Here is a 44,173-nt window from a genome sequence, read left to right on the forward strand (position 1 = left end):
ATACCGGGCTTCGAGGACAAACTGAGCCGGCACGAACGGGTGGGCATCTATCTCGAGATCGCGCCCGACTTCACGAGTTTCGGACCCGGCGCGGTGTGGGCGGATTCCAGGTTCGGCATCGGCCACTACTTCGACTGGGATCGCTGCGCGATCGTCAGCGACGTGGAATGGGTGAAGCACATGGCCAGGTTCAGTGAGCTCTTCGGGTTCCTCTGGCCCGGGAGGTACCGCACGTTCGCCGAGGCGAAGGCCGACGAAGCGCGCGAATGGATCGTGGCGCCGCACGGCAAGCGCGATGCCGGATGAGATCGGGTTAGCCGATCACGGGGCGGCTGCCGCGTCCCATTGCCTTTGCACCTCCCGCTCGGCGGGCGTGGCGATCAGGCCGGACGGGGCGAACCGTTTGGACGGCACCGGTTCTTCCTCGGAAAGCGGCCTGCCGCCGCCGCGAATCACCTTGAGCGCGACGACGACTCCGGCCGCGAACACGATGACGACGACCAGCGCGAAGAGGATCGACAGGGTCCCCTGGATGAAGGTGTTCCTGATGACGTCATCGAGCTGATGGGCATTCTTGGCCGAACCGAACGCGGTCTTGCCCGCGTGTTTCGCCGCCAGGTACTGCGCGTGCTGGGTCCAGTAGCCCACGGCGGGGTCCCCGGAGAAGATCTTCTGCCACGACGCGGTCATCGTGACGGCCAGGTCCCACAGCAGCGGCACGCCGGGGATCCACGCCCACCTCAGCAGCCCCTTCTTGATGACGACGACCGTGACGACGGTCAGTGCGATCGCCGCGAGGAGCTGGTTGGCGATACCGAAGAGCGGGAACAGCGTGTTGATCCCGCCCAGCGGGTCGGTCACGCCCATCAGCAGGGTGCCGCCCCACGCGGCGACCACGGCCAGGCTGCAGATCCATACGCCGGGGCGCCAGCTCGGGTTGCGCAGCCGGGCCAGCGGGCCGCCCAGGTTGCCCAGCGTGTCGGAGAGCATGAAGCGGTTGACCCGGGTTCCCGCGTCGACCGTCGTCAGGATGAACAGCGCCTCGAACATGATCGCGAAGTGATACCAGAACGCCTTGAGCCCGGTGCCGCCTAAGACCCGCTGCAGCACCTCGGACATCCCCAGCGCCAGCGTCGGTGCGCCGCCGGTGCGCGACACGATGGACTTCTCGCCGACGCTGCGGGCGGCCTGGCCGATCTGGTCCGCGGTGGCCCGTGGACCGGACAGGCCGAGCCGGTTGACGTAGTCCGCGGCGGTGGCCGCCGTGCCGCCGGTCTGGGCCGCCGGCGCGTTCACTGCGAAGTACAAGTGCTGGTTGAGGATCGACGCGGTTATCAACGCCATGACGGCGACGAACGACTCGGTGATCATGCCGCCGTAGCCGATCAGCCGCATCTGGCCTTCCTTCTCCAGCAGCTTCGGCGTCGTCCCGGACGAGATCAGCGAGTGGAACCCCGACAGCGCGCCGCACGCGATGGTGATGAACAGGAACGGGAACAGCGAACCGGCGAACACCGGGCCGTTCCCCCTGGTGGCGAACTGCGAAACCGCGGGAGCTTGCATCTCCGGGCGCGCGAGGAAGACGCCGAGGGCGATCAGCGCGACGGCGCCGACCTTCATGAACGTCGAGAGATAATCGCGCGGCGCGAGCAGCAACCACACCGGCAGCACCGACGCGGAGAACCCATAGATGATGAGGCACCAGCACAGCGTCACCGGTGACAGGGTGAACCACGATGCGCCCCAGGTTGTTTCGGCGACCCAGCTGCCGGACGCCACCGCGAGCAGGAGCAGCGCGAAGCCGATGACCGATACCTCCGACACCCGTCCGGGGCGCAGGAAGCGCAGGTAGCAGCCCATGAACAGGGCGATGGGGATGGTCATGGCGATGGAGAAGACGCCCCACGGGCTTTCGGCCAGGGCCTTCACCACGATCAGCGCCAGCACCGCGATCAGGATCACCATGATGACGAGGGATCCGAGGAGGGCGGCCGCCCCGCCCGTGGCGCCCAGTTCGTCGCGGGCCATCTGGCCGAGCGAACGGCCCCGGCGCCGGGTGGAGATCCACAGCACCAGGTAGTCCTGCACGCACCCGCCGAACACCGCGCCGACCACGATCCAGATGGCGCCCGGCAGGTAGCCCATCTGGGTGGCCAGCACAGGACCTACCAGCGGCCCGGCCCCGGCGATGGCGGCGAAATGATGGCCGAACAGCACGCGCCGGTCGGTTGGCACGTAGTCGGTGCCGTCGTCGAGGACCTCGGCCGGGCTGGCGTGGTCGTCGCGGGGCCGGACGATCTTCATCTCGACCAACCGGGCATAGAACCGGTAGGCGATGATGTACGTGCAGATCGCCGCGACGACGAACCAGACGGCGTTGACCGTCTCGCCGCGAGCGAACGCGATGATCGCCCAGGCGACGGCGCCGACGAGCGCGATCACGGCGAAGACGATCTTGTGCCGGGTGGTGATTGGGGACCGGTCGATGATGGCGACCGGCGGCAGGTGTTCGTGGGTGCGGATGTAGCTGACGTCTTTGTCGTGTTCTTGAACGGCCACGGCGGAAACCCTACGCGCGCAAGGCTGACAATGGGTGTTTGCGAAGGCGATTCAGTACAGGGCGCGCACCGCGTCGATGGTGTCGGCCTCCGCCGGGCCCTTGTCGTCGCGGTAGCGCACCACCCGGGCGAACCGCAGCGCGAGCCCGCCGGGGTAGCGCGACGACTTCTGCACGCCGTCCAGGGCGATCTCGACCACCTGCTCGGGCCGCAGCCGGACCACGTAACCGTCCGTGCCGCCGAAGGCCAGCTCGCTGAACCGGGCGGTCTGCCAGTCCAGCATGGCGTCGGTCATGCCCTTGAACGTCTTTCCCACCATCACGAATTCGCCGCTCGCCGGGTCGCGCGCGCCCAGGTGGATGTTGGACAGCTTGCCGCGCCGGCGCCCCGACCCCCATTCCACGGCGAGCACCACCAGGTCCAGCGTGTGCACCGGCTTGACCTTGAGCCAGCCCGCCCCGCGCCGGCCCGCGAGGTACGGCGCGCGCGGCGCCTTGGCCATCACGCCCTCGTGGCCGGCGGCCAGCGTGGCGTCCAGGAAGCGCGCGGCCTCCGACGGGTCCGACGTCGTCAGCCGGTCGACCCGCTGGTCGGGCGGCACCAGCGCATCCAGGGCGGCGAGCCGGTCGGTGGTGGGCGCGTCCAGCAGGTCGGTGCCGTCGCGGTGCAGGATGTCGAAGAAGAACACCGAAAGCCGTTGCGCCGCAACAGCGGCCGCCACGTCGACGGACCGGCCGAACCGCGAGGCGGTGACCTGGAAGCGGTGCGGGCGGTTGTCGGGCCGCAGCGCGATCGCCTCGGCGTCGGCGATGAGGTCGGTGGCAGGCAGTGCCAGCGTCGCCTCGACGACCTCCGGGAGCCGGGCCGTCACGTCGTCGAGGCTGCGGGTGTACACCGTGACCCGATCGCCCGCCCGGTGAATCTGCACGCGCGCGCCATCCAGCTTCGCCTCGAAAATCGTTGTGCCGTCGTGCCGTTCGATGGCGTCGGCCACGCCGGTCGCGGTCTGGGCCAGCATCGGGCTGACCGGGCGGCCGACCCGCAGGGTGAAGGCGCCCAGGGCCGCGGGTTCGCCGGACAGGGCTGCCACAGCGACGGCCGGCAGATCCCCGCCCAGCATCGCGGCGCGCTGCACCGACGCGACGGGGATTCCGGCGGCCTTGGCGACGGCGTCGGCCATGATCCCGGCCAGCGCCCCCTGGCGCAGCTCGCCGCCGAGCAGCCGCACCAGGAAGGCCTGCTCGGTTTCGGTCGCCGCGGCGAACAACGCGTGCAGCATTTCGGCCCGCCGCGCCTGTGACCCCTTGCCCGCGACCGCCCCGATCTGACAGAACGTGGCGTCGACTGCCGTGACGGTCAGCGTCGGGTCGGCCGCCGGCCGCGGCCGCTCGCGCAACGACGCCCAGCCGACTCCGATCTGGCGTTGGCGCAGCTCACCGGAGAGCCACGACACGACGACCGCCACCGCCTGCGGGTCGGCGGGCAACTCTTCGGCGGTGCGGCGCAGCAGGTCGGCGATGTGGGCGACCTTGGTCAGCCGCGACGACGTGCCGCCGACGGTAAGCGACGTGCTTGCCACGTCGAGGAGGAGCACGCCGCTCAGCTTGGCATGGCTCGCCGACAACCCGGCCGGGCGGACACGCTAGCGTGTCCGCTTAACGTTACAAATTTCGAGAATTCTGACAACCCTGGAGAAGGAGGCCCGGATGGAGATCAACGGGAAGAAGGTCGTCGTCGTCGGCGGCGCGTCGGGGATGGGTCGCGCCAGCGCCGAACTGCTGCACGAACGCGGCGCGGACGTCGCGATCCTGGACCGCGAGGGCTCCGACGGCAAGACCGTCGCCGAGGCCGTCGGCGGTTCGTTCTACCCGGTCGACGTCACCGACTTCACCGGCACCGAGGAGGCGCTGCAGGCCGCGGTCGACAAGCTCGGCGGCCTGCACGTCGTGATCACCACCGCCGGCGGCGGCATCGCCAAGCGGACGATGACCAAGTCCGGTCCGCACGACCTGGAGTCCTTCCAGTCGGTCATCGATCTCAACCTCATCGCCACCTTCAACATCAGCCGGCTGGCGGCCGCCCATATGGCCAAGAACGAGCCGGAGGACGAAGAGCGCGGCGTCATCATCAACACGGCGTCGATCGCGGCCTTCGAGGGTCAGATCGGCCAGGTCGCCTACACCGCCGCCAAGGCCGGCATCGCGGGCATGTGCCTGACGATGGCGCGCGACCTCGGTTCGCTGGGCATCCGCGTGCTGGCGATCGCGCCCAGCCTGTTCGCCACCGGGCTGACCCAGGGCATCCCGGACGAATTCGCCGCGGCGCTCACCAAGGACGCCGCCTTCCCGAAACGCCTGGGCCGGCCCGAGGAGTACGCCAAGCTGGTGGCGGCCATCGTGGACAACCCGATGCTCAACGGTCAGTGCCTGCGGCTGGACGCCGGGCAGCGGTTCGCGCCGAAGTAGGCACCCCCACCCGGGCCGCCGCGGGGATTAAGTACACTCTTTACCCAGCCGCCCCGCTTCCCCTCGGAGCGGGGCAGGCCACCATCCCGGCAGCGGCGCGAGGAGGCCCCTCATGGGTATCGCACTGACCGACGACCACCGCGAACTCGCCGAGGTGGCCCGCGCGTTCCTGACCGCGCAGAAGGCGCGGTGGGCGGCCCGGTCCCTGCTCGACGCCGCCGAAGAATCCCGGCCCCCGTTCTGGCAGAACGTGGTGGAGCTCGGCTGGCTCGGCCTGCACATCGGCGAGGAACACGGCGGCTCGGGCTATGGGCTGCCCGAACTCGTCGTGGTCGTCGAGGAACTCGGCCGCGCGGTGGCGCCCGGACCGTTCGTGCCGACCGTCATCGCGTCGGCGGTGATCGCCAAAGACGGCACGCCCGAGCAGAAGTCGCGGCTGCTGCCCGGGCTGATCGACGGCACCGTCACCGCGGGAATCGGCCTGGGCGGCCGCGTGCGGGTCACCGACGGCACCGCGGACGGCGAGGCCGGCATCGTCCTGGGGGCCGGGCTTGCCGAGCTGCTGGTGATCGCCGCCGGCGACGACCTGCTGGTGCTGGAGCGCGGCCGGTCCGGTGTCTCGGTCGACGTACCCGACAACCTCGACCCGACCCGGCGCTCCGGGCGCGTCCGCCTGGAGAACGTGAGCATCGGCGCTGACGACGTCGTGGCGGGGGCGCGGGAGTCGGCGCTGGCCCGCGCGCGCACCCTGCTGGCCGCAGAGGCCGTGGGCGGGGCGACGGACTGCGTGGAGTCCGCCGTCGCCTACGCCAAGGTGCGCCAGCAATTCGGCCGCACCATCGCGACTTTCCAAGCCGTGAAGCATCATTGCGCGAACATGCTGGTGGCCTCGGAGTCGGCGACCGCCGCGGTGTGGGACGCGTCGCGCGCGGCGGGGGAGGATTCCTCCGAGGATGAAGCCCAGTTTCGCCTCGTCGCCGCGGTGGCCGCGGCGCTGGCGTTCCCGGCGTATGCGCGCAATGCCGAACTCAACATCCAGGTGCACGGCGGCATCGGCTTCACCTGGGAGCACGACGCGCACCTGCACCTGCGCCGGGCGCTGGTGACCACGGCGCTGTTCGGCGGCGACGCCCCGGCCGCCGATGCCTTCGAGCGCACCGCGGCCGGCGCCGTGCGGGAGAACAGCCTGGACCTGCCGCCCGAGGCCGAAGAGCTGCGCACCCGGATCCACGCCGACGCCGCCGAGATCGCCGCGCTGGACAAGCAGGCACAGCGCGACAAGCTGATCGAGACCGGCTACGTGATGCCGCACTGGCCCAAGCCGTGGGGCCGCGCGGCCGACCCGGTGGAGCAGCTGGTGATCGAGGAAGAGTTCCGGGCCGCCGGCATCAAGCGGCCCGACTACGGGATCACCGGATGGGTCATCTTGACCCTGATCCAGCACGGAACGCCTTGGCAGATCGAGAGATTCGTCGAGAAGGCTTTGCGTAAGGACGAGATCTGGTGTCAGCTGTTCTCCGAGCCGGACGCCGGATCGGACGCGGCGTCGATCAAGACCCGCGCCACCCGGGTCGATGGCGGCTGGAAGATCAACGGGCAGAAGGTGTGGACCAGCGGGGCGCACTATTGCGCGCGGGGGCTGGCCACCGTACGCACGGACCCGGAGGCGCCCAAGCATGCCGGCATCACCACGGTGATCGTCGACATGAAGGCGCCCGAGGTCGAGGTGCGCCCGCTGCGGCAGATCACCGGCGGCTCGGATTTCAACGAGGTGTTCTTCAACGACCTGTTCGTGCCCGACGAGGACGTCGTCGGCGAGCCCAACACCGGGTGGACGGTCGCCCGCGCCACCCTCGGCAACGAACGCGTCAGCATCGGCGGCAGCGGGTCTTTCTACGAGGGCCTGGCGGACATGCTGATCGAACTCGTCAAGCAGCGCCCGGATCAGTTGGCGGGCACCAAGATTCGTGTCGGAAACTACCTGGCCGACGACCACGCGCTGCGACTGCTGAACCTGCGCCGCGTCGCACGCAGCGTCGAAGGCGCGGGCCCGGGACCCGAGGGCAACGTCACCAAACTCAAGCTGGCCGAGCACATGGTCGACGGGGCCGCGATCTCGGCGGCCCTGCTGGGTCCCGAGGTCGCGCTCGGTGACGGCCAGGGCGCGCTGGCGGCCCGCATGATCATGGGTGCGCGCGGCATGTCGATCGCCGGCGGCACCTCGGAGGTGACCCGCAATCAGATCGCCGAACGGATCCTCGGCATGCCGCGCGACCCGCTGATCAACTAGGCCGGTTCCCCCGGCGAGCAGACGCAAAAGCCCCCATTTCGGCGCGAAATGAGGGGCTTTTGCGTCTGCTCGCGCTAAGTGGCCGGGGCGAATTGGGGCGCGCCGCCGCTGCCCTTCTCGGGCCGGATCGCGACGGGCATCCCGCACGTCACCGAATCCGGTTCACAGCCAACGATATTGGCCGCCACCCGCAACCCGCTCTGTTCGGCGAGTTCGACGATGGCGATCACGTAGGGCGTCGGGATGTCCGGGTTGTACGGGTGGTGGTTCACCGTGTAGGTGAACACCGTGCCGCGGCCGGACACCGGCCGCGCCACCAGCGGCCCGCCGCAGTCGCGGCATTCGCCGGTCGCCGGGTGCACCCAGCGCGCACACTGCTCGCAGTGCTCGATCAGCAGCTGGCCTGACACGCCAAATACAGTACACTCTATTGATTCGGCGCGGGTGGCGGCTCACGGGAACGGGCGGTGCGTATGGCGTATTTCGAAAAGGACGCGATCCTGTCCGGCATCGGCATCTCGCGCATCGGCCGCCGCACCGGCATTCCCGGCCTCGAGCTGACCATGGAGGCGGTGCGCGCCGCCATCGCCGACGCCGGCCTGGCGCCCGCGGACATCGACGGGATCGCGACGCTCGGCGACACGCCGGCGTCGGACGTGAACGCCGAATTGCGGATCGAAGCGGCCGACTGCGGCGCCGGCTTTGGAACCGGCGGCCTGCTGAGCCCGGTGATGTCGGCGTGCCGCGCGGTCGCCGAGCGGCGCGCCCGCCACGTGGTCGTCTACCGGACGATCCAGATGCTCGGCGGCACGGTGCCGGTCAAGCGGGAGGAGAACGCGCCCGCCCAGCCGCTGGCGCGCATGTTCGAAACGCCCGAGGGCGCGCCGCGGCCGGCCGTCGGCGCGATGGACGACGTCAACGATCTCGTTGCGGCCCATGCCTATTCGGCGGCGAACTGGCTGGCGCTGAACTGCCGCCGCCACATGGAGCTGTACGGAACCACCAAGGAACAGCTGGGCTGGCTGGCGCTCAACGGCAGGCGCAACGCCGGGCTGAATCCCCTTGCGGTGTACCGGGAACCGATGACCATGGCCGACTACCTGGGTGCGCGCCCGGTGTCCACGCCGTTCGGGCTGCTGGACTGCGATGTGCCGATCGACGGCTCGATCGCGGTGGTGGTGTCGCACGGGGAGTACGCCCGCGACTGCCCGCACCGCGCGGTGGCGGTGGAGGCGATCGGCGGATCCGACGGCGCCGGCGGCTGGTTCCACCGCGCCGACTACCCCAAGATGGCCATGTCGGACGCGACCGCGCAGATGTGGTCGCGCACGCAGCTGACGCCGGCCGACCTCGACGTCGCCCAGTTGTACGACGGTTTCACGTTTCTCACCCTCGCCTGGCTGGAAGCCCTCGGGGTGTGCGGCGACGGCGAGGGCGGGCCGTTCGTCGAGGGCGGCGCGCGGATCGCCCGCGACGGCCGGTTGCCGCTGAACACCTACGGCGGCCAACTCTCGGCCGGGCGCATGCACGGCTACTGGGCCTTGCACGAGGGCTGCCTGCAGCTGCGCGGCGAGGCGGGGGAGCGCCAGGTGCCGAAACGCCCGGAGGTCGGGGTGGTTTCCGTGGGCGGCGGGCCGGTCGCCGGATGCATGCTGCTCACATGTTGAGATAGCCTGTGGCACAGCACGATTCCGGTCCCGCGGACAAACTGGCCGCACAGATTGCCCGCGACATCGAGGCGGACATCGTCCGCCGCGGCTGGACGGTCGGTGAGTCGCTGGGCTCGGAGCAGTCTCTGCAACAGCGCTACGGCGTGAGCCGATCCGTGCTGCGGGAGGCGGTGCGCCTCGTCGAACACCACCGGGTTGCCCGGATGCGCCGCGGGCCGGGCGGCGGGCTGCTGATCTGTGAGCCGGATGCCGGCCCCGCCACCCGCGCCGTCGTGATCTACCTCGAGTACGCGGGCACCACCCTGGTCGACCTGCTCAACGCGCGCCTGGTGCTCGAGCCGCTGGCGGCCTCGGTGGCCGCGGAGCGGATCGACGAGGCCGGCATCGAGCGCCTGCGAGCGGTGCTGCGCGCCGAGCAGCAGTGGCGGCCGGGTCTGCCGGCGCCCCGGGACGAGTTCCACATCGCGCTGGCCGGGCAATCCAAGAACCCGGTGCTGGAACTGTTCATCGACATCCTGATCAGGCTCACCACCCGATACGCGCTGCAGTCGCGGACCGACTCGGAAACGGAGGCGATCGAGGCGGTCGACCACATGCACAAGCGCCACGCCGAGATCGTCGCCGCCGTCACCGCCGGCGACGCGGCGCGCGCAAAGTCGCTGTCCGAGCGGCACGTCGAGGCGGTGACCGCTTGGCTGCAGCAGCATCACCCCGGCGGCAAGGGCCGAGCGCGCCCGACCCGCCGCCGGCCGCTCGACGGCGAGGCGCCCCACGGCAAGCTCGCCGAGATGCTGGCGGCGACGATCGGCGACGAGATCGCCGACGGCGGCTGGCGGCCCGGTTCGGTGTTCGGGACCGAGACGGTCCTGCTGGATCGCTACCGGGTGAGCCGCGCGGTATTCCGGGAAGCGGTGCGGCTGCTCGAATATCACTCCGTGGCGCAGATGCGCCGCGGACCCGGCGGCGGCCTGATCGTCGGCCGCCCCCGGGCGCAGGCCAGCATCGACACCATCGCCCTGTACCTGCAGTACCGCAAGCCCACCCGCGAAGACCTGCGCAGCGTGCGCGACGCCATCGAGATCGACAACGTCGCCAGAGTCGTCAAGCGGCGCGCCGAACCCGGCGTGGCGGCCTTCTTGACCGCTTTCGACACCAGCGCGCGGGACGTCGCCGCCGAGGTCGGGTTTCACCTCGGGCTGGCGCAGCTCGCCGGCAATGCGCTGCTCGACCTGTTCCTCCGGATCATCATCGAGCTGTTTCACCGGCACTGGTCCAGCACCGGGCAGGCGGAGCCGACCCCGGCCGACGTGGCCGCCGTCGAGCACGCTCACGCGCGGATTCTGCAGGCGATCAAGGCCGGCGACGACAGCCTCGCCCGCTACCGCACCCGGCGTCATCTGGACGCCGCCGCGTCGTGGTGGCTGTAACGGGGCGTCCGCGCGGGTGTGATCCGTTCGTTTGCATAGCGAAGGTCCCAATCGGGTATGGGGAGGTGGAAATGTAGGCGGCCGGTCCAGCAGGGGGTTGGCGTAGTGATCGATAGCGACAGGGCTGGAATGCGGGGGGGCTTGAGGGGAACCGAAACCGGCCGTTCGGGTTTCATCCATTCCGCGCTGCTTTACCGCTCCGAGCGGGAGTATCTGGATTTCGTTTCTCGCTTCGTCGTCGACGGGCTGACGGCCGACGAAGCGGTCCTGGTGGCGGTGCCCGGTGACAAGCTGGCCTCATTGCGGGACGCCTTGTCCGGATCGTTCGCCGGCGAATTGCGCATGCTGGACATCGCCGAGGTGGGCCGCAATCCGAGCCGCTTCATGGCCCTGGAGGGCTCCTTCGTCGACGAACACCCCGATCGGCGGGTGCGGATCGTGAACCAAATCGCCTGGCCCGGGCGCAGCGACAACGAATTCGTCGCCTGCACAGAGCACGAGGCGCTGGTCAACGAGGCGCTCGACGGCTACCCGGCGACGAAGTTGTGCCTCTACGACGCAAGCCGGCTCGATGACGACCTGCTGGCGGACTCCCGCGCGACCCACCCCTATCTGTGGAACGGCGGTGCCCTGCAGCCCAGCGCCGACTACGCGCCGCATGACGTCCTGGAACGCTGCAACCGGCCGCTGACCGCCCACCCGGGGGCCGTCACGTACATGGTCAAGAAGTCCGCGGACCTCAGCCCGGCCCGGTCGTTCGCGGTGAACTACGCCGGCTGGGTGGGAATGTCCCGGGACGGGATCGACGATCTGCAACTGATCGCCACCGAGCTGGCCACCAACAGCTTGATGTACACCGACGGCGCGTGCCGACTGGCCTTCTGGCGCCAGGACGACCATCTCGTCTGTGAGGCGCGCGACACCGGCCGGCTCGACGACCCGTTGGTCGGGCGCCTGGACCCGGGCCCGAGCGCCCCCGCCAGCCGCGGGCTGTTCCTGGTGAACGCCATATCCGACCTGGTGCGCACGCACACCACGTCCGCCGGGACGACGATTCAGGCCTACCTCCGGTTCGAGCAGGCGCAGGGGCCGAACGGCTGAGCGGACGGCGGAACCGCTTGCCCGGCAAGGGTTTCCCGCGCCGCGCGAAATGAATTTGCATCGCCGGCATGGGGCGTCTATCGTCGCGCCCGTGCGTCTTGTCAAACGTGCCGTAGTAGCCAGCACCCGCAGCGGGGTCTGATCCCAGACCGACCCCCCGCTGTGGGTCGGAAGCTACTACCGTCGGTCGCCCCCGCTGACCAGAGAAGACCGACGCGATGTCCATCACCCTTCCGGATCTCAACCCGGCCGAACCCACGGCGCCCGAGGGCGCCGGCGGATGGTTCGGCCGCCACTTCGGCGCCCCGCTGCCGCGCGGTCTGCGGGAGCAGGCCGACGCCGTGTCCTGGGAAAGCTTCGTCGCCACCTACGGCCACACCGCCGGCCCGGTGCGGCTCGGGGACTTCGCGTGCACCGACGACGAGCGGCCCGCCGGGCGGCTCGGGCCGCAGGCCCGCAACTATCGGGCCGTCATCGCCGTCGGCGATCAGCTCAGCACCTCGACGGCCGCCGCCGGCGGGCCGATCGCCGCTTTGACCACGATGCTGCACGAGCGCGGCATCGTGGTGGAGACGCTGAGGTTTCACCAGCTGCGGGCCGGCGGTATCACCGCCACCTTCATCCAGGGCGGCAACGGAATTCGCGCCGAATGGGCGATGGGCCTCTCCGAGGATCCGACCCGGTCGGCGTTGCGCGCGGTGATCGCGTGCGCCAACCGGCTGCTGGCGTGACTGTGCCCAACAGACGCAAAAGCCCCCGATTTCGGCAGGAAATAGGGGCTTTTGCGTCTGCTCGCGGGCGTCAGAGCGGGCGCAGGACGATCGGCATGCCGTCCTTGGGCACCGGCATGCCGCCGTAGTCCCACTCCGCCCGGTATCCCGGGTGCGGCAACTCCAGCCGATACCGGCGCAGCAGGCGGTGCAGGATCGTCTTGATCTCCAACTGCCCGAACACCATCCCGATGCACTTGTGGGCGCCGCCGCCGAACGGGGCGAACGCGTAGCGGTGCCGCTTGTGCTCGTTGCGCGGCTCGGTGAACCGCTCCGGGTCGAACCGCAGCGGGTCCGTCCAGAGTTCCGGCAGCCGGTGGTTCATCCCGGGGTACGCGATCACGTTCGTGCCCTTGGGGATGTAGTAGCCCAGCAGGTCCGTGTCACGCACCGTCTGCCGCATGGCCCACTGCACCGGCGTCACCAGCCGGATCGACTCGTTCATCACCAGGTCCAGCGACTCCAGCTTCTCCAGCGAGTCGATGTCGAGCGGCCCGTCGCCGATGAGGCGGTCCGACTCGTCGCGGCAGCGTTCCTGCCACTCCGGGTGGGCGGCAAGCTGGTAGATCATCGTCGTCGCGGTCGACGTCGACGTGTCGTGCGCCGCCATCATCAAAAAGATCATGTGGTTGACGATGTCCTCGTCGGAGAACTTGTTGCCGTCCTCGTCCTCGGTTTCGCACAACACCGACAGCAGGTCGTTGCCGTTCTTGCCGCGCTGCTCCTTGACCCGCTCGCGGAAGTAGTTCTCCAGCAGTTCGCGCGCCTTGAGGCCACGCCACCAGGTGAACGGCGGCACGGGGGTCCGGATGATCGCGTTGCCGGCGCGGGTGGTGATCGCGAACGCCCTGTTCACCTTGGTCACCAGCTCGCGGTCGGTGCCCGGCTCGTGGCCCATGAACACCATCGACGCGATGTCGAGGGTCAACTCCTTCATCGCCGGATAGAGAAGGAAGCGCGCGTCGTTGACCACCCAGTCGTCGGCGACGGTCCGCGAGACCACCTTGTCCATCTGTTCGACGTAGGAGACCAGCCGGGACCGGACGAACGCCTCCTGCATGATCCGCCGGTGGAACATGTGCTCTTCGAAGTCCAGCAGCATCAGGCCGCGGTGGAAGAACGGCCCGATCACCGGGACCCAGCCCTGCTGTGAATAGTCCTTGTTGCGGTTGGAGTAGATGACCTGCGCGGCGTCCGGGCCCAGCGCGGCGACGCCCGGCAGCACCGGCGAGTCACCGAACACGACCGGGCCCTTGGTCTGGTAGAGGAACAACAGGTAGTCCGGTCCGCCGCGCAGCATCTCGATGATGTGCCCCAGGACCGGCAGCCCCGCGTCACCGAGGACCGGCTTGAGCCCGCTGCCCGCCGGCGGGTCGGCGAGCTTGTGCTCGGGGAATTGCGTGTTCAGCAGCCGGCGTTCGACCAGCCCCATGCCGGGAAAGTTGTTGAACGACGGCGTCAGCCGGCGCCGCGCCTGGTCGAGCAGGTAGTGCGGGGTGCTGATGGTGGCGGCCATGAGGCTCCTTTGCGCTCCTGTGCAAGCCCGGGGGACGGGTGACAGCGGTCACTGATCCACATCCTTCGGGAAAAACTTGACGGCTGTCAAGTTTGCTTTTCCGACGGCGTGGTGCAAGGTCGTGGGGGTGAGCAGTCACGCCGCCGACGCGCCGGGCGAACCCGCGACGCGCCGGCGCGGCGACAAGCACCGGCAGGCGATCATGCAGGCGGTGCGCGAGCTGTTGCAGGAGAAACCGTTCGCGGAGCTGTCCGTCAGCACCATCAGCGAGCGGGCGGGCGTCGCGCGATCCGGCTTCTACTTCTACTTCGACTCCAAGTACTCCGTGCTGGCCCAGATCGTGGCCGACGCGACCGAGGAACTCGAGGAGCTGACGCAGTATTTCGCCCCCCGCCAGCCGGGGGAGTCGCCGGAGCAGTTCGCCAAGCGGATGGTCCGCAGCGCCGCGGCGGTTTACGCCCACAACGACCCGGTGATGACGGCCTGCAACGTGTCCCGCTACACCGACATCGAGATCCGCGACATTCTGGAGCGGCAGTTCGAGGTGGTGCTCCGCCAGATCGCGGCGGTGGTCGAGGCCGAGATGACAGCCGGCACCGCCAACCCGATCAGCGACGACATCCCCACCCTGGTGCGCACCCTGGCGGGCACCACGTCCTTGATGCTCACGGGTGACTCCATCCTGGTCGGTCCCGAAGACGACCCGGAGCGCCGGGTCCGCGTGCTCGAGCAACTGTGGCTGCATTCGCTCTGGGGTGGCGGCCACAGCTGACGCGGTAGGGTCACGGCCATGGCGGGGAAGGCGGCTGAGCGGTACTTCGAGGGAAAGCGTTGCCTGGTCACCGGGGCGGCCAGCGGCATCGGCCGCGCGACCGCCCTGCGGTTGGCGGCGCAGGGCGCCGAGCTCTTTTTGACCGACCGCAACGCGGACGGCCTCGAGCTGACCGTGGCCGACGCCCGCGCCCTCGGCGCACGGGTGCCCGTGCACCGCACGCTCGACATCTCCGACTACCACCAGGTGGCGGCGTTCGCCTCCGACATCCACGCCGGGCATCCGAGCATGGACGTCGTGCTGAACATCGCCGGCGTATCGGCGTGGGGCACCGTAGACCGGCTGACCCACGAGCAGTGGAGCAAGATGATCGCGATCAACCTGATGGGTCCGATCCACGTCATCGAGACGTTCGTCCCGCCGATGGTGGCCGCCGGGCGGGGCGGGCGTCTGGTCAACGTGTCGTCGGCGGCCGGGCTGGTCGCGTTGCCGTGGCACGCCGCCTACAGCGCAAGCAAATTCGGGCTGCGTGGCCTGTCCGAGGTGCTGCGCTTCGACCTGGCCCGCCAGGGCATCGGGGTGTCGGTCGTGGTGCCGGGCGCGGTGCGGACGCCGCTGGTCGACACCGTCGAGATCGCGGGCGTCGACCGCCAGGACCCCGGCGTCGCGCGCTGGGTGGACCGCTTCAGCGGCCACGCCGTGTCGCCGGAGCGGGCGGCCGAGAAGATCCTGTCCGGGGTGGCAAAGAACCGGTACCTCATCTACACGTCGCCGGACATCCGCGCGCTGTACGCGTTCAAGCGGCTGGCCTGGTGGCCCTACAGCGTGGCGATGCGTCAGGTCAACGTCATCTTCACGCGCGCGCTGCGCCCCGCCCCGGTGTCATCCCGGCATGGCCAGCTCGAGTCGCACCCCGAGTAGCCGCACCGGGCGGTCCAGCTCGAAGAGGTCCAGGACGCGCAGGGCGGCGTCGACGATCTCGTGCGCGTCGGTGGTGGGCGCGGGCAGCTTGCGTATCTTGGTGCGGGTGTAGAACGTCGCGGTCCGCACGGTGACGGCGACGCGGGTGACGATCCGCCCCCCGGCCAGCACGTCGTCCAGCGCTTGGCGCGCCAATTCCGTTACCGCCGAATCCATCTCGGCCCGATCGGTGAGGTCGCGCGGGAAGGTGACGACGTGGCTGCGCGAGCGCGGGATCCAGGGTTCGGCGCTGACGTCGGCGTCCCCGCCGCCCTTGGCCAGCAGCAGCAGCCACAGGCCGGTGCGCGGCCCGAAGGTGGACGTCAGCAGCTCCGCGTCGGCGTGCGCAAGTTCCCGCACCGTGGTGATGCCAAGGGCCGCAAGCTTTTTCGCCGTCTTGGGGCCCACGCCCCACAGCGCGTCGACCGGCCGGTCCGCCATCACCGTCATCCAGTTGGCATCGGTGAGGGCGAAGACGCCGGCCGGTTTGGCGAAGCCGGTGGCGACCTTGGCGCGCTGCTTGTTGTCGCTGATGCCGACCGAGCAGGACAGCCCCGTTTCCGACGAGACGACCGTCCGGATCTGCTCGGCGACCTCGATGGGGTCGTGGTCCGACACGGCCACGTAGGCCTCGTCCCAGCCCCACACCTCGACCGGGTGGCCCAGGTCGCGCAACAAACCCATCACCTCGTCGGAGGCCGCGTCGTAGGCCGCCGGATCCGACGGCAGGAACGTGGCCTCGGGGCAGCGGCGGGCGGCGGTGCGCAACGGCATGCCCGCATGCACACCGAACTCGCGGGCCTCGTAGGAGGCGCACGTGACCACCTTGCGCGGTTCGGCCGGGTCGCCGCTGCCACCGACGATCACCGGCAGCCCGGCCAAATCCGGATGGCGACGCAGCTCGACGGACGCCAGGAACTGGTCCAGGTCCACGTGCAGGATCCAGCCCGTCATCGCCCGCACAGCTTGCGCGCCAGGCATTCCCACGCGTCGCCCAGCGTCTCGAGAGTGTGGCCGCCTTCGGCCAGTCGATGCTCCACGTAATCCGGGTCGAGCAGGGCCAGCAGCGCGTCGGTCTGGACGCCCAGATTGCCGGTGGTGTGCGCCGAGGCCAGCAACAGTCGCACGTGGGTGCGCAGGACCGTGGCCGGTGCGTTGTAGCGATTGCGGGGGTCGCGGTTGGCCTCCGACAGCAGCGCATGGTGGGTGTGCACAAACCGGATCCGCTCCCGCCCGAACGCCACCAGGCGATCGATGGGCGGCGCATCGGGTCCCAGGGGCGGGGGACCGAAGAGGAAAGCCTGCTGGCTGGCCCGTTCGTCCTCGTCGAGCAGCACCATCATCAGGCCGGCCCGGCTGCCGAACCGGCGGAACAGGGTGCCCTTGCCGACGCCCGCGGCCGCGGCGACGTCGTCCATGGTGATGGCGTCGGCGCCGCGCTCGGCGACCAGGGCGCGGGCGGCCTCGAGCAACAGGGCGCGGTTGCGCGCCGCATCGCCCCGCTCCTGGTGCGCGGACACGGGCAACTCGCCCAACGGCTCGACGGCTCTCACTCCTGCACTTTAACGCCGCCGGAATAAAACGGACTAGAGTCCGGTTGGGGCATGCGAGAATGAGGACCTATGACCGAAGGGAACGAAACAGTGGCAGACACCAAAGTCTTGGCGTTAGTCGGCAGCTTGCGGGCGGCGTCGATCAACCGCCAGATCGCCGAGTTGGCCGGGTCCGTCGCCCCGGACGGCGTCACCGTCACGATTTTCGAAGGGCTGCATGAGCTGCCGTTCTACAACGAAGAGATCGACGACGCGATGACCGCCGACGCCTCGCCGCTGACCCCGGTGGTTGCGCTGCGCGCCGCGGCGGCCGACGCCGACGCCGCCCTGGTGGTCACGCCGGAGTACAACGGCAGCATTCCGGCGGTCATCAAGAACGCGATCGACTGGCTGTCCCGCCCATTTGGGGACAGCGCGCTGAAGGGCAAGCCGCTGGCCGTCATCGGGGGTTCCTTCGGGCAGTACGGCGGGGTTTGGGCGCACGACGAGACCCGCAAGTCGTTCGGGATCGCGGGCGCTCGCGTGGTCGAGGCGATCAAGCTGTCGGTGCCGTTCAAGACGCTCGACGGTCGGGCGCCCGCCGAACACCCCGAGCTGACGGCGAACGTGCGCGACGTTCTGGGCAAGCTCGCCGCGGAAGTGGGCTGACTCCGGCGATAGCCGGCAAGCCGCTCGCCGCCCACGTTCCGGTCACCGGGCCGCTTTGCTGGCGGTCGGCCGGAGGGCGGCGCGGCCGGCCGGTCGCTTCCGGCCTTGTCGGTGGCCGCTGTTATACCGGTGGGCATGGGCATCCCTGACCTCGATGTGATCTGCGACACGCCGGGCGCGTGTCGTGTCGAGGCCTTACGACCAGGGAATTTCAAAATTGTTATTCAGAACATCTTGTATCTGGACAACTTGTCGGCCACTAGGTGTAGTGTTTCGAGCACCGGCAGATCCCAGGCTCCCCAGGCCGGCCGGGCTTGGGGGACCTCCCCTAATCGGCTTGAAGACGTCGAAGGCAGCGCCTTCGGCTCCCAGGGCCGCTCGACGGGAATCTCGGAGTCTGGCGGGCCGCTGAACACCAGTGAAGACGCAGTTTGTTGCAGTACCCCAGCAGTTGCCAGTCCGTGACACGTTCCCATCTTCCGCAAAGGAGCGGCATCCATGACCATCACCGTCTACACCAAGCCGGCATGCGTGCAGTGCAGCGCCACCTTCAAGGCCCTGGACAAGCAGGGCCTCGCCTACCAGAAGGTCGACATCTCGCTGGACGCAGAGTCGCGGGACTACGTGATGGCGCTGGGCTACCTGCAGGCACCCGTGGTGGTCGCCGGCAACGACCACTGGTCGGGTTTCCGGCCCGACCGCATCAAGGCGCTCGCGGGGTCGGCGCTCAGCGCCTGAGCAGCAGCGGTAGAACGTCAGGTAAGGAGGTTGCGGTGCAGTCGCGCAACCTGGTCTATTTCTCCTCCGTGTCGGAGAACACCCACCGCTTCGTCCAGAAGCTGGGTGTTCCCGCCACGCGGATACCGCTGCACGGGCGCATCGAGGTCGACGCGCCCTACGTGCTGATCGTTCCGACCTACGGCGGCGGCCGGGCCACACCGGACCTCAACGCGGGCGGCTACGTCCCCAAGCAGGTCATCGCTTTCTTGAACAACGAGCACAACCGGTCGTTGATCCGCGGCGTCATCGCCGCGGGCAACAACAACTTCGGGGCCGAATTCGCCTACGCGGGCAACGTCATCTCCCGCAAGTGCGGCGTCCCCTACCTCTACCGCTTCGAACTGATGGGAACCCCGGACGACGTGGATGCCGTCCGCGCGGGCCTGGCTGAATTCTGGAAGGAACAGACGTGCCACCAACGGTCACTGCAGAGCCTGTAACGTCCGGCGCGCACGCGCTGCCCGGTGAGACGGACTACCACGCGCTGAACGCGATGCTCAACCTGTACGACGCGGACGGCAGGATTCAGTTCGACAAAGACGTTCTCGCCGCGCGGCAGTACTTCCTGCAGCACGTCAACCAGAACACCGTCTTCTTCCACAACCAGGACGAGAAGCTGGACTACCTGATCCGCGAAAACTATTACGAGCGCGAGGTTCTCGACCAGTACTCGCGCAACTTCGTCAAGTCGCTGCTGGACCGCGCCTACGCCAAGAAGTTCCGCTTCCCGACGTTCCTCGGCGCGTTCAAGTACTACACCTCCTACACGCTGAAGACGTTCGACGGGAAGCGCTACCTGGAGCGCTTCGAGGACCGGGTCGTGATGGTCGCGCTGACGCTGGCGTCCGGCGACACGGGCCTGGCCGAGAAGCTGGTCGACGAGATCATCGACGGCCGGTTCCAGCCGGCCACCCCGACCTTTCTCAACTCGGGCAAAAAGCAACGCGGAGAGCCGGTCTCGTGCTTTTTGCTTCGCATCGAGGACAACATGGAGTCGATCGGGCGATCGATCAACTCCGCGTTGCAGCTGTCCAAGCGCGGCGGGGGAGTGGCCTTGCTGCTCAGCAACATTCGCGAGCACGGCGCCCCGATCAAGAACATCGAGAACCAGTCCTCGGGCGTGATCCCCATCATGAAGCTGCTGGAGGATTCGTTCTCCTACGCCAATCAGCTGGGGGCGCGTCAGGGCGCCGGCGCGGTGTACCTGCACGCGCATCACCCCGACATCTACCGCTTCCTGGACACCAAGCGGGAGAACGCCGACGAGAAGATCCGGATCAAGACGCTTTCGCTCGGTGTCGTGATCCCCGACATCACCTTCGAGCTGGCCAAGAAGAACGAGGACATGTACCTGTTCTCGCCGTACGACGTCGAACGGGTCTACGGCGTGCCGTTCGCCGACATCTCGGTGACCGAGAAGTACTACGAGATGGTCGACGACGCGCGCATCCGTAAGACGAAGATCAAGGCGCGGGAGTTCTTCCAGACGCTGGCGGAGCTGCAGTTCGAGTCGGGTTATCCGTACATCATGTTCGAGGACACGGTGAACCGGGCCAATCCGATCGAGGGCAAGATCACGCACTCGAACCTGTGCTCGGAGATCCTGCAGGTGTCCACGCCGTCGCTGTTCAACGAGGACCTGTCGTATGCCAAGGTGGGCAAGGACATTTCGTGCAACCTGGGGTCGCTGAACATCGCCAAGACGATGGACTCGCCGGACTTCGCCCAGACGATCGAGGTGGCGATCCGCGCCCTGACCGCGGTGAGCGACCAGACCCACATCTGGTCGGTGCCGTCAATCGAGCAGGGCAACAACGACTCCCACGCCATCGGGCTGGGGCAGATGAACCTGCACGGGTACCTGGCCCGCGAGGGTATCTTCTACGGTTCCGAGGAAGGCATCGACTTCACCAACATCTACTTCTACACGGTGCTCTACCACGCGCTGCGGGCGTCCAACCGCATCGCGATCGAACGCGGTACGCGTTTCAAGGGTTTCGAGAAGTCCAAATACGCGTCGGGGGAGTTCTTCGACAAGTACACCGAGCAGGTCTGGGAGCCGGCGACCGACAAGGTGCGCCAGCTGTTCGCCGACGCCGAGATCCGCATCCCCACCCAGGACGACTGGAAGCGGCTGAAGGAATCGGTCCAAGCGCACGGCATCTACAACCAGAACCTGCAGGCGGTGCCGCCGACCGGGTCGATCTCCTACATCAACCACTCGACGAGCTCGATCCACCCCATCGTGTCGAAGGTCGAGATCCGCAAGGAAGGCAAGATCGGGCGGGTCTACTACCCGGCGCCCTACATGACCAACGACAACCTGGAGTACTACCAGGACGCCTACGAGATCGGCTACGAGAAGATCATCGACACCTACGCGGCGGCCACCCAGCACGTGGACCAGGGGCTTTCGCTGACGCTGTTCTTCAAGGACACCGCCACCACCCGCGACGTGAACAAGGCGCAGATCTACGCCTGGCGCAAGGGAATCAAGACGCTGTACTACATCCGGCTGCGGCAGATGGCGCTGGAGGGCACCGAGGTGGAGGGCTGCGTCTCCTGCATGCTGTAGCGCGGCGCCGGTAGCAGATGAACGCCGTCACCGCTCACCCCATCGTCGACGCTGTGCTGCGGCGCCATAGGGATGCGCTAGGTGCTGACCTGCCCGCGTATCGCAACCATGTCTATCGCGGACTGACCTACCACCAGGAACTGTCGGGCGGCCCCCTGCCCGACTGGGCCGCGCTCGCATGGGCGGTGCACGACCTGGGCATCTGGACCGCGGGCACCTTCGACTACCTGGAGCCCTCGGCCGACCTCGCGTCGGGGTTGGCCGGCGAGTTCGGCATCGGCGAAGTCGGCCACTCGCGAAGGATGATCACCGAACATCACAAGCTGCGCGCCGTCGGCGACCCGATGAGCGAGGCGTTTCGCATTGCCGACCGCATCGACGTCAGCCGTGGTCTCCTGACCGGTTCCCTCGAGCGATCGTTCGTCAAAGGGATCGTGCGGGAATTGCCCTACCTGGGTTTTCATGCCTTCCTGGTGCGCGGCCTCACCGGCTACGCGGTCACCCACCCACGACGGCCGTTTCCGATGCTGCGATGGTGAACCGCCCGGCAGCAAGAGCGCCGTCCGCCCAGGTCAGCGGGTCCTACGCGGTATGGTGCTTGATGTGGTGAGAATGCCTCGGCCTTCGAGACCGCATCCCAGCGTGAAGCCAGGGATGAAGGTCGACGCGCGCAGCGAACGGTGGCGCGAACACCGCAAGAAGGTGCGCGGCGAGATCGTCGAGGCGGCGTTTCGCGCCATCGACCGCCTGGGTCCCGACCTGAGCGTGCGCGAGATCGCCGAGGAGGCCGGCACCGCCAAGCCGAAGATCTACCGGCACTTCCACGACAAGTCCGACCTGTTCCAGGCGATCGGCGAGCGGCTGCGCGACATGCTGTGGGGGGCGATCTTCCCGTCGATCGACCTGAAGACCGACTCGGCCCGCGAGGTGATCCGGCGCGCCGTCGAGGAGTACGTCATCCTCGTCGACAAGCACCCCAATGTGCTGCGGGTCTTCATTCAGGGCCGCTCGGCGGCGAGTCCCCAGATCCTCGAGGAGGGCCGCGGCATCACCCTGGCCGTGGCCGACATGTTCGACAACGAGCTGCGCGAGATGGAGCTGGACCCCGCGGCGGTCGAGCTGGCCGGGCACGCGGCGTTCGGCTCGGCGGCCTCGGCCACCGAGTGGTGGTTGGGGCCCGATCCCGACAGCCCGCGGCGCATGCCGCGGGACCAGTTCGTCGCGCACCTGACGACGATCATGATGGGTGTGATCGTCGGCACGGCGGAAGTGCTCGGCATCTCGATGGACCCTGACCAGCCGATCCACAGCGTGGTGCCCTCCAAGCCCGCCGCGAGCTGAGGACTTTTGGCACGTTGACACCGCCGCGGCGATCGTCAACACTCGTGCCATCCGATACCCTGGGTACCGGGTATTTGCGTTAGCCAACAGGAAGACCGACCATCGTGACCGATGCCATGACACATGTTGAGCCGACTCAGGCGCACGAGCCGGTGCACACCCGCGCCCTGATCATCGGGACCGGCTTCTCCGGTCTCGGCATGGCGATCGCGCTGCAGAAGCAGGGCTTCAGCGGGCAAGACTTCGTCATCCTGGAGAAGGCCGGCGACATCGGGGGCACCTGGCGCGACAACAGCTACCCCGGCTGCGCCTGCGACATCCCCTCGCACCTCTACTCCTTCTCGTTCGAGCCCAAGCCCGACTGGAAGAACCCGTTCTCCTACCAGCCCGAGATCTGGGACTACCTGCAGGGAGTCACCGACAAATACGGGCTGCGCCGCTACATCGTCTTCAACTCGCTGGTGGATCGCGGCCACTGGGACGACGACGAGAACCGCTGGCACGTGTTCACCGCCGACGGGCGCGAATACGTCGCCCAGTTCCTGATCTCCGGGGCGGGCGCGCTGCACATCCCGGCGTTCCCCGACATCGAGGGCCGCGACGAATTCCGGGGCCCCGCTTTCCATTCCGCGCAGTGGGACCACAGCGTCGACCTGACCGGCAAGCGGGTGGCGATCATCGGCACCGGCGCCAGCGCGATCCAGATCGTGCCCGAGATCGTCGGGCAGGTCGCCGAACTGCAGCTCTACCAGCGCACCCCACCCTGGGTGGTGCCCCGCTCCAACCCGGACCTGCCGGTGGCCCTGCGCCGCGCCATGGAGAACATCCCCGGGCTGCGCGCACTGACGAGGCTGGGGATCTACTGGGCCCAGGAGGCGCTGGCGTACGGCATGACCCAGCGGCCCAACGCGCTGAAGGTCATCGAGGCGTACGCCAAATACAACATCCGCCGGTCGGTGAAGGACCGCGAGCTGCGCCGCAAACTGACCCCCCACTACCGCATCGGCTGCAAGCGAATCCTGAACTCCTCCACCTATTACGGTGCGGTCGCGGACCCGAAGACCCAATTGATCACCGAGGGCATCCGCCGCATCACGCCGGACGGGATCGTCACCGCCGACGGCCGGGAGCACAAGGCGGACGTGATCGTCTACGCCACCGGCTTCCACGTCACCGACTCCTACACCTACGTCCAGATCAAGGGGCGGCACGGGGAGGACCTGGTCGACCGCTGGAACCGCGAGGGCATCGGCGCCCACCGCGGCATCACCGTCGCCGACGTGCCCAACCTCTTCTTCCTGCTGGGACCCAACACCGGGCTCGGGCACAACTCGGTGGTGTTCATGATCGAATCCCAGATCCACTACGTCGCCGACGCGATCAAGACCTGCGACAAGATGGGCGCGCAGGCGCTCGCCCCCACCCGCGAGGCGCAGGACGCCTTCAACGACGAGCTGCAACGTAAGCTGTCGCACTCGGTGTGGAACACCGGCGGCTGCGCCAGCTGGTATCTCGACGAACACGGCAAGAACACGGTGCTGTGGGGCGGATACACCTGGCAGTACTGGCGCGCGACCCGTTCGCTCAAGCCCGACGAGTACCGGTTCTTCGGGGTCGGCAAGGGCTCACCGGCCAAGCGATCGGCGCCGGCCGCCGTGAACTGACCGCGGCGCCCGTCGTACGGGGCGTCGGGCCGCAGGCCTGGGCGCCGATGCGACACAATCGAAAGCGCTATGTGGAGTAGTCAGTCCATCCGGAAAAGGCTCGCACGCGCCGAAGAATCGCCCCCACCGATCGCCCCGCCCGACACCTTCGACGACGGCGAGATCGCGGCGATGCTGCGCGAACTCGGCCTTGCGATGATCGAGATGATGCACCCGACGCATCTGGTGCGGGGGCGCCTGCGGCGCGTCATCGTCCGCTACACGACCAAAGACGTGCGGATCGTGGTGTTGCCGACGGTCATGCTCATCCAGTTGGGCAACGAGAGTTACGAGATCGACGTGACCAGGCCGGCGGGCTTCCGATTGGATCTTGCCGGACGCATCGACGAGATCACCCGCCTGGCCACGCTCGGCGCCATCGCGCCGGCGGACGCGGTCGCCGCGCTGGCCGAGGCCCGCGCGATGCCGCCGCGCTTCAACCCGCTGCTGACGGTGGGCGGCTACGTGATCACCACACTGGGCTTCGGCATGATCATCAACCCGACGTGGGCGTCGCTGTGGGGGCACGCGTTTCTCGGGGCGGTCGTCGGCGTGATTCTGCTTGCGGCACGGTTCGTTCCGGCGTTGAACGCCATCGCGCCGACCCTGGCGGCGATGACCGTGACGGTGTTGGCCACCTGGTTTGTCGCCGACGCCGCCAACGACGGCCTGATGCGGGTGATCGCGCCCTCGCTGGTGGCGATGCTGCCCGGGCTGGCGTTGACCGTCGGTGCGATGGAGCTGGCGGGATCGGAGATCATCGCCGGCGCGAGCCGCCTCATCTACGGCGTCGTCCAGTTGATGCTGCTGGTCTTCGGGGTGGCGCTCGGCGTGGCGCTGGTGGGCAACGTCGCACCCCAGCAACCCTCGCCGCAAATCGGCCCGTGGGGTTTTTATGTGGCGATCCTGGTGATCGGCGTGGGGCTCTACGTCTACCTGTCCGCGCCGCGCGGATCGCTGGTCTGGTTGACCCTGGCGGTCGCGGCGGCACTGATCGGGCAGAAGCTCGGCAGTTTGTTTCTGACCCCGGCGCACGCGGGTGCGCTCGGCGCCGCACTCGTCCTGCCGGTTGCGCTGATCGCCGGGCGTCTCAAACACGCACCGCCGGCCCTAGTGATGGTGCTGGCGGCGTTTTGGTCGCTGGTGCCCGGAGCGTTGAGCTTCGAGACGCTGTCGCAGGCCGCCACCGGCGGACCCGCCGATCTTTCAACGTTGATCAGCGCGGTCGCGACGGTGTTCTCGATCGCGCTGGGCACCCTGATCAGCTGGAGTGTCGTCAACTCCGTGCTGCTGGGGCGACGCGGCGTTCGGTCCGCGTCGCGGGCTTTGTGAGGCGCGCCGGTCAGGACCAGCGCTGCAAAAGGTCGGTGAAGGCCTTCGCGGCCGCGTCCACGCCGGCGTCGTCATTCGTGGCCACCAGATCCAGCAGCAGGCCGCGGGTGACGGCCAGCCCGAGCCTGGCCAGCGCGCCGTCATAGGCGACACCGGCGGCGGCCGACTCGACCTCGCGCAGCCACCCGTCCACGGCGCCGGGGACCAGTCGCGTGAACGGCTCTTCGCCCTGGGCGGCGCGCGCATAGCACTCGAAGAAGAGCCGTTCGAGCTGGCGCAGTTCGGGGCGACGAAGGTCGGCCCACATCGCGGCGAAGCCGTCGGCCGGATCGTGCGGCAGGCCGGGGACGAGGGCCAGCTGGCGGCGCTCGGCCTCCTCGACGATCGCGATCAGCAGGTCTTCGCGAGAACCGAAGTGGTGCAACAACATCCGGTGACTGGTGCCGATCGCGGCGGCGACATCGCGGAGCGAACGGTTGCCGATGCCGTTGGCGGCGAACTCGTCGAAGAGTGCGTGCAGCAGTTCGCGGCGCCGTTCGGTGTCAGGCGTGCGGGCCATGGGCGCGGCTGAGCTGCTCAGACCGGGCCTTGAGGCCCTCGGCCTCGAGCTTGAGGTAGCGCTTGGTCCGCTTGACCGTCAACCGGCCGACCAGCGCACCGAGCACACCTCGCTGATCGAGCTCCTGGCGCACGCACGCCCGGCCGCCGGGTAGGGCGGTGACGTGGTGGCGGGCGGTCACCAGCACGCCGGGGGCGCGGTATGCCCACGTCCAGGAGGCGCCCGGTTGGATCTCGGTGACCTGCCATACCAGCTTCTGCATGCCGGGTTGTTTGATCGCGAACCGCCTGCCGACGGCCAGGGTGGGGCCGTCCTGCCCGGTCAGGGACGTCACTGATGGGGTCCACTCGGGCCAGCGTTCGACGTCGCTGAAGACGTCCCATACGACCTGCGGCGCTGCGTCGATGTCGATGCTGTCTACGGTAATCATGTACCAAATGGTACATAAACCGCCGGGCTGTGCCTAGGGCTTATCCGACGCGGGCGTTGAGGTGCTTGAGGGCCGCCTCGGCGCCGTTCCAGCCGGGGATACCGGTCACCCCCGGCCCCGGGTGGGTGCACTGGCCGCACAGGAAGAGCCCGTCGACCGGCGTGGCGAACTTGTCGGCGCCCTCGACGACGCGGCCCGTCCACAGCTGGTTGGGCTGCAGCAGGCCGTGCGAGTAGTCGCCGGCGTGTGCGCTGAAGGTGCTGCCGAAATAGCGGTTGGAGAAGACGACGCGATTGGTGATCGAGTCGGCGAACCCGGGCGCGAACGTGTCGAAGATTCTCACGCAGGTGTCGGCGTATTGCTCCTTCCAGCTTCGGTTTTCGTCCGCGTCCAGCCCGGTGGGGAAGTAGGGCGTGAAAATCGTTGCGCTGTGCTTGCCTTCGGGCGCCAGCGACGAGTCGACCATGCTGGGGATGTACAGATAGGTCGGCGGGGCGTCGGGGAGCTGCCCCTTGCGGTATTGCTCCCAGGCGTCGCTGATGTATTCCGGCGACGGCGCGTACGCGACGGTGGGGCACCATTGGCCGTTGTCATGCATGAACGGCTGCAGCCGCTCGATCCACTGCGGCGCCTGGTCGATGGTCAGGTGCGCCTGGATGTAGCCGAGGTTGAAGTTGATCTCCTTGACCTTGCGGATGTAGTCCGGCGGAAAGTTCTGCGCGCCGGCCAGATTCACGAAGGTGGTGTAGGGGTCGAGCGACGAGAGCACCGCGTCGGCCGAAATCGTTGTGCCGTTGCGCAATTCGATCCCGGTGGCGCGGCCGTCGGCGACCAGGACCCGCTTCACGTGCTGCTTGAGCTGCACCTCGGCGCCCAACGCTTCGGCGCGGCGGCACAGCGCCGCGCTCAGGGCCCCGATGCCGCCGCGCGGCATGATGTACTCGACGTTGCCGCCGCCGATCAGGTAGTGGTACAGCGTCGACGCGTTGGAGCCCGGGGTCCAGGGGCCGCCGTCGAAGGCGTCGATGGACATCGCCGCCAGCGAGCCCTGGATGCAGCGGGCCTGATCCGGCGCCAGGAAGCGCCGGACGGTGTCCATAGTGCTGCCGTACCACATCTGGGCGAAATCGTGGCGGTCTTCCGGTGTGGGCTGGGAGGCGATCACCTCGACGATGTCCAGCGGCGGCCCGAACGCCGAGTCGACGAAATACGGTGCGAATCGGCCGATGTGGGCGAACAGGGCGCCCAGGGCTGCCGCGGTGTCGGCGCCGTGGTCGTCGAGCAGGTGGCGCGCCATGCGTGCCAGGTCGTTGTACATCACGAACGGGGTGTCGGCCTCGTCGCCGAAGGTGCACGTCGACGTCCACTGATCCATCAGCTCGAAGCCCCACTTGGTGAGCTCCAGCCGCTCGGTCATCTCCTGGCGCCAGATGAGCACCGCCCACGCGCCGACGCTGTGCTTGTACCCGTCGAACAGTTCGCGGGTCGCGGCCATCCCACCCAGGAAGTTGGCCCGTTCGGCGACAAGCACTTTCGCGCCGCCCTTCGCCAGCACGTTCGCGGCGACCAAACCGTTGTGACCTGCCCCGATGACGATCGCGTCATAGTCCGCCATGCCGACTCCTCCGGTAGTGACCCCGACAGCAGGCACAATGTCACATATGACATATTTGCGTCAATGGTGACATTTGGTGTCTGCTTGGTCCGTGGAATCTCGTAGACAGCGCACCCGTCAGGCGCTGCAGCAGGCGGCGATGAAGCGCTTCGTCGCCGACGGCGTGCACCGGACCAGCGTTTCGGATATCGCCGCCGACGTCGGGGTCACCGAGCGAACGTTTTATCGGCACTTCCCGTCCAAGCACGCGGTGATCTTCGCCGATTACGACATCGGCTTCGAATGGTTCGCCCGCGCCCTGGCGTTGCGACCACACGGGGAACCCATCGCGGCGTCGGTGCGAAAGGCCATGGACGCCTTCCCCTTTGATTTCGCGATGGTCCGCGAGGCGGCCACGATCCGGTCCCGCGACCTCGACCAGGACATCATCACCACCCACATCCGGCGGATGCGCGATCAGGTCGCCGACGAGATCGGCCGCTTCATCCACGAGCGTTCCGCGCCCAGCGCCGAGGGGGCGATGATCGCCGACATCGCGGCGCAAAGCCTCGCCACCGCCGTCTTCGCGTCGCTCGAGGCCTGGATGAGCACCGGCGGCGAGGATGTCGACGAACTCAGTCGCCTCACCGATGTCGCGCTGCGCGCCCTCGAGGACGGCCTCACGCACACCTTGCGAGAGGTCGGATTGGAATGACGCCACGACACGGCGAACACAAGTGGTTGTGTTGCCGCGCCTTGTCGTACCCCAGGGGTAGTGTTTGTGGCCTGGATATCAAAGGCAAACCGGCTGGTGAGATGGGGTTCTGGTGACCGAAAACATGAAGCTGATCGACCGGACCTCGGCGATCAACTGGAACCGGGTGCAGGATGAGAAGGACGCCGAGGTCTGGGACCGGCTGACAGGTAACTTCTGGCTGCCCGAAAAGGTGCCGGTGTCCAACGACCTGCCGTCGTGGGGAACGCTGACCGCCCACGAGAAGCAACTCACGATGCGCGTCTTCACCGGGCTGACCCTGCTGGACACCATCCAGGGCACCGTCGGGGCGGTCAGCCTGATCCCGGACGCGCTGACCCCGCACGAACAGGCCGTCTACACCAACATCGCCTTCATGGAGTCGGTGCACGCCAAGAGCTACAGCTCGATCTTCTCGACCCTGTGCTCCACCGCCGAGATCGACGACGCGTTCCGCTGGTCGGAGGAGAACCCCAACCTGCAGCGCAAGGCGGAGATCGTCATGCAGTACTACCGCGGCGACGAGCCGCTCAAGCGCAAGGTGGCCTCCACGCTGCTGGAGAGCTTCCTCTTCTACTCCGGGTTCTACCTGCCGATGTACTGGTCGAGCCGGGCGAAGCTGACCAACACCGCCGACATGATCCGGCTGATCATCCGCGACGAGGCGGTGCACGGCTACTACATCGGCTACAAGTTCCAGCGCGGCCTGGCGCTGGTCGACGACGCCAAGCGCGCCGAGCTCAAGGACTACACCTACGAGCTGCTCTTCGAGCTCTATGACAACGAGGTTGAGTACACCCAGGACCTCTACGACGAGGTCGGGCTGACCGAGGACGTCAAGAAGTTCCTGCGCTACAACGCCAACAAGGCGCTGATGAACCTGGGCTACGAGGCGCTGTTCCCGCGCGACGAGACCGACGTCAACCCGGCCATCCTCTCGGCGCTGTCGCCCAACGCCGACGAGAACCACGACTTCTTCTCCGGCTCGGGCAGCTCGTACGTGATCGGCAAGGCGGTCGTCACCGAGGACGAGGACTGGGACTTCTAACGCTGCGGTTGTCAGCGAAGCGGCGATCGAAGACCCGCCGCGGGGCCTGACAACCCACGGGGAAGAAGTCAATTAAATCTGAGTAAAACAGACTTTTGCCCTTCTTTATCTGGTCTACTCATGACGTCGGGCCCACTGTTCCTACCGCTTTCTCTCGCTGTGCGCAGCAACGCTTTTTTGGGGGGTTCGCCGACGGATGTCCCGGCCGAGGTATTGGCCTAATAGGCCTGACAAGTACGAGTGGATCAAGGCGTTTCTGCGTCAGCGGGGACGGTTACGGGCCGCACAGCGGATCATGGCTGTTGTCTGCGCGGCGGCGGCGCTGCCGCCGTTGACCGTGTTGTTCAGCCAGCACCGGCAGAGCGAGGCTGCGGTGGTCATGGGCGGCCTCACCGCCGCGTTCACCATCGGCATGACCGCTTTCTGGCTGATGCGTTTTCCAACGCGACGGCAGTCAGAGGCCGCCGCCGCCGTTGGCGTGCTGTTGGTCGGCGGGTGGAGCTTGGTCCAGCCCACCGCGGCCCTCTCCGTCCTGGCCTGTACCGCCACGACGGTCACCGGGGCCTACAGCGCAATATTTCACCGTCGAAAGGTCGTGGTGTTCCACTCGGCGGTGGCTGTCGCGGTCGCGCTGGCGGCGGTGGCGCGCCTGGCCGGCCACGTCGGCATCGCCGCGGCGATAGCGGCGTTCTGGCTGATCACCTTCGTCAATGCGTCTGTGCTGCTTGGTGCTTGGGGCCTGTCGCAGGCAATGGGGGGGTACGCGCAGCGCTCGGAGGAGGACGCGCTCACCGGTCTGCTGAACCGGCGCGCATTCGTCGAGACGGTCGGCAATCGGCTCGCGGACCCGTCCCGCGCGCACACGCATCTGACTGTGGTGATGCTCGATCTCGACAACTTCAAACGCATCAACGACACCCACGGACATTCCGTCGGTGATGACGCGCTCCGGGCGGTGAGCGGGCTGCTGATCGAGCACACGCCTCCCGACGCCGTCATCTGTCGCGCCGGCGGCGAAGAGTTCCTCATCGCGCTGACGTGCGCGACTTCCGAGATAGCACCGCTGGCGGCGCGGATTTGCGCTGCCCTGACCGGCCTTTCCCCGAAGATGACGGCGAGCATCGGCACCGCCAGCGCCGAGTTGACATCGTTCGGCGGTCGCGAGAGCCACGCCGGCATCGAGGAGCTGATCGCGATCGCCGACCGCGCGATGTACGCCGCCAAACGCAGCGGCGGGAACCAGGCTCGCCACGAAAGCCGGGTGGCCGGGCCGGGCAACGGCCGTCCGACGCGAAGCGCCACTTCCTCGCCGGCTCCGGCTCGCGGTGCGTGATCGGCGAGGCCGTCGCCCTGACGTCTGACGGCCGTAGCTCGCTCGCGGCGCTGCGGCCAAGCCCAGGTCGGGCAGGATGTGGGGAATGAGCAGTGACGACAGCGTGGGTGCGGCAGACTTCCGTCGCGCATTGGCGCTCATCCGGCATGGCGAGCGCGGCGACGTGGCGGGCATGCGCGTCATCGTCGACGATGAAGTCATCCCGGCTGGTCGGCTGCCACAGTTGATCCGCGCCACCATCTCCATCCTGTGGCAACTGATGGCTCAGCTCTGCGAACCGGAAGAAGTCGCGGAGATCGGCGAAACCCTGACCTTGGCGTCCGCCGACGACGAGATCGGCCTGGACTGTGACAATCGGCTGGTGGCTCGGATGGCCATGGCACAACATTCGGGAGATCCGAGCGCCGAGTACGAGGTGCTGCGCGACGCGGACAGGGCGCCCGACGGTCTGGTCCGCCTCGCCCTCACCGCCGCCGGTGTGGTCTCCGCGTTGTTGCCCGTGCTGCGCACCCCGGACGGCCGGCAGTTGCTCGACAACTTGGCGATCCAAGCCTCGCGTGACGAGAACAGCCGATGAGCAGGCGCGGACGCGAGGGCCGCGGCGGGCCGTGCTACCGAGGACTGCGACTTCTGACGCCGTCGTGAACGGCGCATGAATTGTGGGTCGGCCGCGACGCCCCGCGAGCGCGCCGACGTGAGACTTATGACGTGACTTCAACCCACGAGAACCACAAGCACGCCAAGTTTCTCCGGTCAGTGATCCGTTGGCTGGACGTCGGGTACCCGCAGGGCGTCCCCGGGCCGGACCAGGTCGCATTGTTCGCCCTGCTCAAGAGCACGCCACTGACCCAGGATCAGCTCGACGAAGTGGTGCACAACATCGTCTCGAAGCACAAGGCCGAGGGCGACGGTTCAGTCAGCCGCGACGAGATCGAGGAGTTCATCTCCCAGACCACCCACCACGACCCCGGTCGGGAGGACATCATCCGGGTGGCCGCGACGCTGGCCGCGGCCGGCTGGCCGCTGGCCGGCATCGACGTCAGCGAGGTATGCCCGGGTGACGACCACGCCGAGGCGGCCGAAGAGGTTGCCTGCCAGGGCGTGTCGAAAACCCCGTCATAGCTTCGAGATGTCGATCACGAAGCGGTAGCGCACGTCGCTGGCGAGCACCCGCTCGTAGGCCTCGTTGATGTAGTCGGGCTCGATCAGCTCGATCTCGGGCGTCACGTCGTGCTCGGCGCAGAAGTCCAGCATCTCCTGCGTCTCGGCGATGCCGCCGATGTTGGAGCCGGACAGGCTGCGCCGCATGAGCGCCAACGCGAACGCGTGGGTCTCCATCGGGTGCTCGGGGATCCCGAGCTCGACGAGGGTCCCGTCGACGTCGAGCAGATTGAGATAGTCGTCGAGCGGCAGGTTCGCCGAGACGGTGTTGAGGATCAGGTCGAAGCTGCCGCGCAGCTTCTTGAAGGTGTCCGGGTCGGCCGTCGCGTAGTAGTTGCCGGCACCGAGCCGCAGCCCGTCCTCCATCTTCTTCAGCGACTGGGACAGCACGCTCACCTCGGCGCCCATCGCGGCGCCCAGCTTCACGCCCATGTGCCCCAGGCCGCCCAGGCCGATGATCGCCAGGCGGGTGCCCGGCCCGGCCTTCCAGTGCCGCAGCGGGGAGAACAGCGTGATGCCGGCGCACAGCAGCGGCGCCGCCTTGTCCAGCGGCAGCGAGTCGGGGATGCGCAGGACGAAGTTCTCGTCGACGACGATCGCCTGGCTGTAGCCGCCCTGCGTCGGCGTGCCGTCCTTGTCGGTGGAGTTGTAGGTGAAGATCGCGCCCCGTTTGCAGTACTGCTCGAGTCCGGCCTGGCAGCTGCTGCACTCACCGCAGGAATTGACCATGCAGCCCACGCCGACGTGGTCGCCCACCCGGTATTTGGTGACCTCGGAACCCACCTCGGTCACGACGCCGGCGATCTCGTGGCCCACGACCACGGGGTAATTCGGGGTGCCCCACTCGCCTTTGGCGGTGTGGATGTCGGAGTGGCAGATGCCGGCGAACTTGATGTCGATCACGACGTCGTGCGGGCCGGGGTCGCGACGTTCGATGGTGGTCTTGGTCAGCGGTGCCGTCGGCGAGGTGGCGGCGTACGCCGAAACTGTGCTCATGAAATATCCCTCTTTGATCTCGATTGCGTCGTAAAGAAGTTTAGCTAAGGTAACGTTCTCGGGCCACTTGGCGGGTGGCGCCCCGCGTGCCAGCTTAGGACGGCTAGTTGATCGGCGCGTTCAGCAGGCGCAGGTCGTCGACGATGCCGCGGGCCGCGATCAGGCCCTCGCCGGTCTGCCACACCTCGTCGTTGACCACGTAGACCCGGTTGTCGTGATTGGCCGACAGCTTGCGCCAGGGGTTGCTGTCCAGCACGGCGGCGGCGCGGTCCGCGGCGGCCGGGGTGGCGCACGACACGTAGACCACGTCGGCGTCGGCGGCCGACAGGTCCGGGTTCTTGCCGAGTTCGGCGTCGGTGGCGGGAATCTCGATGTAGGGCTTGTCGGTGAACCGCTGGGCGGCCGGGCGGTCCACCCCGACCGCGCCGAGCACGCTGGCCGGGAAGTTGTTGGCCCCGTAGACCCGGATGGCGCTGGTCGTCAGCTGCACGATCGACGCCTGGAAGTGGGACGCGTCGTGGCTGGTCCCGATCTGGGTGGCCCGCTGGGTGAAGCCGCTGATCAGCGCGTCGGTGGCCGCGGTGCGCGCGGTGGCGGCGCCCACGGCGCGCAGGTTGTCCTGCCAGGCGGCGCCGGGCGCCGCCGTGAACACCGTGGGGGCGATGGCCGCGAGCTGCGGGTACAGCCTCGGGGTCAACCCCTCCGAGCCCAGGATGAGGTCCGGGTGGGCCGCGGCGATGGCCCCCAGGTCGGGGTTGGTGCGGGTGCCCGCGCCGGGCAGGCCGTGGACCGCGTTGCCCAGATAGGCGGGCTGGCTCGAGGCCCCGTCGGGCAGCGCGGCGGCGACCACCCGCGATTGCAGGCCGAGCGCGCACAGGGTGTCGAGCTGGTCGCCGGAGAGCACCACGATGCGCTGCGGCTCCGCGGGTACCGCGACCGTGTCGGGGGTGATGCCCGCCGCGTTGCGGGCCTGCCGCGTCGGTGGCCCCGGATCGGCCGCGGCGGCGTCGCGCGCGCACGACTCGTCGGGCTTGCGGTCGTTGCCCAACACGCCGGCTCCGGCGATCTGTGTGGTGGGAGTGACGAGCGATCGCGCCGAGGCCTTGGAGCCTTCCGAACCGCATCCGGCGCAGGCCAGGACCGCGGCCGCCAGGGCGGCCGCCGCCACGATCGATCGCCTCCCCGGCACGGGTCCGACGCTAACATCCGGCGACCCCGCAGCCTTTTACGACAGTTTGTAGGACTGCCCCTGACGACGACTTGTCCGGAGGCTAAGATTCGAAGTCAATACTGGTTCGGGCCGTGACCGACGATGTTTGGAGGAGCTGTTGACAGCCGAAGCCCCCCCGCTGGGAGAACTCGAGGCCGTCCGTCCGTACCCGGCCCGGACGGGTCCCAAAGGGAACCTGGTCTACAAGCTGATCACCACGACCGATCACAAGATGATCGGCATCATGTACTGCGTCGCCTGCTTCATCTTCTTCTTCATCGGTGGGCTGCTGGCGCTGTTCATGCGCACCGAGTTGGCGGCGCCGGGCCTGCAATTCCTGTCGAACGAGCAGTACAACCAGCTGTTCACCATGCACGGCACGATCATGCTGCTGTTCTATGCCACGCCGATCGTATTCGGCTTCGCCAACCTGGTGCTGCCGCTGCAGATCGGGGCTCCCGACGTCGCGTTTCCGCGGCTGAACGCCTTCTCGTTCTGGCTGTTCCTGTTCGGGGCGACGCTGGGCATGGCCGGCTTCATCACGCCGGGCGGTGCGGCCGATTTCGGCTGGACCGCCTACACCCCGCTGAGCGACGCCATCCACTCGCCCGGCGCCGGCGGTGACCTGTGGATCATGGGTCTGGCGGTCGCCGGGCTGGGAACCATCCTGGGCGCGGTCAACATGATCACCACCGTGGTCTGCATGCGCGCCCCCGGCATGACGATGTTCCGGATGCCGATCTTCACCTGGAACATCCTGGTGACCTCCATCCTGGTGCTGATCGCGTTCCCGTTGCTGACGGCGGCGCTGTTCGGGCTGGCCGCCGACCGCCACCTGGGGGCGCACGTCTACGACCCGGCCAACGGCGGAGTCATCTTGTGGCAGCACCTGTTCTGGTTCTTCGGCCACCCCGAGGTGTACATCATCGCGCTGCCGTTCTTCGGCATCGTCAGCGAAATCTTCCCGGTGTTCGCCCGCAAGCCGATCTTCGGTTACACCACGCTGGTGTATGCCACGTTGTCGATCGCCGCGCTGTCGGTGGCGGTGTGGGCGCACCACATGTTCGCCACCGGAGCCGTTCTGCTGCCGTTCTTTTCGTTCATGACGTATCTGATCGCGGTGCCGACCGGGATCAAGTTCTTCAACTGGATAGGCACGATGTGGAAGGGCCAGTTGACCTTTGAGACACCCATGCTCTTCTCGCTGGGCTTCCTGGTGACCTTCCTGCTGGGCGGCCTGACCGGAGTGCTGCTGGCCAGCCCGCCGCTGGACTTCCACGTCAGCGACAGCTACTTCGTCGTCGCGCACTTCCACTACGTGCTGTTCGGCACGATCGTGTTCTCCACGTTCGCCGGCATCTACTTCTGGTTCCCGAAGATGACCGGCCGGCTGCTCGACGAGCGGCTGGGCAAGTTGCACTTCTGGCTCACGTTCATCGGCTTCCACACCACCTTCCTGGTGCAGCACTGGCTGGGCGACGAGGGCATGCCGCGGCGTTACGCCGACTACCTGCCCACCGACGGCTTCACGACCCTGAACGTCGTCTCGACGATCGGTGCCTTCATCCTGGGCGCGTCGATGTTCCCGTTCGTGTGGAACGTCTTCAAGAGCTGGCGGTACGGCGAGGTCGTGACGGTCGACGACCCGTGGGGCTACGGCAACTCGCTGGAGTGGGCGACCAGCTGCCCGCCGCCGCGGCACAACTTCACCGAGCTGCCCCGGATCCGTTCGGAGCGACCGGCTTTCGAGTTGCACTACCCGCACATGGTGGAGCGGTTGCGCGCCGAGGCGCACGTGGGGCGCCACGCGACGGCGCTCGAGTCGCCGAAGGGATTCGGTCCGCGGACCGAACCCGATCGCTCGACCGCCGACCAGTAGCGGCGGCTGCCGGGAGTGAACCCACCACTCAAGGTGTCGGTGCTGATCACCGTCACCGGCGTGGATCAGCCGGGCGTGACGTCGGCGCTGTTCGAGGTGCTGTCGCGGCACGGGGTGGAGTTGCTCAACGTCGAACAGGTGGTGATCCGCGGGCGCCTCACACTGGGTGTGCTGCTGTGCTGCTCACCGGAGGTCGCCGACGGCGGCGTGTTGGGCGCCGACGTCGAATCAGCCGTCCGCGGGCTGGGCCTCGACGTCAGCATCGAACGCAGCGAAGACGTGCCCATCATCCGGGACCCGTCGACCCACACCATCTTCGTGCTGGGCCGGCCGATCACGGCCCGCGCGTTCGGCGCGGTGGCCCGCGAGCTGGCGGCGCTCGGCGTCAACATCGACCTGATCCGCGGCGTCTCCGACTATCCCGTCACCGGCCTGGAGCTGCGGGTGTCGGCGCCGCCGCTGGCCGACGGGTCGCTGCGCAACACGCTGACCCGGGTGGCCGCCGACGAGGGCGTCGACGTCGCGGTCGAGGAGTACAGCCTGGAACGGCGCGCCAAGAGGCTCGTCGTGTTCGACGTCGATTCCACGCTGGTGCAGGGCGAGGTCATCGAGATGCTCGCCGCCCGCGCCGGCGCCCAGGGAGCGGTCGCCGCGATCACCGAGGCCGCGATGCGGGGCGAGCTGGACTTCGCGCAGTCGCTCGAGCAGCGGGTGGCGACGCTGGAGGGCCTGCCGGCCACGGTGATCGACGAGGTGGCCGACCAGCTGGAACTGATGCCCGGCGCCCGCACGACGATTCGGACGTTGCGGCGCTTGGGTTTTCACTGCGGCGTGGTTTCCGGCGGGTTCCGGCGGATCATCGAGCCGCTGGCGCGCGAGCTGATGCTGGACTACGTCGCCGCCAACGAGCTGGAGATTGTCGACGGGAAACTCACGGGCCGGGTTCTCGGGCCGATCGTCGATCGGGCCGGCAAGGCGGCGGCCCTTCGGGAATTCGCCGAGCAGGCCGGGGTGCCGATGGCGCAGACCGTCGCGGTCGGCGACGGCGCCAACGACATCGACATGCTGGCCGCGGCCGGCCTGGGCGTGGCGTTCAACGCCAAGCCGGCGTTGCGTGCGGTGGCCGACGCGTCGCTGAGCCACCCCTACCTGGACACGGTGCTGTTCCTGCTGGGCGTGACGCGGGCGGAGATCGAGGCCGCCGACGCGGTCGACGGCCAGTTGCGCCGGGTGGAGATCCCGCCGGAGTAGGTGCCCGACCAGACGCAAAAGCCCCCAATTTCGGCGCGAAATGGGGGCTTTTGCGTCTGTTCGCGGGAGGGACACCCGGCGGGTATTCGGGGGGCGCGGTACGGCACGATGGTTCGGTGCCCGAAAACGGAAGTGAGGCAGCCGACCCCGATCTGCTGATCGACTTCAGGAACGTGTCGCTGCAGCGCGACGGACGCGTCCTGGTCGGGCCGCTGGATTGGGCGGTGGAACTCGACGAGCGCTGGGTGATCATCGGGCCCAACGGCGCCGGCAAGACGTCGCTGTTGCGCATCGCCGCGGCCAGCGAGCACCCGTCGTCGGGCGTGGCGTTCGTCCTCGGCGAGCGGCTCGGGCGGGTCGACATGTCCGAGTTGCGCTCGCGGATCGGCCTGAGCTCGTCGGCCCTGGCGCAGCGCGTGCCGACCGACGAGCTGGTGCGCGACCTCGTCGTGTCGGCGGGCTATGCGGTGCTGGGCCGGTGGCGGGAGCGCTACGAGGACGTCGACTACCAGCGGGCCGTCGACATGCTGGAAAGCCTTGGCGCCGAACACCTCGCGGACCGCACCTACGGCACGCTGTCGGAGGGGGAGCGCAAGCGGGTGCTGATCGCGCGGGCGCTGATGACCGACCCCGAACTGCTGCTGCTCGACGAACCGGCGGCCGGCCTGGACCTGGGCGGCCGGGAGGAGTTGGTGGCCCGGCTGGCCGACCTGGCGGCCGACCCCGACGCGCCCGCGCTGGTGTTGGTCACGCATCACGTGGAGGAGGTTCCGCCCGGCTTCAGCCACTGCATGCTGCTGTCGGAGGCCAAGGTGGTGGCCGCCGGCCTGCTGCCCGACGTGCTGACCGCCGAGAACCTGTCGGCCGCGTTCGGTCAGTCCATCGCCCTCGACGTCGCCGACGGGCGGTACTTCGCCCGCCGCGTCCGCACCCGCGCAGCCCACCGGAGGCAACTATGACTTCCCCGACTTCCCCGACTTCCCCGCCGGATCCGCCGCCCCTGGTGCCCCGCCCGGCCGCGACCGTGATGCTGGTCCGCGACGACCCCGAGGGTATCGCGGTGTTCCTGATGCGCCGGCACGCCAAGATGGAGTTCGCCGCCGGGACGATGGTGTTTCCCGGCGGGGGCGTCGATGTCGGCCGCCGCAACGCCGATATCGCGTGGGCCGGCCCGCCGCCGGGGTGGTGGGCGCAGCGGTTCGGCATCGAGCCCGACCTGGCCGAGGCGCTGGTCTGCGCCGCCGCCCGCGAGACGTTCGAGGAATCGGGCGTGCTGTTCGCCGGGCCGGCCGGTGATCCGGACGGTATCGTCGGCGACGCCTCGGTGTACGGCGACGCGCGCCGCGCGCTGGCCGAGGGGACGCTGTCCTTCGCCGACTTCCTGCGCCGCGAAAACCTGGAGCTGCGTTCCGATTTGCTGCGGCCGTGGGCCAACTGGGTGACCCCGGAGGCCGAGCGCACCCGCCGCTACGACACCTATTTCTTCGTGGGGGCGCTGCCCGAAGGGCAGCGGGCGGACGGGCACAACACCGAGTCCGACCGCGCCGGCTGGACGACGCCGCAGGCCGCCATCGACGACTTCGCCGCCGGCCGCTGCTTCCTGCTGCCGCCGACCTGGACGCAACTCGACTCGCTGGCCGGTCGCACCGTCGCCGACGTGCTGGCCGTCGAGCGCCAGATCGTCCCGGTGCAGCCGCACCTCGAAATCCAGGGCGACAACTGGGTTTTCGAGTTCTTCGACTCCGACCGCTACCACCAGGCCCGCGAGGCGGGCGGGATGGGATGGCGGCATTGAGGGAGTTCGTCAGCGTCGTCGTCAGCGACGGGACGCGCGACGCCGGGCTGGCGATGCTGCTCGTCTCGCGGCCGCCCACGAACGCGATGACCCGGCAGGTCTACCGCGAGATCGTGTCCGCGGCCGACGAGCTGGGGCGGCGCGACGACGTCGCCGCCGTCATCCTGTTCGGCGGCCACGAGATCTTCTCCGCCGGCGACGACCTGCCCGAGCTGCGGACGCTGACCGCGCCGGAGGCCGACGCCGCGGCCCGGGTGCGCCGCGAGGCCGTCGACGCCGTGGCGGCGATCCCGAAGCCGACGGTGGCCGCGATCACCGGCTACGCGCTGGGCGCGGGCCTCACGCTGGCGCTGGCGGCCGACTGGCGGGTCAGCGGCGACAACGTCAAGTTCGGCGCCACCGAGATCCTGGCCGGCCTGGTCCCGGGCGGCGGGGGAATGGCGCGCCTGGCCCGCATCGCCGGGGCGAGCAGGGCCAAAGAGCTGGTGTTCAGCGGGCGCTTCTTCGACGCCGAGGAGGCCCTGGCGCTGGGGCTGATCGACGAGATGGTGGCCCCCGACGACGTCTACGACGCCGCCGCGGCCTGGGCGCGCCGCTTTCTGGAGGGGCCGCGCGGCGCGCTCGCCGCCGCCAAGGCGGGAATCAATGCCGTTTTCGGCCCGCCACCGCAAGCCGATTAGGCTGCCGTTCATGACGACGAGTACCGATCTCCCAGGCGACGCCGTTCCCAACCCGCACGCCACCGCCGAGCAGGTGGAAGCGGCGCGGCACGACAGCAAGCTCGCCCAGGTGCTCTACCACGACTGGGAGGCCGAGACCTACGACGAGAAGTGGTCGATCTCCTACGATCAGCGCTGCATCGACTACGCCAGGGACTGCTTCGACGGCGTCGTCCCCGAGGACGCCATCGCCGAGCTGCCCTACGACCGTGCCCTCGAATTGGGTTGCGGCACAGGATTTTTCCTGCTCAACCTGATCCAATCCGGGGTGGCCCGGCGCGGGTCGGTCACCGACCTGTCGCCCGGCATGGTCAAGGTCGCCACCCGCAACGGCCAATCGCTCGGGCTGGACATCGACGGCCGCGTGGCCGACGCCGAGGGCATCCCGTACGAGGACAACACGTTCGACCTGGTCGTCGGGCACGCCGTGCTGCACCACATCCCCGACGTCGAGCTATCGCTGCGCGAGGTGGTCCGGGTGTTGCGCCCCGGCGGCCGATTCGTGTTCGCCGGCGAGCCGAGCAACGCCGGCGAGGTCTACGCGCGCGCTCTCTCGACGCTGACCTGGCGGGTCGTCACCAACGTCACCCGGTTGCCGGGCCTGACCGGCTGGCGCCGCCCGCAGGCGGAGCTGGACGAGTCCTCGCGCGCCGCCGCGCTGGAGGCGCTGGTCGACCTGCACACCTTCGCGCCCGAAGACCTGGAGCGCATGGCCGGCAACGCCGGCGCGGTCGACGTGCGGACCGCCACCGTGGAGTTCACCGCCGCGATGCTGGGCTGGCCGCTGCGCACGTTCGAATGCGCGGTCCCGCCGGGGCGGCTGGGCTGGGGCTGGGCGCACTTCGCGTTCAACAGCTGGAAGGCGCTGAGCTGGCTGGATGCCAACGTGTCGCGGCACCTGGTGCCCAAGGGGTGGTTCTACAACGTGATGGTCACCGGGGTCAAACCCTCCTGAGTGCGGGGCTGCAATTCAGCAGCGACGACGTCAGCTACCTGCGGTCGGAATCGGGGGCCGCGGCGCTGGACTTCGTCGGCGAACTCGAGCTGAGCGAAGCCACCAGGATCGCGGACGTCGCGGCCGCGCGCGCCCGGTTCGGCGACCGGGCACCGGCGCTGGTGGAGACGACGCTGCTGCGCCGCCGCGCGGCCGACAAGCTGGGCGAGCTCGGTGACGTGTCGGAGTGGTTGTTCACCGACGAGGCGCTGCAGCAGGCCACCGCGGCGCCGGTGGCGCTGCACCGGGCCGCCCGGCTCGCGCAGGCCGGCGTGCCGGTGCACGACGCGACCTGCTCGATCGGCACCGAACTGGCCGCGCTGCGCCGCTTCGGGAGCCGCGCCGTGGGCAGCGACATCGACCCGGTGCGCCTCGCGATGGCCCGCCACAACCTGGGGCCGGCGGCCGACCTCTGCCGCGCCGACGCGCTGCACCCGGTGACCCGCGACGCGGTGGTGCTCGCCGACCCGGGGCGCCGTGACGGCGGGCGGCGGCGCTTCCACGTCGACGACTACCAGCCCGGCCTCGGTCGATTGCTCGACACCAACCGGGACCGCGATTTCGCCGTGAAGTGTTCCCCCGGAATCGATTTCGAGCGGTTGCGGCGCCTCGGATTCGACGGCGAGATCGAGGTGACGTCGTATCGCGGGTCGGTCCGGGAGGCGTGCCTGTGGTCGACCGGCCTGGCGGGGCCGGGGGTGCGCCGGCGGGCGAGCGTGCTGGATCGCGGCGAACAGGTCACCGACAACGAACCGGACGAGTGCAGGGTGCGACCGGCGGGGCGCTGGATCGTCGACCCCGACGGCGCCGTGGTCCGGGCCGGCCTGGTGCGCCACTACGGGGCGCGCCACGGGCTGTGGCAACTAGACCCCGACATCGCCTACCTGTCGGGGGAGCGGCTGCCGCCGGGCGTGCGCGGCTTCGAGGTTCTCGAGCAGCTGGCGTTCGACGAGCGCCGGCTGAGGCAGGCCCTGGCGGCGCTGGGCTGCGGCGCGCTGGAAATCCTCGTCCGCGGGGTGCGCGTGGACCCCGACGCGTTGCGCGGACGCCTGCGGCCGCGCGGCGACCGGCCGCTGTCGGTCGTCATCGCCCGCATCGGCTCCGGGGCCGGCGGTCGCGCGACGGCCTTCGTCTGCCGTCCCTCCCGCTGACGCGCGGGTAGGCTGGCTGCGGTCATTCTGGTAGGCGCCCCGCCCTGATCTGCGAGGACAATTCGACGATGCGTTACCCGATAGCGGCCGCGGTGCTGTGCGCCGCGGTCATGCTGGGTTGGCCGGCGGCCCCTCGGTCGGCCGCCGAGCCGCCGTCGTGCGCGGGCCTGGGCGGCACCGTCGAGGCCGGGCAGATGTGTCACGTGCACGCCAGCGGCCCCATGTACACACTCAACATGACGTTTCCCGCCGACTATCCCGACGAGCAGGCGCTGACCGACTACATCACGCAGAATCGCGACGGGTTCATCAACGTGGCGCAGGGGTCCGGGCCCCGCGACCAGCCCTACCAGATGGAGGCCACCACCGAGCAGCACACCGCCGGCCAGCCGCCGCACAACACCCGCAGCGTCGTGCTGAAGTTCTTCCAGGACGTCGGCGGGTCACGTACGTCCACCTGGTACAAGGCGTTCAACTACAACCTCGGCAGCAAGCAGCCCATCACCTTCGACAACCTGTTCGCGCCGGGCACGACCCCGCTGGACAGCATCTTCCCGCTGGTGCAGCGCGACCTGAACCGCCAGAACCCGTTCGGCGCGGCGATATTGCCGTCCAACGGGCTCGACCCGTCGCACTATCAGAACTTCGCCATCACCGACGACCAGTTGATCTTCTACTTCGCTCCGGGCGAGATGCTTCCCGCGTTTGCCGGACCGGCCCAGGCCCAGGTGCCCCGCAACGCCATTCCGCCGCTGGCCATCTAGCGCAGCGTGCAGGTCCCGGGCTCAGACCGGCCCGGCCTGCCACTCCATCGCCGCGGCGCCGAGCGCCAGCGCGACCTGCGCCGCGCAGCCGATGATCGGCACGAAGAAGGCGGTCCGGTGCCGGACGAGCAGATAAACGCAGACCGCAACGTCTGCGATGAGGACCGTGGCGCCGCCCCAGATCCCCAGCATCATGGCCCGGTCGATCCAGGCCGGGTTGCCGCAGCGCACCGAGCCGCACGGGTCGGTGACCATGACGAGCAACTCCAGCAGCACCACCGTCGCGCCCAGCAAGAACCCGTGGACGATCAGCAGGCCGACTGTGGCGACCACGTCCGCCGGGCGGCGCGTGCTCATGCCGGGCTGAAGCTGTAGACCTGGCCGTCGCTGGTGGCGACCACCACCCGGCGATCGTTGCCGACCGCCGCGCCGACGGGATAGCCGGTGGCCGCGGGCAGCGGGTAGCTACCCAGGGTGTGGCCGTTGCCGGGATCGAAGGCCAGCACCGACATGCCGGGCGCGCCATTGGCACTCGGGCCGGTGACCACCGCGTAGCCGACGCCGCCGCCGGCCAGGCTCGACGACGACAGCGGCGTGACGTCGTCGCGGCGCCAGACCGCGTCGGCGTGATCGCCGGCGTCCTTGAACGCCGCCAGCCGGGTGTCGGGCCCGCCGCCCGACACGATCAGCCCCTGTGGGGTGACCGCGGGCGGTGTTTGCGCCAGAAAGCCAAGGGGCGCAGACCATTTCGGCTTCCCGTCGGGGGCGTGTAGGGCCCACAGCCGTTGGTCGCGGCCGTTGACGTAGACGGTCGACCCGTCGGCGGACAACACCGGGCTGGCGATGACGCCGCCGCCCACCGCGTCGCTGGTCCATTCCCGGCTCAGCAGCGGGGACTGGCCGGCGTGGTACTTCAGCCCGACCAGGCCCGCCGCCGGTGCGCCCGGCTGCCAGACGCCGATCACCACGATCCCGTTGCCCGCGGAGTAGGCCGGCGCGGCCGCGACCGGGCAGCCCTGCCGGGCGGGGGCGCAATCGGCCAGACCGCGCGTCGCATCGGTGGGGTCGACGCCG

General features: G+C 68.8%; 42 protein-coding genes and 1 pseudogene (1 of these 43 cut by a window edge). 30 read left to right on the top strand and 13 right to left on the bottom strand.

From position 1 onward, the window contains the following. Positions 1-306 carry the 3' portion of an STAS/SEC14 domain-containing protein gene (locus tag A5696_RS14470; RefSeq protein WP_231964334.1) on the top strand. The gene continues 81 nt to the left of window position 1, outside the view, so 306 of the gene's 387 nt are visible here — the last part of the coding sequence; its start codon lies off the left edge, out of view; its stop codon occupies positions 304-306. Between the two features lie 15 nt (positions 307-321). On the opposite strand, the gene A5696_RS14475 is transcribed toward A5696_RS14470, so the two are convergent. After that, positions 322-2,559, bottom strand: a complete 2,238-nt coding sequence (locus A5696_RS14475) for a carbon starvation CstA family protein (protein WP_067879865.1) — start codon at positions 2,557-2,559, stop codon at positions 322-324. 51 nt (positions 2,560-2,610) lie between these two features. After that, positions 2,611-4,152: an ATP-dependent DNA ligase gene (locus tag A5696_RS14480; RefSeq protein ID WP_067879997.1), complete on the bottom strand. Its 1,542-nt coding sequence runs from the start codon at positions 4,150-4,152 to the stop codon at positions 2,611-2,613. A gap of 112 nt (positions 4,153-4,264) precedes the next feature. Between A5696_RS14480 and A5696_RS14485 the strand changes: the two genes are divergently transcribed. Next, entirely contained in the window at positions 4,265-5,023 is a 759-nt protein-coding gene (locus A5696_RS14485; protein ID WP_067879868.1) for an SDR family NAD(P)-dependent oxidoreductase, read from the top strand. A gap of 112 nt (positions 5,024-5,135) precedes the next feature. Continuing rightward, a complete protein-coding gene (locus A5696_RS14490) occupies positions 5,136-7,313 on the top strand; it encodes an acyl-CoA dehydrogenase (protein ID WP_067879871.1) in 2,178 nt (725 codons plus the stop codon). Positions 7,314-7,387: 74 nt separating this feature from the next. Here the strand turns inward: A5696_RS14490 and A5696_RS14495 are convergent, their stop codons facing one another. Then, a complete protein-coding gene (locus A5696_RS14495) occupies positions 7,388-7,723 on the bottom strand; it encodes a Zn-ribbon domain-containing OB-fold protein (protein ID WP_067879874.1) in 336 nt (111 codons plus the stop codon). A 63-nt stretch (positions 7,724-7,786) separates the two neighbouring features. On the opposite strand from A5696_RS14495, the gene A5696_RS14500 reads away from it, so the two are divergent. The 4 genes from A5696_RS14500 (at position 7,787) to A5696_RS14515 (ending at position 12,242) form a co-directional block, all read left to right on the top strand. Continuing rightward, positions 7,787-8,980, top strand: a complete 1,194-nt coding sequence (locus A5696_RS14500) for a thiolase family protein (protein ID WP_067879877.1) — start codon at positions 7,787-7,789, stop codon at positions 8,978-8,980. 8 nt (positions 8,981-8,988) lie between these two features. Next, positions 8,989-10,410: a FadR/GntR family transcriptional regulator gene (locus tag A5696_RS14505; protein ID WP_067879880.1), complete on the top strand. Its 1,422-nt coding sequence runs from the start codon at positions 8,989-8,991 to the stop codon at positions 10,408-10,410. Between the two features lie 129 nt (positions 10,411-10,539). After that, positions 10,540-11,511, top strand: coding sequence for an anti-sigma factor RsbA family regulatory protein (locus A5696_RS14510; protein ID WP_156738396.1), 972 nt, complete (start codon positions 10,540-10,542; stop codon positions 11,509-11,511). 224 nt (positions 11,512-11,735) lie between these two features. Then, on the top strand, positions 11,736-12,242 hold the full coding sequence (locus A5696_RS14515) for a homocitrate synthase (protein WP_082956337.1): 507 nt from the start codon (positions 11,736-11,738) through the stop codon (positions 12,240-12,242). A 70-nt stretch (positions 12,243-12,312) separates the two neighbouring features. Here A5696_RS14515 and A5696_RS14520 read toward each other — a convergent pair whose 3' ends face one another. Then, positions 12,313-13,797, bottom strand: coding sequence for a cytochrome P450 (locus tag A5696_RS14520; RefSeq protein WP_067879889.1), 1,485 nt, complete (start codon positions 13,795-13,797; stop codon positions 12,313-12,315). Positions 13,798-13,924: 127 nt separating this feature from the next. Here A5696_RS14520 and A5696_RS14525 point away from each other — a divergent pair, with 127 nt between their 5' ends. Together A5696_RS14525 and A5696_RS14530 are read left to right on the top strand one after the other, a co-directional pair. Beyond that, positions 13,925-14,569, top strand: a complete 645-nt coding sequence (locus A5696_RS14525; protein ID WP_067879892.1) for a TetR/AcrR family transcriptional regulator — start codon at positions 13,925-13,927, stop codon at positions 14,567-14,569. 18 nt (positions 14,570-14,587) lie between these two features. Beyond that, positions 14,588-15,490: an SDR family oxidoreductase gene (locus A5696_RS14530; protein ID WP_067879895.1), complete on the top strand. Its 903-nt coding sequence runs from the start codon at positions 14,588-14,590 to the stop codon at positions 15,488-15,490. Here A5696_RS14530 and A5696_RS14535 read toward each other — a convergent pair. Both A5696_RS14535 and A5696_RS14540 read right to left on the bottom strand, forming a co-directional pair. Further along, positions 15,452-16,483, bottom strand: coding sequence for a DNA polymerase IV (locus A5696_RS14535; protein WP_067880000.1), 1,032 nt, complete (start codon positions 16,481-16,483; stop codon positions 15,452-15,454). The two genes, A5696_RS14530 and A5696_RS14535, sit on opposite strands and share 39 nt — an antisense overlap. After that, entirely contained in the window at positions 16,480-17,082 is a 603-nt protein-coding gene (locus A5696_RS14540) for a TetR/AcrR family transcriptional regulator (protein WP_067879898.1), read from the bottom strand. The genes A5696_RS14535 and A5696_RS14540 overlap by 4 nt, the downstream gene beginning before the upstream one ends. 69 nt (positions 17,083-17,151) lie before the next feature. Between A5696_RS14540 and A5696_RS14545 the strand changes: the two genes are divergently transcribed. The 8 genes from A5696_RS14545 to A5696_RS14580 all read left to right on the top strand — a co-directional run bounded on the left by A5696_RS14545 (position 17,152) and on the right by A5696_RS14580 (position 25,461). After that, positions 17,152-17,730: an NAD(P)H-dependent oxidoreductase gene (locus A5696_RS14545; protein ID WP_067879901.1), complete on the top strand. Its 579-nt coding sequence runs from the start codon at positions 17,152-17,154 to the stop codon at positions 17,728-17,730. Positions 17,731-18,228: 498 nt separating this feature from the next. Continuing rightward, positions 18,229-18,468: a redoxin NrdH gene (locus A5696_RS14550; protein WP_067879906.1), complete on the top strand. Its 240-nt coding sequence runs from the start codon at positions 18,229-18,231 to the stop codon at positions 18,466-18,468. Between the two features lie 35 nt (positions 18,469-18,503). Further along, positions 18,504-18,950, top strand: coding sequence for a class Ib ribonucleoside-diphosphate reductase assembly flavoprotein NrdI (gene nrdI, locus A5696_RS14555; RefSeq protein WP_067879909.1), 447 nt, complete (start codon positions 18,504-18,506; stop codon positions 18,948-18,950). Beyond that, the gene (gene nrdE, locus A5696_RS14560) at positions 18,920-21,085 is read left to right on the top strand and encodes a class 1b ribonucleoside-diphosphate reductase subunit alpha (protein ID WP_082969025.1); all 2,166 of its coding nucleotides are present in this window, start codon (positions 18,920-18,922) and stop codon (positions 21,083-21,085) included. Before nrdI ends, nrdE begins: the two co-directional genes overlap by 31 nt. Before the next feature lie 17 nt (positions 21,086-21,102). Further along, the gene (locus A5696_RS14565; RefSeq protein ID WP_067879915.1) at positions 21,103-21,624 is read left to right on the top strand and encodes a hypothetical protein; all 522 of its coding nucleotides are present in this window, start codon (positions 21,103-21,105) and stop codon (positions 21,622-21,624) included. Positions 21,625-21,697: 73 nt separating this feature from the next. Continuing rightward, positions 21,698-22,426 carry a TetR/AcrR family transcriptional regulator gene (locus tag A5696_RS14570; protein WP_067879918.1) on the top strand — a complete coding sequence of 243 codons (729 nt, stop codon included), beginning with the start codon at positions 21,698-21,700 and terminating at the stop codon, positions 22,424-22,426. Positions 22,427-22,542: 116 nt separating this feature from the next. After that, on the top strand, positions 22,543-24,090 hold the full coding sequence (locus A5696_RS14575) for an NAD(P)/FAD-dependent oxidoreductase (RefSeq protein ID WP_082969026.1): 1,548 nt from the start codon (positions 22,543-22,545) through the stop codon (positions 24,088-24,090). Between the two features lie 69 nt (positions 24,091-24,159). Next, a complete protein-coding gene (locus A5696_RS14580) occupies positions 24,160-25,461 on the top strand; it encodes a threonine/serine exporter family protein (RefSeq protein ID WP_067879924.1) in 1,302 nt (433 codons plus the stop codon). Between the two features lie 10 nt (positions 25,462-25,471). Here the strand turns inward: A5696_RS14580 and A5696_RS14585 are convergent, their stop codons facing one another. Genes A5696_RS14585 through A5696_RS14595 form a run of 3 tightly spaced genes read right to left on the bottom strand, consistent with a single transcriptional unit; the run spans position 25,472 to position 28,065 of the window. Beyond that, on the bottom strand, positions 25,472-26,020 hold the full coding sequence (locus A5696_RS14585) for a TetR/AcrR family transcriptional regulator (protein WP_067879927.1): 549 nt from the start codon (positions 26,018-26,020) through the stop codon (positions 25,472-25,474). Then, complete coding sequence (locus tag A5696_RS14590; RefSeq protein WP_067879930.1) at positions 26,004-26,450, bottom strand: SRPBCC family protein; 447 nt, start codon at positions 26,448-26,450, stop codon at positions 26,004-26,006. The genes A5696_RS14585 and A5696_RS14590 overlap by 17 nt, the downstream gene beginning before the upstream one ends. A gap of 40 nt (positions 26,451-26,490) precedes the next feature. Continuing rightward, positions 26,491-28,065 (bottom strand): NAD(P)/FAD-dependent oxidoreductase, encoded by a 1,575-nt coding sequence (locus A5696_RS14595; RefSeq protein WP_067879933.1) that lies wholly within the window; start codon positions 28,063-28,065, stop codon positions 26,491-26,493. A 91-nt stretch (positions 28,066-28,156) separates the two neighbouring features. Between A5696_RS14595 and A5696_RS14600 the strand changes: the two genes are divergently transcribed. From A5696_RS14600 to A5696_RS14620, 5 genes are all read left to right on the top strand, one after another. Then, a complete protein-coding gene (locus A5696_RS14600; RefSeq protein ID WP_156738398.1) occupies positions 28,157-28,759 on the top strand; it encodes a TetR/AcrR family transcriptional regulator in 603 nt (200 codons plus the stop codon). A gap of 112 nt (positions 28,760-28,871) precedes the next feature. Continuing rightward, complete coding sequence (nrdF, locus tag A5696_RS14605; protein ID WP_197516981.1) at positions 28,872-29,846, top strand: class 1b ribonucleoside-diphosphate reductase subunit beta; 975 nt, start codon at positions 28,872-28,874, stop codon at positions 29,844-29,846. 295 nt (positions 29,847-30,141) lie between these two features. Then, entirely contained in the window at positions 30,142-31,179 is a 1,038-nt protein-coding gene (locus A5696_RS14610) for a diguanylate cyclase (RefSeq protein ID WP_197516982.1), read from the top strand. An 85-nt stretch (positions 31,180-31,264) separates the two neighbouring features. Beyond that, positions 31,265-31,756: a hypothetical protein gene (locus A5696_RS14615; protein ID WP_067879939.1), complete on the top strand. Its 492-nt coding sequence runs from the start codon at positions 31,265-31,267 to the stop codon at positions 31,754-31,756. Positions 31,757-31,887: 131 nt separating this feature from the next. Next, a complete protein-coding gene (locus tag A5696_RS14620) occupies positions 31,888-32,301 on the top strand; it encodes a DUF3349 domain-containing protein (protein ID WP_067879942.1) in 414 nt (137 codons plus the stop codon). Here the strand turns inward: A5696_RS14620 and A5696_RS14625 are convergent. Together A5696_RS14625 and A5696_RS14630 are read right to left on the bottom strand one after the other, a co-directional pair. Next, entirely contained in the window at positions 32,296-33,336 is a 1,041-nt protein-coding gene (locus A5696_RS14625; RefSeq protein ID WP_067879945.1) for an NAD(P)-dependent alcohol dehydrogenase, read from the bottom strand. The genes A5696_RS14620 and A5696_RS14625 overlap by 6 nt on opposite strands. Positions 33,337-33,439: 103 nt before the next feature. Next, entirely contained in the window at positions 33,440-34,525 is a 1,086-nt protein-coding gene (locus A5696_RS14630; RefSeq protein ID WP_067879948.1) for an iron-siderophore ABC transporter substrate-binding protein, read from the bottom strand. 139 nt (positions 34,526-34,664) lie between these two features. Here A5696_RS14630 and ctaD point away from each other — a divergent pair, with 139 nt between their 5' ends. The 8 genes and pseudogenes from ctaD (at position 34,665) to A5696_RS14670 (ending at position 43,099) form a co-directional block, all read left to right on the top strand. Then, positions 34,665-36,425 (top strand): cytochrome c oxidase subunit I, encoded by a 1,761-nt coding sequence (ctaD, locus tag A5696_RS14635; RefSeq protein ID WP_067880009.1) that lies wholly within the window; start codon positions 34,665-34,667, stop codon positions 36,423-36,425. 15 nt (positions 36,426-36,440) lie between these two features. Then, positions 36,441-37,676 carry a phosphoserine phosphatase SerB gene (gene serB, locus A5696_RS14640; protein WP_067879951.1) on the top strand — a complete coding sequence of 412 codons (1,236 nt, stop codon included), beginning with the start codon at positions 36,441-36,443 and terminating at the stop codon, positions 37,674-37,676. Between the two features lie 116 nt (positions 37,677-37,792). After that, entirely contained in the window at positions 37,793-38,635 is an 843-nt protein-coding gene (locus tag A5696_RS14645) for an ABC transporter ATP-binding protein (RefSeq protein ID WP_067879963.1), read from the top strand. Then, complete coding sequence (locus tag A5696_RS14650) at positions 38,632-39,471, top strand: NUDIX hydrolase (RefSeq protein ID WP_067879966.1); 840 nt, start codon at positions 38,632-38,634, stop codon at positions 39,469-39,471. The genes A5696_RS14645 and A5696_RS14650 overlap by 4 nt, the downstream gene beginning before the upstream one ends. Continuing rightward, a pseudogene (locus tag A5696_RS14655) lies at positions 39,468-40,139 on the top strand (enoyl-CoA hydratase); the annotation flags it as partial. The gene A5696_RS14650 and the pseudogene A5696_RS14655, both read left to right, overlap by 4 nt. Positions 40,140-40,161: 22 nt before the next feature. Beyond that, positions 40,162-41,145 carry a class I SAM-dependent methyltransferase gene (locus tag A5696_RS14660; RefSeq protein ID WP_067879968.1) on the top strand — a complete coding sequence of 328 codons (984 nt, stop codon included), beginning with the start codon at positions 40,162-40,164 and terminating at the stop codon, positions 41,143-41,145. After that, complete coding sequence (locus A5696_RS14665; protein ID WP_231964333.1) at positions 41,103-42,335, top strand: class I SAM-dependent methyltransferase; 1,233 nt, start codon at positions 41,103-41,105, stop codon at positions 42,333-42,335. Before A5696_RS14660 ends, A5696_RS14665 begins: the two co-directional genes overlap by 43 nt. Positions 42,336-42,403: 68 nt before the next feature. Next, positions 42,404-43,099: an esterase gene (locus tag A5696_RS14670; protein WP_067879972.1), complete on the top strand. Its 696-nt coding sequence runs from the start codon at positions 42,404-42,406 to the stop codon at positions 43,097-43,099. A 21-nt stretch (positions 43,100-43,120) separates the two neighbouring features. On the opposite strand, the gene A5696_RS14675 is transcribed toward A5696_RS14670, so the two are convergent. Both A5696_RS14675 and A5696_RS14680 read right to left on the bottom strand, forming a co-directional pair. After that, entirely contained in the window at positions 43,121-43,456 is a 336-nt protein-coding gene (locus A5696_RS14675; protein WP_067879975.1) for a hypothetical protein, read from the bottom strand. Next, positions 43,453-44,173 (bottom strand): PQQ-binding-like beta-propeller repeat protein (locus A5696_RS14680; RefSeq protein ID WP_156738399.1); only part of this gene is annotated, 721 nt, incomplete at its 5' end. The genes A5696_RS14680 and A5696_RS14675, both read right to left, overlap by 4 nt.

Source organism: Mycobacterium sp. E2699 (assembly GCF_001666745.1).
Lineage (GTDB): Bacteria > Actinomycetota > Actinomycetes > Mycobacteriales > Mycobacteriaceae > Mycobacterium.

Excerpts from the sequence above, each read along its gene's own strand:
- A5696_RS14660 (WP_067879968.1), top strand. The coding sequence starts at position 40,162 with ATGACGACGAGTACCGATCTCCCAGGCGACGCCGTTCCCAACCCGCAC.
- A5696_RS14490 (WP_067879871.1), top strand. The coding sequence starts at position 5,136 with ATGGGTATCGCACTGACCGACGACCACCGCGAACTCGCCGAGGTGGCC.
- A5696_RS14485 (WP_067879868.1), top strand. The coding sequence starts at position 4,265 with ATGGAGATCAACGGGAAGAAGGTCGTCGTCGTCGGCGGCGCGTCGGGG.
- A5696_RS14520 (WP_067879889.1), bottom strand. The coding sequence starts at position 13,797 with ATGGCCGCCACCATCAGCACCCCGCACTACCTGCTCGACCAGGCGCGG.
- A5696_RS14535 (WP_067880000.1), bottom strand. The coding sequence starts at position 16,483 with ATGACGGGCTGGATCCTGCACGTGGACCTGGACCAGTTCCTGGCGTCC.
- A5696_RS14595 (WP_067879933.1), bottom strand. The coding sequence starts at position 28,065 with ATGGCGGACTATGACGCGATCGTCATCGGGGCAGGTCACAACGGTTTG.
- A5696_RS14510 (WP_156738396.1), top strand. The coding sequence starts at position 10,540 with ATGCGGGGGGGCTTGAGGGGAACCGAAACCGGCCGTTCGGGTTTCATC.
- A5696_RS14570 (WP_067879918.1), top strand. The coding sequence starts at position 21,698 with ATGCCTCGGCCTTCGAGACCGCATCCCAGCGTGAAGCCAGGGATGAAG.
- A5696_RS14610 (WP_197516982.1), top strand. The coding sequence starts at position 30,142 with ATGGCTGTTGTCTGCGCGGCGGCGGCGCTGCCGCCGTTGACCGTGTTG.
- A5696_RS14670 (WP_067879972.1), top strand. The coding sequence starts at position 42,404 with ATGCGTTACCCGATAGCGGCCGCGGTGCTGTGCGCCGCGGTCATGCTG.
- A5696_RS14545 (WP_067879901.1), top strand. The coding sequence starts at position 17,152 with ATGACCGAAGGGAACGAAACAGTGGCAGACACCAAAGTCTTGGCGTTA.
- A5696_RS14530 (WP_067879895.1), top strand. The coding sequence starts at position 14,588 with ATGGCGGGGAAGGCGGCTGAGCGGTACTTCGAGGGAAAGCGTTGCCTG.
- A5696_RS14625 (WP_067879945.1), bottom strand. The coding sequence starts at position 33,336 with ATGAGCACAGTTTCGGCGTACGCCGCCACCTCGCCGACGGCACCGCTG.
- A5696_RS14615 (WP_067879939.1), top strand. The coding sequence starts at position 31,265 with ATGAGCAGTGACGACAGCGTGGGTGCGGCAGACTTCCGTCGCGCATTG.
- A5696_RS14550 (WP_067879906.1), top strand. The coding sequence starts at position 18,229 with ATGACCATCACCGTCTACACCAAGCCGGCATGCGTGCAGTGCAGCGCC.
- A5696_RS14575 (WP_082969026.1), top strand. The coding sequence starts at position 22,543 with ATGACACATGTTGAGCCGACTCAGGCGCACGAGCCGGTGCACACCCGC.
- A5696_RS14565 (WP_067879915.1), top strand. The coding sequence starts at position 21,103 with ATGAACGCCGTCACCGCTCACCCCATCGTCGACGCTGTGCTGCGGCGC.
- A5696_RS14585 (WP_067879927.1), bottom strand. The coding sequence starts at position 26,020 with ATGGCCCGCACGCCTGACACCGAACGGCGCCGCGAACTGCTGCACGCA.
- A5696_RS14675 (WP_067879975.1), bottom strand. The coding sequence starts at position 43,456 with ATGAGCACGCGCCGCCCGGCGGACGTGGTCGCCACAGTCGGCCTGCTG.
- A5696_RS14580 (WP_067879924.1), top strand. The coding sequence starts at position 24,160 with ATGTGGAGTAGTCAGTCCATCCGGAAAAGGCTCGCACGCGCCGAAGAA.
- A5696_RS14650 (WP_067879966.1), top strand. The coding sequence starts at position 38,632 with ATGACTTCCCCGACTTCCCCGACTTCCCCGCCGGATCCGCCGCCCCTG.
- A5696_RS14590 (WP_067879930.1), bottom strand. The coding sequence starts at position 26,450 with ATGATTACCGTAGACAGCATCGACATCGACGCAGCGCCGCAGGTCGTA.
- A5696_RS14500 (WP_067879877.1), top strand. The coding sequence starts at position 7,787 with ATGGCGTATTTCGAAAAGGACGCGATCCTGTCCGGCATCGGCATCTCG.